Below are 57671 nucleotides of genomic sequence, written 5' to 3' on the forward strand. Positions count from 1 at the left end.
AAGGTCGAAGTCCCGGTATTGAGGTCGCGCGGTGACGATGTCGTCTTTCAACAAGAGCGGTCCGAACAGCTCTGTACCCCAGGCAAGTTGTGGAAGAGCCGCGAATCCGTGTGCCGATGCAATCGACCCAATGCTGCCTTCAAGCATCGTGCCGCCATACAGGGACACGCCAGCTGCATCCGCGATGGCGGCTGTCCGCAACATTGCGTAGATGCCACCGGACTTCGCAATCTTCAATGCAAACACGTCCGCGCATGCCCCGCGCACGAGTTCAAGGGCGTCCTCCGGGCCTGTCACGGCTTCGTCCGCCATGATGGGCACGATGAACCGCGCTGCAAGTCTGGCGAGTGCTCCGCGCTGCTCTCGGGGAGTGGGTTGCTCGATGAGGTCAATGCCAGCAGCTTCGAGCGCTTCGATTCCTAGCGCCGCGTCTACCTCATTCCATGCCTGATTCACGTCTACCGTGACCTTGGCGCGCTCGCCAAGCGCGGTTTTGATCTTCGATACGTGCGCTACGTCATCACGAACGCTACGCCGGCCAATCTTCAGTTTGAAAGTATTGTGGCGACGTTCACCGAGAAGCATCTCCGCTTCCTCTATGTCTCGTTGGGTGTCCCCACTGGCGAGCGTCCAAAGGACTGGAAGTGTCTTGCGGACAGCGCCGCCAAGAAGCGTTGAAACCGGGACGCCCAGGCGCTTGCCCTGAGCGTCCAGGAGAGCCGTTTCAATTCCGCACTTGGCAAACCGGTTTCCCCGAGCAACTTTGTTCAGCTTAAGCATTGCGTCGTTGATGTTGGTCGCATCGTGCCCGACAATTGCGGGTGCAAGGTAAGTGTCGATGGTCAGCTTGATGCCTTCGGGGCTCTCTTCGCCGTACGACAGACCGCCGATCGTGGTGGCCTCGCCAATACCTTCAATGCCATCGCTCGAGCGCAGACGGACAATAACCAGGGTTTGTTGTTGCATCGTCGCCATTGCCAGCTGATGCGCGCGAATGGTCGGGAGGTCTACGAGAATCGCTTCGACGTTGGTGATTTGGGCGTTCATACCTGGAGTGGCGGAGTTGATGAGTTGGCGAAGTATTGCGCGCCCAGGAATCGCCTGTCCAACACCATCGACGTCTAGTGTCATACCTTCGAGGTATGACACTTATCACCGACCGCCATCTATACGGGGTGCATACGATATCTTTTCCTCTACATAAAGCCGATAGATAAGTTCAAGCATTTCTCGAATGTCGCGCGACTCGTCGAGCATGCGCATGCTCATGATGATGGGGGAAACCAGGGTGGGATCGTCCAGTTCCTTGTAGCTGACATCGTCTCGCTTAAGGCCGTACACGCTGCTCGGAACGACAGAAATTCCTTCCCCCGCTGCGACGAGACCCAGCGCAATCTGCAACTCCCGTACTTCATATATCCGGCGAGGCTTGAGACCACGGTCTTGAAATGCTGAAAGCACCTGGTCTGCATAACTGGGTCGTGGCGACTTGGGAAAGATGATCAGGGTTTCGTTGATCAGGTCGCTGAGGGCGAGAATGGGTTTGGCGAGTGAGAGTGGATGACCTTCCGGCAGGGCAACAATCATCTTCTCCTCGCGAAGAATCACCCGGCGGATGTTCACGTCCTCATGTCGAATACGGCCGAACCCCACGTCAATCTGACCGTCTTTCAGCGCTCTGATCTGGTCCATCGTGGACATCTCGTGGAGGCTGAGTTCGACTGTGGGGTTCTCGTCGCGAAAGCGCCGGATGATTTTCGGCAGCATGCCGTACAACGTCGAACCCACAAAACCGACGGAGAGGCTGCGCTCGATGTTGCCCACGCGCCTCGTCATTGATTCGAGCTCGGCTGTCTGCGCCAGCAACTGCACGGCATGGGCATAGAAGAACTTACCCGTCTCCGTCAGCTTCAACGGGCGCGAGTCGCGCTGGAATAGCTGAACCTCAAGCGTCTCTTCAAGTTGCTGTATCGAACGGCTTAAGGGCGGTTGCGCCATGTGCAGCCGCTCTGCCGCGCGCGTGAAATTGCGTTCTTCGGCTACGGCGACGAAATAGCGAAGATGCCGCAGTTCCATCTTGATACCTCCCAGATATAGACCAATACTAAATCAGTGTTGGACGGGGCTTTCTAGCGTCCATTATTCTCCACTTACACCTGTTTCAGCGCCAAATTATACCTTCTGAGCATATCCAGGGCAGTGCTGAATCCAGGGTTAACCCCAGCAAAAATAGAGAGTTCAGGAGCAGACATGAGCGTGAAAGTGTTCGATACGAACGAAGTGGAAGACTTGCTGAAGGCCGCTGCCAACCTCGGAAGCCAGGACGGCAATCCTCGCGCCCGGCAGATTGTCCATCGCCTGCTGAGCGATCTGTTCAAGGCTATCGACGACCTTGACATGACGCCCGATGAAATCTGGGCCGGCGTCCACTATTTCAACAAGCTCGGGCAGGACGGCGAAGCGGCGTTGCTTGCCGCTGGCCTCGGTCTGGAGAAGTATCTCGACATTCGCATGGACGCCGCGGACAAGGAGGCCGAGATTGGTGGCACGCCGCGTACCATCGAAGGTCCGCTGTATGTGGCCGGTGCGCCGGTGAGCGATGGCGTGTCCAGAATTGACATCAACCCGGACCCGGACGCAGGCCCGCTGGTCATCCGCGGCACGGTCACTGGCCCGGATGGCAAGCCCGTTGCAGGTGCGGTGGTCGAATGCTGGCACGCGAATTCAAAAGGCTTCTATTCGCACTTTGACCCGACGGGCGCGCAGAGCGAGTTCAATTTGCGCGGTGCGGTCAGGACCGGCGTCGACGGCAAGTACGAATTTCGTACGCTGATGCCAGTGGGCTACGGCTGCCCGCCGCAGGGCGCGACCCAGCAACTGTTGAACGTGCTCGCGCGCCATGGCAACCGTCCGGCGCATGTGCACTTCTTTGTCACCAGCGATAAACACCGCAAGTTGACGACGCAAATCAATATTGAGGGCGACCCGTTGATTTGGGACGACTTCGCCTACGCCACGCGCGAGGATTTGATTCCGCACGTGCTCGAGAAGACCGGCGGCACTGCGCTGGGCATGAAGGCCGATACGTACAAGGACATCGAGTTCAACATCGAGTTGACCCCGCTGGTTCAGGGCAAGGATAACCAGGTTGTTCATCGCCTGCGTGCGTCAGCTACGGCCTGACCGCTAAAAGCGGCTGCTACATCGCACCACTGCAGCCGCTCAATTCTCCGCAAGAATCTTTCGACACCAATACGCGTGCTCCATAGCTTTGGGCACGCGTAGGGAGAGCACTCATGTCTGCAATTATCGACAAACCTTCACAGCTGGATGAACTGCTGCAAACCGCTGTTCAGGATGATAAGCAGAGCGGTGTATTTCGCTGCCGACGCGATATCTTCACCAACGCCGATTTGTTCGAACTCGAGATGAAACACATCTTCGAGAGCAACTGGGTGTACCTGGCGCACGAAAGCCAGATCCCCAACAACAACGATTACTACACTACCTGGATCGGCCGCCAGCCTGTAGTGGTGACTCGCGACAAAAGCGGTGAACTGCACGCCGTTATTAACGCCTGTGCGCACAAGGGCGCGATGCTGTGCCGGAAGAAGCATGGCAACAAGGGCACCTTCACGTGCCCGTTCCACGGTTGGAGTTTCGCCAACACCGGCAAGCTGCTGAAAGTAAAGGATGCGAAGACCACGGAATATCCGGTGCAATTCAACACCAACGGCTCGCATGACCTGAAGAAAGTCGCGCGCTTTCAGAGCTATCGTGGTTTCCTTTTCGGCAGCCTTAACGCAGACGTACTGCCCCTGGAAGACTTCCTCGGTGAGACCAAGGTCATCATCGACCAGATTGTCGACCAGGCCCCAAACGGACTGGAAGTGCTGCGCGGCAACTCCTCGTACATCTACGACGGCAACTGGAAGATGCAGATGGAAAATGGTTGCGACGGCTACCACGTCAGCACCGTGCACTGGAACTACGCCGCAACGATGGACCGGCGGAAGGTTGATGGCACCAAGGCGGTCGATGCGAACAGCTGGAGCAAATCGGTAGCCGGCGTGTACGGATTCGACCACGGCCACATTCTGTTGTGGACCAAGACAATGAATCCGGAAGTGCGACCGGTCTATCAATATCGCGAAGAAATCAAGGCACGCGTGGGCGAAGTCCAGGCGGATTTTATAGTCAACCAGACTCGCAACCTGTGCCTGTATCCGAACGTGTTCCTGATGGACCAGTTCAGCACCCAGATTCGCGTGGTACGTCCCTTAAGCGTGGACCGGTCCGAAGTCAGCATTTTCTGCTTTGCTCCAAAAGGGGAGAGCGCAGCCGACCGGGCTACCCGCATCCGCCAATACGAAGATTTCTTCAACGTATCGGGAATGGGAACCGCAGACGATCTGGAAGAGTTCCGCGCTTGCCAGGCCGGCTATGCCGGCACCACCGCGTTGTGGAACGACCTTTCGCGCGGCGCGCCGTTGTGGGTCGATGGCCCGGACGAGAATGCGAAGAGCATGGGTATCAAGCCGGTTATTTCGGGCGAGCGCAGCGAAGACGAGGGTCTGTTTGTGTGCCAGCACGAGTACTGGGTTCACGTGATGCGCGACGCTTTGAAGAAGGAACAAGAGGAGGCGCTGGCATGAGCTTCGACTACCAGAAAATCTGCGCCGTGCTGTATCGCGAAGCGCGCCTGCTCGATGACCGCCAATGGGACGACTGGCTTGCCTGCTATGCCGAGGACGTCACGTACTGGATGCCTGCGTGGGATGACGACGACCAACTTACCGACGACCACGAGAGCCAGATTTCGTTGATGTACTACCCGGACCGTGGCGGCCTGGAAGACCGTGTGTTTCGCATCAAGACCGAACGCAGTGGCGCCTCGATGCCTGAACCGCGCACCAGTCACAACGTCACCAATGTGGAAGTGCTGGCTGAGCGCGATAACGAAGTGGACGTGCGCTACAACTTCAACACGCTCAGCCACCGTTACAAAACCACTGCCCAGTTTTTCGGCACGATGTTCGTCACTCTGCGCAAGGTCAACGATGAACTGTTGATTTCCTACAAGCGCATTGTGTTGAAGGACGACTACATCCGCCAGGTGCTCGACGTTTATCACGTTTAATGTCGAGCGTCGTCGGAAATTAGAAGTACAGGAGGCAAGATGTCCAGCTACAACATTGCACTGAATTTTGAAGACGGTGTGACCCGCTTCGTTACATGCAAGGCGGGCGAAAAGGTGCTTGATGCTGCCTTTCGCGCAAAGATCAACCTGCCGATGGATTGCTCCGATGGCGTGTGCGGTACTTGCAAATGCCGCGCCGAGATCGGCAGCTATGATCTTGGCGACGATTACATTGATGACGCGCTGAGCGAGGATGAGAAGGACAGCGGCCTCGTACTCACTTGCCAGATGGTGCCGGAAAGCGATTGTGTGATTGCAGTGCCGGCATCGTCCACTGCGTGCAAGACTGAACAGAGCCGGTTCACCGCGACGGTATCGAAGGTTGAGCCGCACAACGACGCGGCCATTTTGCTCGAACTGGACGTGGATACGACCGCGCCGGTATTCCTGCCGGGCCAGTATGTCAATATTGACGTTCCCGGAAGCGGTCAGCATCGTTCGTATTCCTTCTCATCGGCACCGGGTCAATCGAAAGTCAGCTTCTTGATTAAGAAGATTCCCGGTGGCGTGATGAGCACCTGGCTCGAATCCGCACAGGCAGGCAACAAAGTGGAGCTGACTGGACCGCTTGGCAGTTTCTATCTGCGCGCGGTGGAGCGGCCGTTGCTGTTTCTCGCTGGCGGCACAGGCCTGGCGCCGTTCCTGTCGATGCTGGAAGTGCTGGCGCGCACGAATTCGCAGCATAAAATTCATCTGATCTACGGCGTAACGCGAGACCTCGACCTGGTACAGGTTGATGCAATCGAGGCGTACGTGGCAAAGCTGCCGAATTTCACCTACACCACGGTCGTGGCCGACACGGAGTCGACCCATCCCGCCAAGGGTTGGGTGACGCAGCACATGCCGGCGGAGGCTGTGAATGATGGTGACGTGGACGTATACCTGTGCGGGCCGCCGCCGATGGTCGATGCAGTGCGTAAGTATTTCGACGATAACGGCGTGAAGCCCAACAGCTTCCACTACGAGAAGTTCACACCCAACGCAGCACCGAGGATCGCATGAGCACGCAACGATTTGCTGGCAAGGTCATGGTCGTCACCGGCGCGGCACAGGGCATTGGTCGCAGCGTAGCGCTTCGCGCGGCCGCCGAAGGCGCCAAGGTGCTGTTCGTCGACCGCGCCGACTTCGTCTCCGAAGTTGCCGCCGAAGCGAGCGGTGCGGACACGGCAGGGTTCGTCGCCGACCTCGAGACGTACGACGGCGCTGCGTCGGCGCTGGCGTTTGCCGCGCGCAAGTTTGGCGGCATCGACATCCTGGTCAACGGTGTCGGTGGCGCGATTCGGATGCGTCCGTTCGCCGAGTTCGAGCCCGCACAGATTGACGCGGAAATTCGCCGCTCTCTGATGCCCACGCTGTACGCCTGTCATGCTGTGTTGCCGCACCTGCTCAAGCGTGGCGGCGGCACCATCGTCAACGTCTCCTCGAATGCGACGCGCGGTATCCGTCGCGTCCCGTATTCGGCAGCCAAGGGCGGTGTCAATGCGATGACGCAGTCACTGGCGATGGAGTACGCCGAGCACAACATCCGCGTGGTCGCCACCGCTCCGGGCGGAACCGACGCACCTCCCCGCCGCGTCCCTCGTAATACCGCCGGCGACAGCGAGCAGGAAAAAGTATGGATGGGCGATGCGGTGAAGCAGGTCATTGAATCAACCTTTTTAAAACGCTACGGCAGCATCGACGAACAGGCCGCCCCGATTCTGTTCCTCGCTTCGGACGAAGCAAGCTATATCACCGGCACGGTGTTGCCAGTGGCCGGTGGTGACACGGGCTGACCCATGAAGGCGTTGAGCTTACAGAGCGACGTTGCAGAAGCATTGTTCAAAAGGCGTAGGTCCATACATGTCGCAACAAGGCGTTCTGGTAACCCACCTGCGCTTCAAAACACGCCAGGAATAAACCGATACCGCACGCGCGCAATGTACTCCCGATACCTCGCGTCTTTAACCAGCAAGCGTTCCTCTCGCACGACACGAAACATCTGCAACGCCCAAAGAAGCAAAAGCACGACGAGATTGCGCACGCCGAAGTTGGACAAGAGAAAACCGGCCTGATTGACGAAATATCCAAAGTACATTGGATGCCGAAGAAAACGGTAGGGCCCGTTCTCGACCACGCCACGATTCGCGGGGAGTATTCCGAACGATCGCCGCAACGAAAGCTTCGCACTGACCTGGATCACCAGCCCCGCGATCTGCAGACCTGCCGCAACCGCTTCCGGGAGCAGGTGAATTCCGGGCTCTATACGGAACGCGAGGAAGTAGAAGCCCGCACAGAGGGAAATCACTACCGTGACAGGGTTCCAGTCACGCTCACGTGGCACGCGCGTGCAGAGAGCAAGCCCGAGCGCGAGCAATTCGGAGATGACAAGCAGTAGCAAGGTAATCCGCGAAGGATCCTTGTGAAACTGATAGAGAGCCGACGAGACGAACGTCGAGTACATCAGGACTGCAAGTAGTCGCATGACGATCTCGCCCATCAGCTGATCGCGCGTCAAGGGAGCAGCCAAGGGAGCAGTCTTGCGGACTGGCGGCTCGGTAAGGCTGCCGGAGACAACGGCTTGGCCCGCAGGCGATGGAATTTTCGATTTCATAGTCAGTTCCGGTCGGGACACAGATCGATCTAAGCGAAGGCACTGGCTTGGCCCAGGGGTTTGCAAACTCAGTAGCCAGCACACAGCCGTGGGTCAATCTTCAGCAAAGCCCATGCGCGTCATTTCACGGCCGGCCTTGCGAGCACTTTGGCGCATGCCTTTATCGGAGGCTTGCGGCCTGCACCGGCTGCGCCTGAACCGCCGCCACCTTCGCAGGCGAAATGGACGACACCGGCTGCTGCACCAGGCGCTTGCGCTGAATCTCGTAAAACTGCAGGTTGTCCTGCACCGACGCTTTCGGCAGGTCCCGCGCGAGAATCTCGGCCGCTGCTTCCGTATTGCCGAGAAGACCGTAGGCCAGTGCGAGATCCTGACGCGCCTGCGGCGGTGCAGCCGGATATCGCGTGACGTCGAGCAACACGTTCGCGCCTTCGCGGGGATTGCCGCCGAGGATCAGCGACAAGCCGAGATTCGAGCTCAGCACCGGATCGCCCGGATTCGTCTTGAGAGCCGCGCGTAATTCAGCCTGCGCACCCGCGTGATCGCCGCTCAGGTCGAGTGCTGCGCCAAGTCCTGCCGACGCCAGTGGGTCGCCGGGCGTCAGCGTCAGCACTTGCCGATAAGCCGAGATCGCGTCGTCGAAACGGCGCTGGTGGATCGCCACTCGCGCAATGCCGATCAGCGGCGCGGTGTTGGTCGCGTCAAGCTGGCTGGCGCGCTGGTAGTAGACGCCCGCGCGCGTGAAGTCGCCGACAGCGTAGAGCGTGTTGCCAAGCCCTGTCAGACCCGCTACCGAATGCGGATCAGCCTGAACGATCTGGTCGTAGATGGTTTTGGCGACGTCGATATTGCCCGAGTCGAGCGCCGTATCGGCGATGCGCAGTTCACTCATGCTGCTCGGCGAGGAATTGTGCGTGACAGGGCGGGTATCGGTCAGATGTTGCGTGGTGGTCGTTGTGCAGGCGGCGGTCGTGCCCAGGAGGACCACGGCGAGGGCCACAAGGCGAGGGCGCAGACCAGTCGATCCGGCAACCCTATTCCCGGCGCATGAGTGGAGATTTTTTTTCATTGCTTTGACATGACATCCATAAGTTGGATAACCGCAGGTCCGGCCGAAATCACCACTACCGATGGAAGAATAAATAGCATCATCGGCACGACCATCTTCGGGGCGAGCTTGGCGGCCTTCTCCTCCAGCTTGACGACGTGCGCAAGGCGCTCCGTGCGCGAGAGAGTGCGCAGAGCCTGTGTGATCGGCGTGCCGTAGCGCATGGACTGAATGAGCGTGGAGATCAGCGCCCGGATTGAAGGCAGGTCGATACGTTCAGCCAGCGCCTGGAGTGCACGGGTGCTGTCGCCGGAGAGCTTGAGCTCGTCGGCGGTGAGCGAAAACTCGTCGGAAAGCGGCGGGCAGATTGTCTTGAGTTCGTCGGCGACGCGCCGGATGCTTACCCCGAGGCTGTTGCCCGCATTCGTGCAGATTACAAGCAGGTCGAGGGCATCGGGCAAGCAGCCGGACATCTTCTTGCGGCGGCGCGACGCGCGAAATGCGACGATATATTCGGGAAAGACCATGCCGATGATAAACGCCATCATCATCATTACGCCGCGGGCTGCCGGGTATTGGCCGACCATCGGGACGCCGGACCCCAGCATGACGGCAAGCGCGGCGCAGACCAACCCGACAACGAACTTCACGGCAAGCAGCACCGACACCGCAAGACTGCCGCGATAGCCGCTACGCGCCAGTTCTTGTTTCAGCTTGAGCCGGTATTTCGTGTCGAACAGCGGAAGCCGGTCGCCAATCTTGGCAAGCCGCTGCACGAGCCGCGAGCGCCAGCCATCAGCCCCGTCGGCCTCCTCCATTTGAATGCTTGCACCGCGCTGCGTGAGCGCGACCTGTCGCGCGCGATCGGCAATCCGGCCGCGCCGCCCGCCCTGCTTGGTCACCCACAAGAGTGCGAGTCCGGCGACGAGTGCGGACAGCATCAGGAGGTTGATGAGTGTTTCAATACTGTCATGGCTCATCGCGAGGTATCCAGTTTTGACATCTTGGTAATGATGAAAATGCCCACCACGACCGAGATGACTGCGTAGGTAAGCAGTTTTTGACCAGCGGGCGTTCCCAGCAGGACCGGGAGATAGCTGTCGTTCGTCAGGGACATCACCACCATGACGACTACCGGAATCGCCGAGAGGATCTTGGTCGTGATGCGAGCTTCGCCGGTCAGAGCCCGGGTCTTTTGACGAATTTCGCGGCGTGTACGCACGATGGCGGCGAGGTTCTCGAGCGTCTCGCCGAGCTGGCCGCCCGTTTCCCGCTGCAGCATCACGCACACGCAGAAGAATGAAAAGTCCGCAATCTCGATACGCTGCACCGCCGCCGCGAGAACTGTCTCGAGATCCAGTCCGATCTGAAGCGAATCGCCCATCAGCTTGAACTCGCGACGCAGGGGTTCCGGAAGCTCTTCCGTGGCGGCGCTGATCATCTGGGTCACCGGAACGCCAGCCCGCACTCCGCGCACGAGCAGGTCGATCAAGTCGGGAAAGCCATCGAGAAACTGGCGTCGAAAACGCTCCACGAGAAAGCTGTACGCACGCATGCCTGCCAGCACCGGTAGCCCCACCAAAAGCAACGGCGGGACGAAACCGGGCAGCGGCATGAAGCGCGCCATTAGCATGGCAACCAGCTCGCCGCCGATCGCCGCCGCGATCACGATGCGCACTCCTTTCGCGCCGGCGACCGTGCGCAGGCGTGCGAGCTTCGGGCCGGACCAGCGGCTGAACGCGTTGTTTTCCCGTGTGACGTTGAAGAGATCCGCCGTTTGCTCGGCATCCTTCGCGATCGGCTGCTGACGCTGCAACGAGAACCCATCTGCCATGCGCGCGCGGATCCGGGCTTCCGGCTGCTTGCTGCGCAGATCCTGCACGGTCAGGACCATTACACCGAGCACGATGACGCTTGCAAAGGACGCAACGGTGACAAGGTCGACGAAATTCATGACTTCATCGCCTCCAGCAGGGCATCCTCAAGACCGTAATAAGCGGCGCGGGCTGAAAACGCCGGACGCACTGAGGCGCACTCGAACACGCCCTTGACTTCCTCGCTGTACGCGCTGGTGTCGTAGCGGAAGGTGAACAGGTCCTGCGTGATGATGACGTCGCCTTCCATGCCGACAAGTTCGGTGATGCGCGTGATACGGCGCATGCCGTCGCGCATCCGTTCGATCTGCACGATCAGGTTCACGGCGCTCGCAATCTGGCGACGGATCGAAAGCAGCGGAAGATTGCCGTTCGCCATCATGACCATGCTCTCCAGCCGGGTGATGCTGTCGCGAGGCGTATTCGCGTGGATCGTCGTCATCGAGCCGTCGTGGCCGGTGTTCATCGCCTGGAGTACGTCGAAGGCTTCCGGGCCGCGGGTCTCGCCGAGGATAATGCGATCCGGGCGCATCCGCAGCGCGTTTCGCACGAGGTCACGCTGCGCGACGGCGCCGAGTCCCTCTGAGTTCTCGGGTCGCGTTTCGAGGCTGACTACATGGGGCTGCACAAGTTGCAGTTCGGCGGCATCTTCGATCGTGACCGTACGCTCGCCGAGGTCGATGAAGTGCGACAGCGCATTGAGCAGCGTGGTCTTTCCCGAGCCCGTACCCCCTGACACGATGATGTTGAGCCGGCAGGTGCTTGCAAGCTTGAGCACATTCGCCATGGCCTGCGACAGGTTGCCCTGCTGCGCCATGCGGTGCAGCGTGATGTTGCGCTTGGAGAATTTACGAATCGAGATGACCGCGCCGTGGATCGCGAGCGGCGGCAAGACAACGTTGACCCGGCTGCCGTCGGCGAGGCGCGCGTCTACCATCGGACTGCTTTCGTCCACGCGCCGCCCGACGCTTGCCGCGATCCGCTGAGCCACGCTCACGACGTGCGAGTTGTCGCGGAACTTGTAGGGAGTGAGTTCGAGCCGGCCATGTCGTTCCACATAGACCTGGTCGGGTCCGTTCACGAGCACGTCGGTGACGGTCTCGTCGGCGAGCAAAGGTTCGATCGGGCCAAGGCCGAACATGTCGTTGAGCAGGTCGCCAACTATCTGCGATTGCTCCGAGATGGTGATGTTCAGGCGTTCGCGTTCGGCGATCTCCAGCACGAGTTGCTCGACGCCGGACTTCATCTGCTCGCGCGTGCGGCCGACCACGGCAGACGCGTTCATTGAGGCGAATACGCCGTTGCGAATGGTCTTGAAGAGCTCCGAGCGCACCAGCAGTTCGTTGCCCTCCGCCAAGCTGGCGCGCGACACCGCCGGCGGGACGGCGGGATCAGAGGCCACATCCCGAATGGCGAGCGTGACTGGCGTGGCTTGGCTGGCCGCGAGCGAGCTCTGTTTTTGCCCGAACATCAGCTTCTCCTCAGCCTGAGTTTCTGGAAGAACGTACGTTCAATGTTCGGGTGCTGGCCAGTCAGGTCACCGCCGATGCGCGTGATGGTCTGGTTGAAGCCGTCGGTCGTCTTGTCTTTAGGCGCTTCGCCCAGATTTGCGGCAATGGTTACGGCCTTCGCTTCGTAGGGGATCTCGTACAGCACAGGACGGCCGACCGCCGCCATGAAGTCGGTCGGCTCGACCATGCCGGCAGTTGACGAAGTCACGTTGTTCAGCAAAAGCGACGTGGTCGGGTTGTTGTCGCGGTCTTCGATGAAGCGTAGCCGACGGATGCTCTCGCGGGTCGAATGCACCGAACGGTCGGCGATCAGGTAGACGCGCGACGCGTGATCGAACGCCTCGCCCGCGAGTGACTCCGCTAGGTTGCCGACGTCAAGGACCACGTAGTGAAAGTTTTCACACAGCAGTGCCAGCACGCGTCCGAGTGAATCGTCTTCGAATGGGTGGGGGGTGCCGAAGTCGAGTTCTGCCGACAGCACGAACAGGCGCGAACCCTTGGCGACGAGCGTCCGCTCGACGTACTGCGGGTCAAGGCGATGCACGTTCTGCAATACGTCGGACAGGCCGTTGTTGGTCTGTATGCCAAGCATGCTGTTCGCGGCACCGCCGTACAGGTTCAAATCGACATAGGCGATGCGGCGCTGCGTGTTTTCGGCCAGATGCCGTGCCACGTTGAGTGCGATCGTGGTCACGCCAACGCCGCCGCGCGTCCCCGCGAATGCCACGGTCTTGCCGGCGCGCATGCGCATGACCTGGCTCACTTTTCCCTCGGAGACATTCAGCGTGCGCTTGATCAGCTCCACCGTGAGCGGTTTCACGAGATAGTCGCGTACGCCGATCTGCAGCAGAGTACGAAACAGGCCGACGTCGTTGCGTTCACCGAGTGCCACTACCTGTACCGAAGGCTCGCATACTTCGGCGAGGCGGGCGAGATCGGAGAGCGGCATTGCGGAGTCGTTCAGGTCCACGAGCAGGAACAGTGGCGAGCGGTCGAGCTTGGCCAGCAGGGTGATCGCGTCGTTCACACCGCCAATCGCGATGTGAGTGTGCGGCATCGCTTGTTCAAGGACGTAGCTCTTGAGCACCTGCTCGGTCTTCTTGTCCGCGACGAACGCGATAAAGTCGGCGGCCCGGGCGCCGGCCTTGCTCTTCTGGAGATTTAACTCAGTCGTGCTCATGCGGTGCTCCCGTCACTTGGTATCGTGAGTCGTAACTGTGTTGAACGGAATCAGCTGGCCGCTTTCGTAGCGATGCACCGCGCTGGCCGCGATCGCGGCGTCGGCGGGTCCAGGCGCCCGTGGCGCGACCACGTCCTGCGGATTGGCGATCTGCGCGGCGAGATTCGTATAGGTGGCGCAACCCCATTCCATGCTGGGACGGTGCCAACCCGCGTCGGTCAGTACCGCCGGGCGCGACAGGCTCGCGCAGTCGGGCGGCACGACCGAATGCCCATCGTATTTGAGGATTGACGCGTCGGGCATGTCGCGCGGAGGCTTGAAGCAGCCACTGAGGCCCACGCCAACAGCACAGGCCAGGACGAACGTGAGGAGACGTGCAGATTTCATGGCATTGTGCTCAATAAACGTATCCGGCCGCGCCGACTAGACGTGGTTGTCCTGCCGTCGACGCTGTGTCGCCGGCCTGATGGCTGAAGCTATATTCGACGTCGTTGCTCGGTGAAACGAGTGACTCGAGCGGCGTGCGCAGCTTCGCCGGATCGGTCGGCTCGACAATATACGGTGTCACCATGATGACCAGTTCGGTCTTGTTGTTCTGGTAATTCGTCGACTGGAACAGCTTGCCGAGGATGGGGATCGAGCCCACGCCCGGGACTTGGGAAATCAGGTCGTTCGTCGTGCTTTGCAGCAGGCCCGCAATCGCGAAACTCTGGCCGCTGCCCAGTTCGACTGTCGTGTCCGCGCGGCGCAGACTCAAGCCCGGCACTGTGATGCCCCCGGTCGTGACGCTTACCGAGGTATCGATCTCGCTCACTTCCGGACGCACCTTGAGGCTGATGCGGTTGTCGGCAAGCACGGTCGGCGTGAAGTCGAGTTTTACGCCGAACTGCTTGAATTCAACCGAGATCGCGCCATTGATCTGCGACACGGGAATCGGAAACTCACCGCCAGCGATAAAGCTTGCCGTCTGGCCGGAAAGCGCTACGAGGTTCGGCTCGGCGAGTACGGTAAGGAGTCCCTCCTGGTTCAACGCGTCGACGAGGGCCTGGATACTGGTGCGGCCGGTACTGAACGCGCCGAAGATGGAATACGCATTGTTGGTCGGAAGGTTCACCGGATACACGGTGGAGGTTCCGTTCGTGATCGGCTGGTTCAGGTTGTAGATTGCGCGGCCGCTGTAGATGCCGCCGAAAAAATTGCCGGCCACATTGCCGAGCGACTGCCAGTTAATGCCTAGCTGCTGCGTGACGTTGCGGTCCACTTCCGTGATCCGCACACGCAATTGCACCTGCAACGGCCGGTCGATCGTCATGCGGTTGATCAACACTTCCTTGTCGGCCAGATAGGGCGTGACGGCCTGCACGACAGCGTCTGCATCGGCGGCGTTGGCGGCCTGGCCGGACAGTTGCAATGAGCCCTGGCCGCCGCTGATCTGCACGTTCATGTTGGGAAAGCGTGCGGCGATCGTCCTGCGCAACCCGTCCATGTCGCGGGCGACGGAGACGGTGCGCTGCAGGAGCGTCTTGTTGTTCGCACCCAGCACGTAGAGAGTCGTGGTACCACTCTTTTTACCGAGCACGAATACCGCTCGCGGCGAGGGCACGTGCACGTCGGCCACGGCTGGGTCGGCGACGAACACGGAAGTCGCATCTTCATTGAGTCGCACCAGCACGCCCGCGCCTGCGTTGATTTCGAGCGGACCCGCTGCATATGCCGACGGTACCGGTTGCGACCCATTGGGGTCGCGAACCGGCATGGCTTTCAGAGGCGCCGCGAGTACCGGTGCTACGCACAAGGCGCCAGCGAGCGCCCAGGTGGCGCGGCAAATCGGACCGAACTGCATTTTCATGACGCTTTTCCTGGTGAATGGACGGTGTCCACCGGTCGTTGAGTGCGTTAGTGCGACGCGGGGACGGTCGGCAGCGGAGGCGCGCCGTTTGCTGCGCCACCATTCCCCTGTGCGACGGTCTCGGCTGAATCGCTGCTCTCGGAGCCGCGATAGATCATGACGGTGCGCGGTGCGGCCGGCACGGGCGGGAGGCTCACGGGGCTGACCAGCTGGGCGCGCGATTTGGGCAACTCGCGCAGCGCACGGGAGATGTCCCCGGCCCAGACGGGTGCTGCTTGTGAGGCGTTGGACGCGGAGGCTTCCATGGTCGAATCGGGGTCGCGGCTGGCGGTCGCGAAGCTACGCAGGGCGAGCGACAAGCTGCCGAGGCGGGCGGCTACCGAGACCACCTCTCCCATGCGCGGCGTCACTTCCAGGGTGACCGTGCGAGCGCGGTTGTTGGCATCGGGGGCATCGCTCGTCTTGGGTCGACTGATTTCGGAGCCGACCGCCAGCACACGCACGTGCTGTACAACCGTCTCGGTCGCCACCGCGAGGTCTGGAGATTCGGTGCGGCGATCCATTTGCTGGGTCAGCATCAGGTCGACGTAGTCGCCTGGCTGGATCAGTCCCGCGTTGCCGGACACGTCATCGACAGCCACCGAGACCGCCCGCATCTCGGGCTTCAGGGTCGCGGCAAGGAAGCCTGGCGCATTTGGCAGGATGACGTCGTCGGCGACGAGCACCGTGCCGCTCGCGGCCGGACGACGCAGTAGTGCGCCTTTCAGGTCGACGGCGTTGGGGGCGTCGGCAACAATCGCATTAGGCGGTACTTCGGCCACCGGAACGTTCTTCCAGCCGAGGTCGTCGTCGCGCAGCAAGAGGCCTTGAGGAAGATCAGCGGCGCTTACGCGCACCTTTTGTGTCGTGGCCGCTGGCGCCGACGTGTGGTAAGCGCCAGCAATGACCGTGCGCACGATCAACGCAATCAGGAGTGCGCCCAGGAGAAGCAACGCGAACTTAATAATTTTGGACATAGGGACGCCGTCCTATCGCGTCAGGATCAAAGGCAGCAACGCGGGTAGCACGATCACCGTGCCGCCGCCCGCAGCAAGCGCCACGCCGTAAGGCACGCCGCGTGCGGATGAAAACATGGCGAGCGCTCGCATTGCCGCCAGGCGGTGATGCGGGTCCATGTTTCGAGTGGCAATACTGACCAGGGACACGACCGTCCCGATCACTGAAATCAGGGTTAAGGCGGGCCACGAGAGGTGCAGGCCGGACCACAGGAAAATCATGGCTGCCAGCTTGGCGTCGCCGCCACCCAGCATGTTTGCTGCGAACAGGCCAGCGCAGACCAGGAAGACCACAAGGGCCATGGCGAGATGGGCGAGCACGTCACCGAACGACAGGTGAAGGGCGAGCGCGTCGGCGAAAAAGAGCGCACCAATCGCGAGAACGGGCCCGGTCGGCAGGCGTCGCGAACGAACGTCGATCACCGCCAGCCATAACAGCGTGCAAAGTACGACGAGACGAATGGCGAGGGACAGTAGCTGCATGATGATCGACGTGAGGAGCAGGGTCGGGCGGAAATTCGGACGAAATCCGAATTTCCGGACTCAGGCAATCAGGACGTCGAAGCTGTCGAGACGGCGGTGGTCATGTTGGTGAACAGGGTCGCGATGGTGGTTTTGAACGTAAGGCCGACGGCGCCCAAAGTGACGGCGACAATACCGGCCATCATGGCGTATTCCAAGGCGCTGACGCCGCGTTCGTCGCGGACAAACGCTTTAAAAAATTTGCGCATTTTGGTAACTCCTATACGAGAAAGTAGGTGGAACTACGTAGTAACGACTCGCATATAAAGTCGCAGGTCGTACCCACCATCCCGGGACTGCCATATTTGTCCGTACGAACGGGGTGTGGGTACACCTCTTAACGGCGGATTCACACGGATCTTTAGCGGCATCGAGCGATAGCACGCTGTCTCCAACACCAGCCATTACCTAAAATAAAAACGGTTCATTTCGGATGCCATACTTCTGTTAAAGAGCCTTACCGGTTGTCAGGTTCGCCGTTATGTTATTGGCTACGGCGCCGCGGCCGTAGCAAGGTTGCTTGAGGTTGCGTTGGCGTAGCGCCCGAATCGAGTCCAGCTCGACGAACCCGGCCCGCGCTGGCCCATGTAGCGTGCGCAAGAAAATGCCCCCGATCGGCAGCAGGTCGTGTGTGTAGTCGCGTTTCGCCAGCACACGCTGTCGGCAGGCAAGAGTTGGGGGATGGACGAAAGTGCGTCACGAACACAAGCGAACGCTTGTGGTGCTTTACCGAAGATGGGAATCGGCCTGCTACCGTTAACTCGCGGCCGGCTTGGCGTGGATGAAGCGATCAAGTCGACCGCGACCAAGTTGACAATATCTCCGTTCTGGTCACGTGAGCACTGCCTATTAAAGGCAGGCTCATATCTTCTCGCTCGCTGCGCTTATTGGGTCAACACAACTTCCGTATAGCCGGAGCCGCTGCCCCCGGTTGTCGTACATTGCGCTGCGAAGAAGTTGTTCTTGTACTGGCAGTCTTCGCCGTAGCCCGGGCCGTTCAAGCTCGTTGCCGAGCAATGACTTGACGGCGAGTAGTACTGCTCGCCCGGTCCCACGCCGCCTGCGTCGTCCCACCAGAATACCGCGGCGGGAGCGATAGCTGAAGAGCCCGTCTGATTCGACAGCGCCGAGAGCTGAGAGCAAGTTGGCGCCGCATAGGCCGCTCCGCCGCCCGAAGTGGAAAAGCAGCTGGAAAGTGCGGCTGCTGGTGCGGTACTGGACTTGGACAAACCGCTAATGTAGCTCTGCGTCACCCCGGTTTGCACGTACAGCGAGCAGTTCGGCGTGGCTGATGTCGCGGTTGTCAGATACTGGGTGCTGCAGGTATAGACGGTCGTCGTGTTCTGTCCGGACGTAGATGACGTGGACGTGCAATTGGAATAGCCCGAGCCGGGCGCATTGATGCCCAGGTAAGTCGAGAGATTGTTGTACGACCCTGACGCTATTGGTACGTTGACCGATCCTGCGGTGACATTGGTGATCGAGGAGCTTCGCCCGTTATTGCTCGAAGTCACTGTGACGGTGTACGAGGTGTTGGTATTTTCGCTGGGTGACTGGTTATTAAGAAGGAGTGACGAATAAAATTTCTGGGTGCTCATATACGGCGCGCCATACGAGTTCGCCCCCGTGACCGTCACCCCGCAACCTGAATTCCCGGTGTTCCCGTCGGTCAGGTTCACGAGTGCTACGCCAAGCGGCTGGTTCGCAGAAATGTTGGGCAAGACCTGACCGGATGGAAGTGCTTGATAGCTGCTGCCGATCATGTAGTAATTGTTGTAGAGGTTCCCTGTGGTCGTCCAGGCCGGCACCGACGAATAGTCGTATCCGCCGCCTCCCGATTTCAACGGTACCTCGTACAGGTAAGCGGAATTCCCGTCGCACGCCACCGAATTTACGTTGGTAAACACCAATTGCGGCGTGACGACCGGGTCCCCGGCGGTGCCGGTTGCCGTGATGGTGACCGACGGGATGACCAGCGACATCAACGTTGTGGAGACCTTCGCGGTGGCGCTCACGGTGACGGTGTAGGCCGTTGCATTGCCAAGCGCCGGATTGATTGTGCCATTGCTGTTTGTCGACACGGTTGGCGGGGTTATCGAAAGGTTCGACGGCAGCAGCGTGCGATTAAAGTAATTGGTCGCGACCTGGGTTGCCGTGGCGCTGCGGGTGGGATCGGTGAAGACGGCAGCGCCCGCGATCGCGGCCTGATCGACTGCGCTCTGCAAGCTCGAACGGAATTGAACCATTCGCCCATAATCTACAGCGGCACCCACAATCAGGGCCATCGGAATAAGGAGCATCGCGAACGTCACGGCGATCGCGCCCGTCTCGTCCGCGCAAAGACGCGACAGCACGCGCATGAACGTAGTCTTCATTGACGGCAACATGCGAAACTCCTCAGGAACAGGGTGCGGTGCACGTAATCGGCAGATTGTTGCGGGGCCGCGCAAACGCCGTTTTCACGAGCGTAAAACTCGCAGGGAACAGGTACGAGGTGAGCAAACTGTACTGATAGGTCACCCGTACAATGACCACGCTGTCGCCAGGCGTGCCGGCGGTAGGCACCAGGTTGGTCGGCGTTGTGGCCAGCCCCTGGGCAGTGCTGGTACCCAAGGTTGTCGCCGTGGATGTGCACGCGTGATCGCTCTCCCAATTGACCGTAACGCCACCGCTCGTGTAATTGGTCACGCTCGCCATTGCCGCCGAGAAAGCGCCGGCGCCAGTCGTCGCTCCGGTTGGGAAGGGTGTCATCATCAACGTGCCTGCCTTGCAAAAATTACCCAGCACGCCGCTGGTTCCGCCGGTGACGCCATTACTTTGCTGCGAGATCAGGTCAGCCATGGATGACGCCGCATTGGACAACAGCATGTTGACCCTGACTATCTGTCCGATCTCGTAGATGCCGAACAGGAGGGCCACCATAAGGGGGAAGACAAGCACGAATTCGATCGCGGCAACACCACGCGTGTTCTTTAGAAACCTGCAAAGCCTGGGGATCATCAATAAGGCTCCGTCTGGAAAGCGAGGGTTGACATGACCATGGCCGTACCAGAAGAAAGCGACCCTAGTAATGACTTGTTGTAGCCGACCTGCAGGATGACGTCGTACTTTGGCGACAGCGAAGCTTTGGTCTGGTTCATGACCCCGCTGTTGACCGTCGCGGCACTCAGCGTCGTGAAACCCGCGCCAGCCGGCGTCCCCGAGCTTGCCGCCGCCACATAAATCTGGATGCTCGTGGTGCATGACGGAACAAGGTTATAGCCGCTCACGGTCAGATCCTTACAGACCGCCGCGACCAGACTGGTGGTGTACTTGCTGGACGTGCCGGTGATTGTCCCTATGCGGATCTGCCGGGCGGCATCGCGCGTCGCATTGTCCATGAGCGACTGCGTGACGAACGACATGCCGAACTGGAACGTCCCGATCATGACCCCGATGAAAAGGGGGAAAACTATGGCGTACTCCAGCGCACTTACGCCTCGGTCCTCGGAGCAAAATTCCGCGAACCATTTGACGGCTGCGCGCGCCCGCGATATTTCCGCGCGCGACGCATGACAAAACCTGCTGGCCCATAGGCGTCCGGGACCAAGGTGTTTCTTAAGTGTCGTTGCGCTAACGATCTGCGGCTGCGTTGCCTTCGACCTTGAGCGTGAACACTCGCTAGGCGTGCGGTTTTTCATAAGCCACGAACCCCGAGTCCGGTAAGTTATCTGCGTCAGGCATTTATTTATGGGAAGCGTCGGTCTGCGCGCTTGCCTTCCGAGTTCGCTGGCAGGCGCCCTGCGATCCTTTGGATACCGAAAGGAAAAGGAAAGGTGGTTAGCGCAGGCGCGCTCGAACTTTCCTTCATCCCCTACTTGGGGTAACGGCAGGAATTTTGATTGCTTTAGACCTGCCGGCTACCGGCTTCTGCCCAAGGTGATCAGCTACGCGGTGTGGCGCTGGTCGGTGACGCCTATGTCGATTTTCCCGGGTACCTCCTGTTCAATTCTCCAGACGATTTGCTTCATGGAGCAACACCCTGGTTAACCCCGCCTGCTGGCACCTGGCGCGGCATGTTCAACAGTCTTGGCGACCATGGAGGGTATCCAACAACCCCTGAACGGGTCAGGACCGTCGTGCAGGCGTCAACGAGAGGAGTGCAGTTCAAAGCCAGGTGCCGCCCTGGCGCTCGGTCGGCTCTTGCGCAAGGGCGTCAAAATCGTGAATCCAGTCCAGATGATGCAGCAGGCTGTCACGTGCGCGAAGGCGGGCGTTGCGCGCCTGCGCCTCGGGTCCGTCCGGCAGATGCAACACGTCAGCCGTCGATATGGAGGCGTATTGCACCTTGCGTGTGCGGCCTCGCCGCAACCGCTCGTAGGCCTCCTGCGCCTCGCGCCAGCGACCCGGGCCCGCCTTGGCCAGCTGCGCGGCCAGCACCACGGCATCTTCGATCGACTGATTGGCGCCCTGGCCATGGTGCGGCACGAGCGCATGCGCGGCATCGCCGATGAGCGTCACGCGGCCCTTGCTCCAACGTCCGAGTGGAGGACGATGGAACAGGCCCCAGCGCTGGCTGATCGGCACTGCCGTGACCATCTGCACCACCGCCGGATGCCAGTCCTTGAACAGGCGCAGCTGCTCACCCTCGCTCGCCGGCGTGACCCAGTCGCGCGACGGCCACGGCGAAGGATGGCGCTCGACGAGCAGAAAGTTCTGGTCGCCTTTGTCGCCGATCGGATAGTGAAGCAGATGACCCTGTGGTCCGACCCAGAACTGGATGGCCTCGGGATCGGGCAGCAGATCCATGTGTCCAGCCGGCACCACGCCACGAAAGCCTGAGCAGCCGGAATACAAGGCGTCGTCGTAGCCGAGCATCCAGCGCCGCGTGATCGAACGCGCGCCGTCCGCGCCGATCACCAGATCGGCGTCGATGTGCCGGCCGTTGGCGAAACTCAGACTCACACGATCCGGATGCTGCACGAGATCGGTCAGCCGATGGCTGAGATTGATGCGCTCGAGGCCGACCGCGTTCGACAGCACGGTCTGCAGGTCCGCGCGGTGTACGCCCCAGTAGGACCCCCCAAACTGCTGGCGATAGCTCGGTTCGCCACGATGCTGTCCAATCACTTCGCCGCTGCGCCCGTCCCGATAGATCAGCGCGGGTATTTCAGCGCACACCGCGTCGAAGGCTGCACGCAGTCCCATGCGCTCGTAAAACCGCGTCGCATTCGCCGACAGCGCGACTGCCGCTCCGACCTCGCGCAGCTCGTCGGTCTGTTCGTAGAGCTGAGCGTCGATGCCATGTTCGCGCAGTGCGAGCGCGAGCGTGAGGCCGCCGATGCCAGCGCCGATTATTGCGATCTTCAGATCCAGCTGTTCCATGGGGTGTCTCCAGTATTCAGACTGTGTGTTTGAGTCGGCGCGGCACGCGTGCTGTGTTGAAATCGGGTGCGTTCGCCGTGACTGAATTCTCGGCACTGGTCGTCCATTTCGCAATAAAATGGGGTGAATCTGCATCATCACTGAAATCAATGAACCCGGGATACCCGCGTCATGAATCTGAGTGAAGTCGATCTCAATCTGCTGCTGCTTTTCCAACGGTTGATGCAGGAGCGGCGAGTATCGACCGTGGCCGAGCAGATGAACATGAGTCAGCCCGGCGTCAGCAACGCCCTTGCCAAGCTGCGTAGAAGGCTCGGTGACCCGCTGTTCGTGCGTGGGCCGGGCGGCGTAGTGCCCACGCCGTTCGCGCTGCGCCTGGCAAAGCCGGTTTCTCAGGCGCTCGCGATCCTGCACACCGCGCTCAATCCCGAGACCGGTTTCGACCCGCTGCGTGTCACGCGCACAATAACAATCGGCATGACCGATATCGGCGAGGTCGTCTTTCTGCCCGCGCTTGTCGAACGACTGTCGCGCGAGGCGCCGGGCATCGCGCTCAATACCGTTCGCGACACAAGCGTCAATCTGAGCAACGAGATGGCCGAAGGCCGCGTCGATCTCGCCATCGGCCTGCTGCCGCAGCTCAAGGGCGGCTTCTATCAGCGCCGCCTGTTCGATCAGCGGTATGTCTGCCTGTTCAGGCGCGGCCATGCGCTCGAAGATGCACCGCTCACGCTTGCTGCCTGGCGTGAAGCCGAGCATCTGGTGGTGGTGTCTGCCGGCACCGGACACGGTCAGGTGGACGATTGGCTGAAACGGCGAGGCGTGCAGCGACGAGTGCGTTTGACGGTGCCGCACTTCATGAGCGTCGGCTACATCCTGCAACGTACCGATCTGATTGCCACTGTGCCGGAGCGGCTGGCCTTGCAGCTGGCAGCGCCGTTCTCACTAAGCCTGCGCGCATTGCCCTCGACGTTGCCCGCCGCGCCGATCCATTTGCTCTGGCACGCGCGAGTCCAGCAGGACGAAGGCAATCGCTGGCTGCGCGGGGTGGTGATCGACCTGTTCGCCGACTCGGCGATGCAAACGCGCAGAACGAAGTCCGTGCCAAAAAGCTCGTAGTCCGAAACAAGTCATCGGGTCGAGCGGCCTGATCGAGGCGGTCGATCGATTATATGACTGTATCTGGCGCCATTAACTGCCGGTCACAGGCGTCGTCGGTCGGACACTCCGGGGGCGGCTCCGCCCCGCAAGCGTTTTGACAGCATTGGCAAGTTGCCCTTTGGCGAGGCGACAATCTTCAAGCAGATAGCCGATGGCATGCCGGGGTTGGAAGCACGGCTGCCGTTACTATTTTCCGAGGGTGTGGTCAAAGGGCGCCTGACGATGCCGTTTCGTTGCGCGGGGCACGCCGGAGCCGTGTACCGAGGGTGGTCCTCTATCGGAAGGACATAAGTTCTTCCGCGCGTTGGCGCTTTCGGCGGCGAGCTCCCAGCAGGGTTTCGGGAAAGGCTATTCGGACGGGGAATAGAAAAAGGCGGCGTGGATAATCTGCACACCCGCCACCGTTCCATCTGTCTCTTGGCAAGTTGACAGTGTTGTCCCGAGTGGTGGGCAACACTAATGAAGGATTTTCGCGAGAAAATCCTTCGCACGATCGGACTTCGGGTTTGCAAAAAAATCTTCCTTCTTGTCATCCTCGACAATGACGCCCTTGTCCATAAAAATGACGCGGTGCGCAACCTTTCGTGCAAAGCCCATTTCGTGAGTGACGCACATCATCGTCATGCCTTCCTGCGCGAGTTCGACCATCACGTCGAGCACTTCGTTGATCATCTCGGGATCGAGTGCCGACGTAGGTTCGTCGAACAGCATCGCGATTGGGTCCATCGACAGCGCACGCGCAATCGCAACCCGCTGCTGCTGGCCGCCTGACAGTTGACCCGGAAACTTGTCCGCATGCGCGCTCAGCCCGACGCGATCCAGCAGCTTGAGCGCCTTCGTCGCGGCTTCGTCCTTCGAACGGCCAAGCACCTTGGTCTGCGCAAGCGTCAGGTTTTCAGTGATCGACAAGTGCGGGAACAACTCGAAATGCTGGAACACCATGCCCACTTTCGACCGCAGTTTCGAGAGGTTGGTCTTCCTGTCACCGACCGACTGGCCGTCGATCGTGATCGCACCTTCCTGGAACGGCTCAAGGCCGTTTACCGCCTTGATCAGGGTGGACTTGCCCGAACCCGACGGGCCGCACACCACGACTACCTCACCCTTTTTGACTTCAGTCGTGCAGCCGGTCAGCACCTGGAAAGGGCCGTACCACTTCGAAACATTGTTGATTGAGATCATCGTGAAATCCATTCCTGATCATGGTTGGGCTTCGTGGCGCGAGTCCACGTGCTGGCGAGGCGGCGCTATGGTTGTGTCACCTGCGTACCTGCGCGTGTTGCAACTGCTGCAGACGCCTCGCATACAGCGTCAGCGGGAAGCACATCGCGAAGTACAGCAGGGCGACCATTCCGTAGATCGGAAACGGGCGGAACGCGGTATTGGTGATCATCGAGCCAGTCTTCGTCAGTTCGATGAATCCAATGATCGACGTCAATGCGGTGCTCTTGACTACCTGCACCAGAAAACCGACGGTCGGTGCGACCGCGATCTTCCTCGCTTGCGGCCACACGATGTAGCGCAACTGCTGGCCAAACGTCATGCCGAGACTCGCGCCTGCCAACCATTGGCCACGTGGCACTGCTTCGACGCAGCCGCGCCAGATATCGGCGAGATACGCGCTGGTGTAGAGCGTCAGCGTGACGGTGGCAGCAACCCACGGCGACATTTCCACTCCCAGTAACGGCAGCCCGAAGAAGGCGAGGAACAACTGCATCACCAGCGGCGTGCCCTGGAATAGCTCGACATAGAGCGAGACCATACGGCGCATCAATGGCAACGGCGACACTCGCATTGCGAGCAGCACGAGCCCGACTGCACCGCCGCAGACGAAAGCGATCAACGACAACAACACGGTCCAGCGCGCGGCGAGCAGCAGATTGCGCGCGATATCCCACAGAGTGAATTCGGTCATTGCGAGCGCTCCGTTGCCAGCGTCTGCGGGCGTCGTCCGCCGAACCACTGGGTCCGCCGGTTACGCCAGTTGCGCCGCGCGGCCGGCGAGTGAGGCGAGCGTCCGGCAAAGAGGCCGCGGCCCAGCCGGTTCAGCAGTTGGCGCAAGACGATCGACAGGAACAGGTAGGTCGCCGTGACGATCAGGTAGCTCTCGAACGAGCGGAAGTTACGCGACTGGATGAAGTCGGCCGCAGATGTCAGGTCCGGTACCGAGATCTGCGAGACCACGGCGGAGCCGAGCATCACGATCAGGACCTGGCTCAGGAGCGCCGGAAACACATTGGCCAGTGCCTGCGGCAGCACTACATGGCGGAACACCTGGCGTCCTTGCAAGCCCAGCGCCTGCGCTGCCTGCACCTGGCCACGCGGAACCGAGTCGATGCCGGCGCGGACGATTTCGGTCGCATAAGCGCCTAGATTGACCGTCATCGCGAGGACTGCAGCCTGCATTTCGTCGATATGTACGCCGAGACCCGGCAGCCCAAAGAAAACAAAGAACAGCTGAACGAGGAACGGCGTGTTGCGTATCAGCTCGACATAGGTGGCGATCAGTGTCCGGGCCCAGCGGGGGCCGGCCACGCTGATGCTTGCGCCCGCGATGCCGACGAAGCCGCCGAGTACCGTCGAGACAGCGGTAAGCCAGAGAGTGACGGCGACGCCCCGCGCGAGCATGCCCGCGTAGATGCCGAAGCCGCTGAAATCGAACACATAGGTCATGGCGGATTGCTCATGGTCAGGTGAGGGCGGTTAAGTTGAATGGACCGGGCGAATAAAGTGGACTCAATAAAGCGGGCTCAATGAAGCTGGCGCGCCGCGATCAACTTGCAGGCGTGCGCAGGCAATTCGGCCAGCACGGGCATGCCGAGGCTGAGACCGGGCGTTTCGCGCTGCGTGGTGGCGGCTGTCAGCGTGAAGCCGACGCAGTCGATCGTCGCTTCGAGCGTGGCACCGACGTCACGGATAAACGTGACTGTACCGGCGAGATAGTTAGGATCACTGGTGGTTGATACGTGCTTCACGCAAACATCTTCGGGACGGATCAGCAGGCGGATGTCCGCCGTGGATTCCGGCGCCCATGCGCCATCAGCTACGACGATCTGCTGGCCGCCCGGCAGCTTCACGCCGCCCCGTCCGTCATGCGTGACCGGAAGGATGTTGCCGAGCCCGATGAAGTCGGCGACGAACTCGCTGACGGGGTTCCGGTAGATGTCGAGTGGCTTGCCGACCTGCGCAATGCGGCCTCTTTCCATCACGACGATCTCGTCGGCCATCGTCATTGCTTCACGCTGGTCGTGCGTGACCATGATCGTCGTGATGCCCAGGCGCTTCTGCAGCAGGCGGATTTCGACCTGCATCGATTCGCGCAGCTTGGCGTCGAGTGCGGAGAGCGGCTCGTCGAGTAGTAACAGTTTCGGCGACGACGCGATGGCACGCGCGATCGCCACGCGTTGGCGCTGTCCCCCGGACAGTTGCGTGACCGGCCGGTTCGCCATGTGCGGCAACTGGATCAGTTCGAGCAGTTCGGTGACACGGTGCCCTTGTGCAACCTTGCTCGTTTTGCGCAGCCGCAGCGGGTAGGCGATATTTTCGGCGACACTCATGTGCGGAAACAGCGCGAGCGACTGGAACACCATGCCGAAGTCGCGCTGGTTGGCCGGCAAGTGGGTGATGTCGCGGCCCGCGAAAGTCACGCTGCCGGAGCTCGGTGTTTCAAGCCCCGCGATCACGCGCAGCAAGGTTGTCTTGCCGCAGCCGGACGGGCCGAGAAAGCAGACCAGCTTGCCGTCCGGGACGCTCAGGTCGACGTGGTCGACAGCGTATGCGGTGTTGAAGCGCTTGGTCACGGCCTGGAGTGTCAGATGAGTCATGAGGGTTCCTTAAATGCTTGCGTGCCTAGAGTGCGACACCTTCGTCGCCAATCAACTTTTCGAGGAGCCATATCAGCGCAAAGTCGATAGCAACGATTACCACCGCGAACGAAAACACGGTCGGGTCGAGCGACGACACCGTGCGGCTGTAGAGCCACACAGGCAACGTCATCGTGTTGATGCCGTACAGGAAGAACGTCACCGTGAACTCGTTGAACGAGATGATGAACGCGAACAGCATGCCGGCGAGGATGCCGGGGCGCATCAGCGGCAACACCACGTCGAACATGGCGCGGCGCGGGCTCGCACCCATCACGCAGGCGGCTTCCTCGAACTCCGGGCCAATCGATGCCGCCGACGCCGCGCAGTTTTTCACGGTGAACGGCAGCGCGAGAATCACGTGCGCAATGATGAGCCGGAACACGCCGAGTTCCACGGGCAGCACGTTGAAGACCAACAGCAGCGACAGCCCGAGCATCACCAGCGGATAGACGAGCGGCAGCGCAACGAGCTGTTCGACGGCCGACTTGCCTCGAAACCGGTAGCGGCTCAACGCATACGCAGCGGGCACCGAGACCAGCGTTGCGATGATCATCGTCGACACCGCGACGATCAGGCTCGTCGTCAGCGCGGTACCCATGGAAAGCACGTCGCTGGCATCCGGCGAGACAAAGCTGTGCCATGCCGCGCGATACCACTGCAGGCTGTAGCCGGGCGGCGGGAATTCCAACGTGTCCGAAGCGCTGAACGACATCAGGATCATCGTCAGGATCGGCAGGGCGGCAAGGAACAGAACCATCGCCGCGAGCAGCGCCGCGGGCCTGCCGAGCCGGCCCGGCATGGTCGCGGGCAGAAGACGCGCACGCGCGGGGAGTTGAGTGTAGGGAGTGCTCATGCGGACGGCTCCTTGAGGCGTTGGGTGCGGCGCACGAGGCTCTGCGAGATCGCCATGACGGTGAGCGTGGCGACCATCAGCACCACGCCGGAGGCGGAGGCCGCCGGCCAGTTCAACAGAGGCGAGACTTCGTCGTGCACCAGCACGGCGAGCATCGGCACACGCCGGCCACCAAGCAGCAGCGGCACCGCGAACGCGCTTGCGTTGTAAGCGAACACGAGCAGTGCGCCTGACACAAGCCCGGGCATCGCGAGCGGCAACATGATGTGACGCAGCGTCTGCCAGCGCGTTGCGCCGAGCGTTGCAGCGGCCTCTTCGTACGAGAGCGAAACGGCGCGCATTGCGCTCGACAACGGCAGCACAGCAAGCGGAAATGCGGTCTGGATCAGGCCAAGCAACACGCCATGCTCACGATAAAGCCATTGCATCGGACGCTGGATCACGCCGCTTGCAAGCAATGCGTGATTGAGCAAGCCTGCCGGGCCGAGGATGATGAGCCAGCCGTAGCCTTGGAGCAACAGATTGACGAGCAGCGGCAACAGCACGCCCGCCAAAAGCAAGCGCCGCGCCAGCCGCGACTCGGTGCGCGCCATCGCAAGAGCGACCGGAATTGCCAGCAGCACCGCGCACACCATGCTCTGGAACGCGAGCCGCAACGTGAGCCACAGCGCCTTCAGGAAATACGAATCCGCTAGGTTCGCGTAGTTTTGCAGCGTGAACCCGTGCCACTCGTCGCCTTGCGCACCGAAGCTCATGCGCAGGACGACGAGGGCGGCCGCCGCGAGCACCGCGAGAAACGCGAGGATCGGGGCGAGCAGCAGCCACGGACGCGCACGGGCGAGCACGGTTTCCGATGCGGGGGTAACCGGCTGGTCCGGCGCCCCCGGTCCGGCGCGCTGCGAAGAGAGTTCGGCCATCGTGGTCATGCCGAGAAAATCTCGGTGTAGCGTTTGATCCACGCGGCCTGTACCACGGCAAGCGACTTGTCGTCGTGCAGGACGGACTTCTCCGCAATCTGCTGCGGGCTCGGCACGAACCTGAGGCTCTCGGCGGGAATGATGGCCTTGGAATTCACCGGCCCGTTCAGCACGTCAGCGGCCATCTTGCCTTGCACGCCGGCATCGAGCGAATGATTGATGAACGCGTGAATCAGGTCGAGGTCGCCAGGGTGCGATTTCGGAATCACCGTGAACATCAGCTGCGTGGCGAAGCCTTCCTTCATACCGTACGTCACGCCCATCTTGTATTCGGGTTTCCTGATCTGGTCGGGAAAGAACGCGGGCGAATAGATGCCGCCGATATCGAGCGAGCCCGTGCGAAACAGGTCGGCGACCTGATTCGGATTCTCGCCGAGCGTCATCACGCGGTCCTTCAGTTCCGCGAGCTTCTTGAAGCCCGGATCGATGTTCTGCTGCGAACCGCCCGACATTTTTGCAGCGATGATCGCCAGATCGACCGCCTCGGCAAACTCGGGTGGCGGCAAGAACAGGCGGCCGGCGTACTTGGGATCCCACAGCGCTTCATACGACGAAGGCGGCGTCTTGACGGTCGATGTGTTGTAGATCAGGCCGTCGGACCACAGCAGGTAGCCGACACCAAAACCATCTGCGCCGGTTCGATACCGCGCCGCCACGTCCTTGAGATTCGGCAGCTTGTCGAGGTCAGGCTTGACGAGCAGGCCCGCATCGCCGAGACCCGAGGCACCTACGCCCGCGAGCGTGATCACGTCATAGGTGGGACGGTCGCCCGCGGCCTTCACCTTGGCGACCATGCCGGAGGTGCCGTCCGCGCGGTCTGCGATCACCTTCGCGCCGGTCTTTGCCGTGAACGTAGCCGCTATATTGTGCAACGCAGCGGTTCCCGTATCGTCTGACCAGGTCAGCAGACGTAGCGTCTTGCCAGAGAAATTGTGTTCCTGTGCTCTCAGATTGAGGAACGGCGCCGGCAGCGCGGACGCTGCGAGCGCTGCGCCGATCGTCTTGACGGCCTGCCGCCGTCCCGTGCTGAATTTTTTCATCGCCGACTCCGTGAGTGTTAAGTGAGATGTCCAACCTATGCGCCGGGCGAACGGTCGTATCCGTTCGAATGTGTCCGTGCATGAAAATGTTAGGATCGCAAAATAGCCATCACAATCGATATATCGTCATGTCTGCCATGATCAAAGTGCATGGCTCCTTTGCTTTGTCTCTGGTTTTTTACAGCTAGCGGCATGCCGGATATGCATGACGCATCGCCGGCCAATAATCAAACGAAACAGCCTACGCCCGGTACTTCACTTTCGGCAGCACACACAACATCTCGTACAGCAGGTTGGCGCCGAGCAGCGCTGTATTGCCGGACGGGTCGTATGGCGGTGAAATCTCCACCAGGTCGCATCCCACGATATCCAGCCCACGGCAGCCGCGGATGATCTCAAGTGCTTGCCAGATCGTCAGGCCGCCGATTTCCAGCGTGCCGGTGCCGGACGCGAAACTCGGGTCCAGGCCATCGATATCGAAGCCTAGATACACCGGGCCATCGCCCAGTTTCGCGCGCACCTCGTCCATGATCGGCGCGACCGATTTGTACCAGCACTCTTCGGCCTGCAGGACCCGTATGCCGTGCGAGCGTGACCAGTCGAAATCCTCCGCCGTATAGCCGGTGCCGCGCAGGCCGATCTGCGCGACGCGGTTGCCGTCGATCAGACCTGGTAGGCGGCCTGGTCAGGCTGACGACGCGTCAGCACCTGCTTGATTTCCTGGAAGGCGGTGAGCCCGAACGGACCCAGCTCTCGCCCGACACTGCTGCGCTTGTAGCCGCCCCACGACGTCTGCGGATAGATCAGTTGCGCCGTGTTGACCCACACCACGCCGGCCGCAAGGGCACGAGCGACCCGCTCGCCGCGCACCTCGTCCTCTGTGACGACGGTCGCCACCAGCCCGTACTCGCTGTCATTGGCCATGTCGACGGCTTGCTCTTCAGTGTCGAACGCGCGCACGCACAGGACCGGGCCGAAGATCTCGTCACGCCATAAGGCGCTCGTGGGCGGCACGTCGGTGAAAATCGTCGGTGCAATGAAAAACCCGTGCTCCGGTGCACCGGCTGGCCGGCCGCCGCCCGCGACGAGCCGCGCACCGTCGCCAATACCTTGTTCAATATGACCGCGCACCCGGTCGAATTGGGCACGGCTCACGAGCGGCCCCATCTGCACATCAGGCGCGAACGGGTCGCCGACGACCATCCGCTCCGCGCGCTCGACGAGCCTCGCCAACAATGTGGGCGCAAGTTCGCGCGCCACCAGCACGCGGCTCGTCGCCGAACACATCTGACCGCCGTTGAAAAAGCCGCCCGCTTCGACGAGGTCGACCGCCAGATCGAGGTCCGCATCGTCGAACACGATGATCGACGACTTGCCCCCGAGCTCGAGGCTCACGCCCTTCAGCGTGTCGGTGGCAGTCTTCATTACCGTCTGGCCGACACTCGTGCTACCCGTGAACGATACTTTCGCGACCCCAGGGTGGCCGACGAGCGGTGCGCCTACGTCCGCACCGGTGCCCGTCACCGCGTTGAAAACACCCGCCGGCAAGCCAACTGATGCGATTACCGAGGCCAGTTCGAGTTCGGGCAGCGGCGTGATTTCGGAGGGCTTGAGCACGACCGTGCAGCCGGCTGCGAGCGCCGGGGCGAGTTTCCACGCCGTGGTCACCATCGGGAAATTCCACGGCACGATCAGCGCAGCCACGCCGCAGGGTTCGCGAAGAATCCGCGCACGGTGCCCGATGCTGGGGATGCTGACTTCGGCACCGCTTGTGTCATCCAGTTGCTCGGCTAGTTGAGCGTAATAGCGGAATGTCGCGATTACATCGTCGACGTCCATGTGCGCTTCCGCTTGCGGCTTGCCATTGTTAAGCGACTGCAGCATTACGAGACGTTCGCGTCGCCCTTCCACTTCCGCCGCGATTGCGCGCAGGTAGACCGCGCGCTCGGCGCCGGTCGTATGCCGCCACGTACGAAACGCGCGAGCCGCGCACGCCACGGCCAGTTCCACGTCGAGCAGGGTGCCTGCGGCTACGTCGGCCAAGTGGGTCCCGGTCGAAGGGTTAACCACGGCAATCGTGCGGCCCAGTGCGCCGTCGAGCCAGCGGCCATCTATATAAAGCTGCGTCAGCAATCGAGTGTCGTTCAGCGCGGTCATGCCGGGTCTCCCGGGACGTGGTCGAACCACTTCTGTTCGTCGATTTCGATCAACGTGGGCACGCGACGCCACGCGGCCTGCATCAGTTCGTCCGCAAGTGCGGCGGGCGTATGGGCAGACGCAGCGCAGCAGCCGAAACCCCGTGCTAGCGCCAGAAAGTCCGGCGTATAGATGTCGACGCCGATCGGCTCGATATCGCGCTCGACCATGTATTTCTTGATTTCGGCATAACCCCGGTTGTTCCAGAGCAGCACGATCACCGGTACAGCCGCTTCAACAGCGCTCGCCAGTTCAGGCAGCGTGAACTGCAGCCCGCCATCGCCGATCAGGCAGATCACGGGCCGGTTGCCCGATGCAAGCCGTGCGCCGATCGCAGCCGGCAAGCCGTAGCCCAGCGTGCCGTAGCCAGTCGATGAGTTGAACCACGACCTGGGCGATGACGCTTCGAAAACGAAATTACCCGCGTACACGGGGCGGGTTGAATCACCCACGACGATTGCATCGGGCAGGGTGCTCAATACGGTATCGAAGAGCACTGCCTGCGAGCGGATCGGTGCGTCGTAGCCGGCATTGACCGCAGCCCGCAGCGTGCATACGCGCGGCGCGCCCCAATCGGCATCGCGCGGCGGTAACGGGCGCGTGGCGAGCTTTTGGTCCAGCGCGGTCAGCACGAGCTTCGCATCGGCTGCAATCGCCACATCGGGCCGGAAATTACGCATTACCTGCTGAGCGTCGATGTCGATCCTGATCAGCTTGCCGTCGATCGCAAACCCGTCGTCGAACACCACGTCGTAGTCTGTCTCACCCAGTTCGGTGCCGACCGCAAGCACGACATCGGCCTCACGCACCAGCGCGCGCGTCGCGGCGAGCGACTGGGTCGAGCCGATCGACAGCGCATGGCCGCGCGGCAACAGGCCCTTCGCGTTGATCGTAAGCGCCACCGGCGCCTGCAGGCGCTCGGCCAGCGCGCGCAATTCGGGGGCGGCCCCGGTCGCACCGCCGCCGGCCAGGATCAGCGGGCGGCGCGCGGTGGCGAGCAAGGCGCTCGCCTCGTCGACAGCAGCCGGCGCGCCGGCGGCCTTCGAGGGCAGCACTACTGCCCGGGATGTCGTGTCGCGCGCAGGAGCAACGATCACGTCGAGCGGAATTTCGATGTGAACGGGCCGCGGCCGCGCGGTGGCGAATATCGCGAACGCGCGGGCCAGGACTTGCGGTAGTTCGTCAGCGTCGAGCAACGTGTGCGAGAACGCGGTGAGCCCGGCGAATACGTCGCGCTGGGACGGCAATTCGTGCAGGCGCCCAGCTCCGCCACCCAGTTGGCGTGTGGTGTTGACGCTGGAGATCACGAGCATGGGGATCGAATCGGCGTAAGCCTGCGCCATCGCGGTCGCGATATTCGTCATGCCCGGGCCGGTGATGATGAAGCACACACCGGGTTTTCCCGTGACCCGCGCATAGCCGTCCGCCATGAAGCCCGCGCCCTGCTCGTGGCGAGGGGTGACGTGGCGCAGCGTCGACCTTGCCAGTCCACGATACAGCTCGACGGTATGGACGCCGGGGATGCCGAACACCAGTTCAACGCCATAGTGCTCGAGCAGCTTCACGAGTGCTTCACCACAGGTCGGTGAGTCGCCTGGCTGGGTCAAGCAGTGTCCGCCTGCGTGACCGAAGAGCGAGATATTTTCAGGCGAATTCATGAGACTCCCGCGGATTCATCTGTTTGATCTGTTGCCGGTACATGCCTTTCTCCGGAGTGTGTGTGTTGGTGCATTCTTGGTGCATGGCACATGAACGGCAATCGATGAATTTGCATGCGCGTCATGTTTTTGGCTCATGGGCTTATCCAGAGGTGCAGTGCTTTCAGGCGACGCGGGGAGTTAAATTCGGTGTATATATGCAGCCTTGGACCCGTGCATATGTGTAACCCTCTGGCCGGAAAGCACACCCGCCAGCCATGACTTTTTCAAATGGAGGAAGGGAACGAAATGCGCCGCCTGCCGCCGCTGAATGCGCTGCAAATCTTTGAAACGGTCGCGCGCCACCGCAGTTTCACGCGTGCCGCCGATCACCTTTGCCTGACGCAAGGTGCCGTGAGCCGCCAGATCCTGACGCTGGAGGAGTACTACGGTTTTCCGCTGTTCACGCGGCACTCGAAGGGGCTCTCGCTGACGAATGAAGGCGAGCAGCTATTGCCGACCGTGAAAGAGAGCTTCTCGCGGATCGAGGAGATTTCACTGCGGTTGACCCGGCAGCGTACCGACCTCGCGCTAAAGGTACCCACTTGTCTGATGCGCTGGATTCTGCCGAAAATCATGCGCTTCCAGGCTGAGTGCCCCGAGATCCAGTTGCAGCTCACGACCACTTGGCAGCACGATGTCGATTTCCAGGTCGAGCCGTTCGACGCGGCGATCATTTATGGCTCGTCCCCGGGCGTGGACGTTCATTCCATTGCACTTTTCGACGAGCAACTTACGCCTGTATGTGCGCCTTCGTTGCTGGAGGAAAAGGCTCTCGATACGGTGGCCGATCTTGCCCGGCACACGCTCCTTCACCCGACGCGCGACCATCGCGATTGGAGGATGTGGCTCGCCCATGCTCATGCGCCCGAGATCAATGCGGACCTTGGGCAGAGTTTTGAAACGCTCGACCTTGCGACAAACGCGGCGACGCAGGGTTTCGGCGTCGCGATCAGCGACTGCTCGCTCGTGAGCGAAGATGTTGCGGCAAGGCGGCTCGCGATGCCGTTCGACATCGTGCTCACGACGGGCGCCCGGTATTACTTCGTCTACCCGAATTGCCTCGCGCACCAGCACAAGGTGAACCTGTTTCGCGAGTGGCTCGGGGCGAATGGATAAGGCTGACGACGCGAATCGCTCGTTTAAAACGAGCATTGGGCATCCTGTTTTAGCTATTTCTGCCGCGTTGGACACTACTTTAGTGGGCGATCGCGAAACGCCGAGGCTGCAGCAGCGACGCAGCCGATCGTGCTGGGGGAGGTGTTCCATGCATCCGTATGTCCACGCCCAGCGTACGCCAGAGAAGGTCGCGATAGTGATGGCTGGCGGCTTTATTCGAGCGCGGATTTCCGGGCCTCGTTTTCCGGCCAGTTCTCTTCTACAAAGAAGATGTCGTTGTGACTTGCTCCGCCCGTGTTCTCACGTGGATGCGTGCGTGTACGGCATCGCTTCAATGTCACGGCACTGACAAATAGCGTCTGTACCATCCGCGCGAAAAACAACGGCCATCACATTGAGGTAGCGCAATGAGCGACAAATGTAAGGTCCTGTTTCTCTGCCGTGCGAATTCTGCACGCAGCATCATGGCCGAATCCCTGCTTAGGCAACTCGCGCCGAATAGATTCGACGCATTCAGCGCCGGGGTCGAGCCCGCAGCTCAGGTTCACCCACTGACTATCGCGCAACTTAGCTCGACAATCGCCGACCTTGAAGTTCTCCAACCTAAAAGTTGGCACAGATTCGCCGGTGAGGACGCCCCGCATATGGATGTGATTGTCGCCCTGTGCGACGAGGCCGATGAAGCATACGCGCCGAACTTTCCGGGCTCGCCGGTGTTCTGCCGATGGACCTTTGAGGACCCGCTTGCGGAGTGTGTGAGCGAGGACGCGCAGAAACAAATGTTCGAACGGGTTTTCCGTCAAATCCTGCGGCGTATCAGCGTGTTCATCGCGCTTCCTCTGCAATCGATGAATGTGCATGAGCAGATGCTAGCGGTAAACGGTTCGTTGGACGCCGGGCCGTCCGGTGTCGGCTCCGCACCATGAGTCGGACTGTTACACCACCATTCGACTTGCCGGTTCGCAGCGCGATAAGTCGTCGATTGTCAGCAGCACGCCTCAAGAATTTTCAGAATCATCCGTTATATCAGTGACGTGATGGGCTAACAGGCGGATGAAGTGAAGCAACCCGAAGTTGCAGGTGGTGAGTCGTCCAAGCGGTATCGCGAGGGCACCCGCACAGCCGAACTCAAGGGTTCAGTGACTCGCCGGACACAGGTACTGACAGTCCTTGCGGTAGTTTTTATTCTTTCCGCTATCGGGCTAAATACCGTCCTGGCTATGCGCCAGACGCAAGAGCAGAACGGAGCACTTGCCGCGTTGCAAGCATCGGGTAAGGTCAAACACAATCTTGACGCGCTCCAGCAACTGTTACTCGACGAGCACGCGGAGCTCTATACACTCGTTGGAACTCGCCCATTCTATACCCGGGCTCCTTACGTCTTTCCCTCGAACCAGGTTACTACGCTGACTCGAGAGGCGAGAGAGGGATGCAAGTTTCGGACTAATTGCGTCGGTCATTTGGACGAGTTGGACCGGATGGTGCATACCCTTTCGGAGCAAAGCGAGGCGCTCGCAGCACGCGTATCGCTTCATCCCGGCAGCGTAACGCTAAGCGACCCCGCGCTAGCGGCACTCGACGCCTTTTTTTATAGTGTAGTTGCGAAGGTTATCGAAATACGTGTGGATGCCGATGCGGCTGTGGACGCGACGGTGAGTCGCGCAACGTTCGATACCAAGCGAACCTCCAACGTGCTCCTGGGTTCGGCTCTTTCGGCATCCTTGATACTTCTCGCACTCATACTCAGGGACGCTCGAAGCGCTCAACGGCTTCGGCTTGCGTGGCGTGTTGCCGACGGCGCGCGTGCTGACCTGTTTCGCTCCAAGCAGACGCTTGAGTACGTCCTCGACCACATTCCTCACGGCATCGCGTGGAAGGACGCAGAGCATCGCTATGGCGGCGGCAACGAAGTGTACGCTCGTGATGCGGGCCTGAACTCGCGCGCGGACCTTGCAGGCCTTACCGATTGGGCCTTGCGCTGGGGCGATGATCCGCGAGCAGTGCAAGTAGAGGACGTTCAAGTCATGGCCGGCGCGCTCAGCAAGAAGCATTTTGAGCGGGAAATCAATGCGGTAGATGGGTCGAAGCAATGGATCTCCGAGACCAAGTTACCTCTGATTGACCAGGATGGGGCGGTGACTGGCGTCCTGACGGCTTACGAGAATATTACCGCTCGACGGCATGCCGAACTCGCACTGCGGTTGCAGAGCCGTGCGCTGGATGCAAGCGTGAACGGCATTGTCATTACCGAGCCCCGCGACAACACGCATGTCGTCTTGTATGCCAACTCGGCCTTTGAGCGCATGACGGGCTACGCGAAGAACGAGGTCGTAGGCGTTGGCTGTGACATCTTGTTCGGAATTGCTGGTGAGTCGAAGAAATGGGACTCGGTGCGTGACGCGCTGGACCAAAGTATTGAATCCAACGTTACTCTGCGGTGTATCAAGAAAGGAGGTGAGCCGTTCTGGAATAACGTCCTGGTTGCACCGGTTCGAGATGGCGATGGCAAGGTTACGCATCATGTCGGCGTCATGAGCGACGTCACCGCTCTGGTGAATTACCAATCAGAACTGCAGCATCAAGCACACTACGATAGTTTGACTGGCCTGCCGAATCGTGCGGCTCTTGACAGCCGTTTAAACGAAGCTATTGTCCGGGCACATAGCTCAGGTGGTGAGGTGTCCGTGCTGTTTCTCGACCTTGACCGGTTCAAGCAGGTGAATGATTCGCTGGGGCACCGTGTAGGTGACGCGCTTTTAGCGCAGATGGCCGAACGCTTGCGCCGCGTGGTGCGTTCGACTGACCTCGTCGCCCGCTACGGCGGGGACGAATTTATGGTCGTTGCTGAGCGACCCAGTGGAGCGAAGCTTGGGCCAATGGTCGCACGACTGCTTGCCTCGATGGCCGAACCGCTTCGACTGGCTGAGCAAGAACTGTATGTCGAGGTTAGCATTGGGATTAGCACCTTTCCGCAGGACGGCATCGATGCCGACACCTTGATTCGCAACGCCGATGCCGCCATGTATCTCGCCAAAGAAAACGGGCGCAACGGATACCAGCACTACCGCTCGGAAATGAACGGCGCTGCAGCCGCCAAACTGATGTTGTCTACCAAGCTGCGTCGCGCTGTCAATGCTGAAGCGCTATATGTGGAATACCAACCCCAGATTGACATGGTCACCGGCCGCCTCTGCGGGGCAGAAGCGCTTTTACGCTGGCACGACAGTGAGCTGGGCAATGTTGCGCCGACAGTGTTCATCCCTCTCGCAGAAGAGGTTGGGCTTATCTCCAAGCTGGGCGATTGGGTACTCCGCGCGGCGTGCAGTCAGGCGAGGATTTGGCTCGACGAGGGACTGGACTGCGTGCGCATGTCTGTCAATGTATCGCCGTTGCAGCTGGAGCGTTCTGACCTCGTTAAGACCGTGTGTGAAGCGCTCGAGGTGGCCCGGCTACCCGCGAGCGTGTTAGAACTTGAGCTCACGGAAGGCGCGCTGATGCGCGACCCTGACGAGGTGGCGAGAGTGCTTCGGGACCTCCGAAAATTAGGCATTCATATAGCAATCGACGATTTTGGAACGGGCTACTCCAGCTTGAGCTATCTCAAGCGATTCAGTATCGATCGAATCAAGATTGACCGCGCTTTTGTTCAAGAGATCGGTGCCGATACCGAGTACGAGGCGCTTACCCTCGCTGTCATTGCAATGGCTGATGCGCTCAAATTTGACGTCATCGCTGAAGGTGTTGAAACAGAGGCACAGCGGTGCTTTCTGGTTGAACACGGATGCATGAGGGGACAGGGATTCCTGTTCAGTCCCGCCGTGTCTGCCTCACGCTTTGCCGAACGGGCCGTCGCCCAGCCTGTGCTCATCTGACGGCGAAGCAGGGTTCGAGGGTGCGCCTTGCAGTGCATGAAGTCCGCGGGCTCTGCGGCTTCACTTCCTGAACAGGTTGATAACTTCATCTGCAATTACGCCGACGCCGCAGGCGCCTACATCGCTTTGTTATCGCGTATGCAGGACGCTTTCGACAAACAATACAGTGGCGGATTCAACCGGTCGACGCAACACCCATTATTTGTACAAGCTTACTGGCTGGCGTCATAAAGTCGAGGGTCTTGCGTGATCTTTCGTTTAAGCACCTGGCAACCTTGGTCAACTCGGACTGTGAGTAACCGTCTAAACGCGTGCCTTTGGGGAAGTACTGACGTAACAGTCCGTTAGTGTTCTCGTTGCTGCCACGTTGCCACGGACTGCGTGGATCGCAAAAATACACCGCGATATCCGTGGCAATGGTGAAGTCCTTGTGGCTTGCCAGTTCGCGCCCACGATCCCAGGTCAGCGTTTGGCGAAGTTCCTTGGGCAACTTTTTCATTTGTTTGCTTAAAGCCGACACCACGCTCAAGGTGTCCTTCCCATTCACTTTGACCAGCATGACGAAGCGAGATTGCCGCTCGACCAGCGTCGCGATATGCGAGTTGTGTGAGCCCGAGATCAGGTCGCCTTCCCAGTGCCCCGGAACCGCTCGATCTTCAACCTCTGCAGGACGGTCGCGAGTTCGGTCGCCAAGCATATGTCGGCTTGGCAAGTAGTCAATATGGTGCGATTACGCTAGGTCGTCAGTATGACTCACTGGTTGACTTTGTTGCCCCATTGTCGGGAACAGCGGGTACGTTCGGCGACACAGGGTTTGCACACCCTTTTGACAACGACAACCTGAACCACTCGGTGCGCATGAGCAACGCGGTCAAGTATATGAGCACCGATTATGCGGGGTTCAAGTTCGGCACCCTATACGCATTCTCCAACTCCACCAATTTTTCCCAGAATCGCGCGTATAGCTTTGGTGCAAGCTACGGCTACGGGCCCCTGAATGTTGCTGCTGGCTATTTGCAGACTAATGGCTCGAACAGCACGACGAACACTGGCGGCGCTATCGACACGGCCGAGTCAACTGCCAATGGCACGGGTGGTTTTCAAGTCGGCTCCAATCGAACTCGCATATTCGGGGGCGCCGCGAACTATGGGTTCGGTCCGGCACTTGTCGGTTTCGTATATACGCACAGTCAATACGCCGGCACCAATGCGTTTGGTTTGTTGAATGGCACGATGCGTTTCGACAATTACGAATTGAACGGCAAATACGCTTTGACGACGGCGCTGAGTCTCGGCATCGCAGATGCTTACACAGACGGGCACCTTTCGGGTGCGACGGCGTTTGGCGCCGACCCGAAGTTTAATCAGATTAACGCGCAGGTTGTGTATTCGTTCTCGAAACGCACGGACGTCTATGCGGAAGCGATGTACCAACACGCGGTTGGAAAGGACTTTGTCGCTTTCATCAACACGTCAGGCGGTGCTTCGTCGACAGCGAATCAAGTCGTTGGTACTGTTGGGATTCGTACCCGGTTCTAAGTTGATTGATGCGGTGGTTTCTACTGCCTTTCACGGTGCGTTGGGACGTGCTCATCGCACCGTTCGGACATCGAAACAAACATCGCAAAGTAACTCTATGTCGAGACTGGCACAGATTGGTGGGGTAGGTATGTGAGTGCGATTCGTGCAGCACTCGCATCTCGATGCCGCTGAGCCGACCGCGTCAAGCAGAGGCCGATGAAGCGTCATTCGTACGGAGGCAGCGAACGACGCTTCATCGGCCTATTGCCGACGTCGCAGGACTATGTGTATGTGCTTCTGCGAAAGTTCGTTTCCCGGAAAGTCGAACACTCAAGCTCAGCGAGCCGAAGCCAAGGGATCAGGATTCGACATCCGCGAGACTGAAAATTTCCGTTTTGTCGTTGTACGAAAAGATCTCGCCGTAACGGCCCCAGTTGATCACCGCGTCGAGCGTCTCTTCTGCAGCGCCGTCGGACAGAAAATCTTCCAGTTCCTGCTCGAAACGCACGCGCGGCGCGCGGTGGCCGGGACGCTCGTCGAGCACCTTCTTGAGTCGCGCGGCCAGCGGCACATTGCGTAGCAGATGTTCCGCAAACATCATCTTGCGCTCCTGTGTGCCCAACTCGGCGAAGGTGCGCGCCACCGGATTCAGGATAATGTCACCTTCACGTACGTCGGCAAAGCCGAGATACTGCAGCGCTTCAGCCACCGGGAACAAGTCATCCACCTCAAGCTGCAGCGAACGCGCAATTTCCGGCATGTCCGCGCGACCGTTGTAAGGCTCGGCGGCCAGCGTCTCAATCAGACCCGCCAATATGTTGGTCGACACGACTGGTAACCGGCTGCCGAGTTCGAGGCCTGTCTTCGCCGCTTCGTCGGCCTGACGAGCAGTCATCTTGGCGTAGATTTCGTCGACCAACGCGCGGAAGGCGGGATCCAGCCGGTTGCGTGGATGCGCAAACGGCACCTTGGTTTCGGCGACCACGCGGCCCGGGTTCGACGACAGCACCAGAACCCGGTCGCACATGAACACCGCTTCCTCGATGTTGTGCGTGACGATCAGCATCGACTTGATCGGCATTTGGCCCTGCGTCCACAGATCCAGCAGGTCAGTACGCAAGTTTTCTGCAGTCAGCACATCGAGCGCGGAGAAGGGCTCGTCCATCAGCAGCAACGTCGGATCAACCACCAGCGCACGTGCAAAGCCCACGCGCTGGCGCATGCCGCCCGACAACTCGCGCGGATAAGCGTTTTCGAAGCCGTCGAGACCGATCAGATCGATTGCTGCCAACGCACGCTCACGGCGTTGATGCGGGCCTACGCCCTGCGCCTCGAGGCCCGCTTCCACGTTCTGCAGAACAGTCAGCCAAGGGAACAGCGCGAATGTCTGGAACACCATCGCCACGCCTTCGGCAGGACCGTTGAGCGGTTTGCCAAGGTAGGTCACGTCGCCGCTGGTCGGCTCGATCAGGCCGGCAATAATGCGCAGCAGCGTCGACTTGCCCGAACCCGAACGGCCCAGCAGCCCGACGATCTCGCCTTGACACAGCGACAGGTTCACCTCGTCGAGGACAAGCAATTCTCCCTGCGTCTTGCTGAAACCGCGACATACGTCGTTGACGCGAAGAATCTCTTCACCGAGTCGGGGCGGATTCTGGAGCGGCGAGTCGGTCACGGCAGCTTTAGGATTTTGCATGGCGATTTACTCTCAGTCGAGTGGAAGCCCGGATTCGGCATAGGCGTACGTCGGACGCCACGGCGTGCGGTTAAACAGGGTGACGAACAGAGATGGTTCATTAGTCTTTTCCACGGGAAACCACCTGCATTCGCGCGGTTGTCGTTAGGATCAGTTCGCTCATGACGTCACCTCATGAAACAGATATCGAGCGGTTCTGCGCCAAGCTGGTGGATGAGATGTCCCGGCGCGCAGTCCAACTCGCGCTAGCGCAGTCGAGTTGACGCAGCAGCATCGTCAGAATGTGATGGTGGTCCTCACACCAACGATCGCTTCGTTGCCGATACGTTGCGACAGGTCATCCGGATTCCGCATGCCACCCGCCGGACGGAACGCGTATTGGAAGTCAGCCTGCAATTGCCACCACGGTGTGACCTGATACTGGTAGGTCGCTTCGATGATGGTTTCAGCGCTGCGCGACAACTAGCCTGACATGGAGGGCAAATGGAGGCAAAGTTTCCTGACGTGACGTCGGTATGCTCCATGGATGTGACACGTGAAATGTGACGATTCTGTGAAGCTGCCCCTTAATTACAGTCCGATTTTCGTCATGCGAGCCCGATCGCGTAGGGCACCGGCGTTCCACGTCCCGAAAGCCGGCGGGTCCTCGTAAAAGCTCAATCCTTCACGGAAACAGAACCGCGCTTTCGCGGAGCGCGCTTTTCGCTTTCCGTTTTCAACGCGCCCTCGACACGTTTCTTTTGCGGCGCGCGGTTGGAAACCTGAATGCGCCGTCCTGCCGCAAAGACTTCCGCGCGAGCGGCACGCTCTGCAGCCCATGCTGGATTTACCCGAGTCTCGACTTGGCTGAAGGTAAACGGCTGATCCGCTTCTTCAGGTTGCCAATCGACGCCGACGACCGCACCGGTTCGCCGATGCTTCATCGTCACAGCGCCTTCTGCTCTCGGATCCAGCCCGCAGTGGCGCATTCCCCACAAACGAAGGGCCAGCATCATTCCGTCAAGCTCACGCGCCTTGTCGGTGATGCAGTAGGAGTGCCGTCTGGGTCGCTCCTGGTAGACCCGACGCTCGATTAGCCCGTTGTCCTCCATTGATTTGAGGCGCTGGGTAAGCAGGTTGGGCGACATCCCGGTCTGTGCCTGAATGCCGTCGAAGCGATCATTCCCCATCCTCAGCTCGCGCAGGATCAGGATCGTCCAGCGATCCGCAACAATGGCAGCCGCGCGAGCGAGGGGGCAAAGCGTCTCGCCAGTAGTCTGTTGTTTCATCTTGACCTCTCGCAGAACCGTGCATTGTGAACCAGTCGGCTCTGCAATCCAAGATCGCCACCGTTCGCCGATCCCACGTTATGTCCTTTACAAATCAAGTGACTTCAAATATTGTAGCAACTGGATTATCTAACCAAAGGGACATCCGGTATGGCAAACCTGTCGAACTCCGAGCTGACGTACGAACCTGAGCTGACGGGGCTGTTGATCGTCGATCCCTATAACGACTTCCTGTCAGAGGGTGGCAAGCTCTACGAACTGAGCCGCACGACCCTTGAAGCGAACAATGTCGTTGCGCATATGAGGCAGATCCTCGCTGCCGCCCGCGCAGCAAACGTGCAGGTCTTCATCGCGCCACACCATCGTTGGCGTGAAGGTGATCTGCACAGTCACTGGAAGACGACACCGCCTATCGGCGCGGCCGCTGCCAAGGGTCGGAGTTTCGCGGATGGAACTTGGGGCGGAAGCTTTCACCCCGATTTCGAGCCGCGTCCCAGTGAGGTCGTCGCGCAGGAACATTGGCTCTCAAGCGGATTCGCCAACACCGATCTTGACCTTCAGCTCAAGAAGCACGGCGTGCGCAAGGTGATCGTGATCGGCATGCGTGCCAACACGTGTATTGAGTCCACTGTGCGTTTCGCGGCCGAACTCGGCTACGAAGTCACACTGGTGAAAGACGCCATCGGCAGCTTCGGTCACGCCGAGATGGATGCCTCGCTCCAGTTCAACATGCCGGCTTACGCAAGCGCCATTCTCTCGACCGACGAGATCCTCGCAAAGCTGTCAGTCTGACTATCCGGAGATCGACAAATGACTGATCAAGTCATCGCCGAATAGATGAGCTGACCTATACGGATCTTCAACACATGATGAAAAGGCGCAGTGCGCGCCAAGCAGGCACGGGTCGACCCGCTTTCAGGGTCATCGTTCCAGGACGATCTTCACCGGGCGAATCTTCCAGATCTGCTCGCAATATTCACGGATTGCGCGATCGGACGAGAACTTGCCCGCATACGCGGTGTTCAGGATCGACATGCGGGTCCAGCGCCGCGTGTCCTGCCAGGCGGCGCTGACGTCCTCCTGGCAGGACACGTAAGCGGCGTAATCGGCAAGTACGAGAAACGGGTCCGCGTGCAGAAGATTGTCGACAAGCGGACGGAACATCTCGCGGTCCCCGCGCGAGAAGTGCCCGCCGGCGATCAGCTCCAGCGCTTCGTGCAACTCGTCGTTCGCGCTCACGTACTCGCTCGGACGGTAGTCTGCGCGTTTGACGCGTTCCACGTCGTCCGCGGTCAGACCGAACAGGAAGAAGTTTTCGTCGCCGACTTCCTCGCGGATCTCGACATTGGCCCCGTCCAGCGTGCCGATGGTCAGCGCGCCGTTCATCATGAACTTCATGTTGCCGGTGCCCGAGGCCTCCTTGCCGGCAGTCGAAATCTGCTCGGACAGGTCGGCGGCCGGATAGATGAAATGCGCGTTCTTCACATTGAAATCCGGATAGAACACTACCTTCAGCCGCCCGTCCACCACCGGGTCGTTATTGACGACCTCAGCGATGCCGTTGATCAGACGAATGATGAGCTTGGCCATCGCATAGCCGGGCGCGGCCTTGCCGCCGAACACGAAGCAGCGCGGCGTCAGCGCGAGCTGCGGATTGCGCCGTAAGCGCAGATAGAGCGTAACGATGAAGAGCGCGTTCAGGTGTTGCCGCTTGTATTCGTGGATACGCTTGACCTGTATGTCGAACAGCGCCGCCGGGTCGACGACGATGCCAGTCGCGCTGCGGATACGCGCGGCGAGGGCGTCCTTGTTCACCTGCTTTACGCGGCGCCAGCGGTCCTGAAACGCTGCGTCGTCGGCGTGTTCATCGAGTTTGCGCAGCCTGGCGAGATCGGTCGCCCAGCCTTCGCCGATTGTTTCGTCCAGCAGTGTTGCAAGGCCCGGATTGCTGAGCATCATGAAACGTCGCGGTGTGACGCCGTTGGTCACGTTGTGGAACCGTTCGGGCCACAGTTCGGCGAAATCCCGCATCACGGTTTGCTCGAGAAGTTGCGAGTGGAGCGCGGCCACGCCGTTGATTGCGTGGCTGCCGACCGTCGCCAGATGCGCCATACGCACGCGCTTTGCACCGCTCTCATCGATCAGCGACATTCGCGCGATACGTGCGTCATCGCCGGGGTAGCGTTGCCGGACCTCATCGAGGAAGCGGCGGTTGATCTCGTAGATAATTTCGAGCAGCCGCGGCAGCAAGTCCTGAAACAGCGGCAGCGCCCACGTTTCGAGCGCTTCGGGCAACAGCGTGTGATTCGTATAGGCGAGTGCGCGTCGTGTGATCTCCCAGGCCTCGTCCCACGGCACTTGCCGCTCGTCCACCAGCAGACGCATCAGTTCGGCGACGGCAATCGACGGATGCGTGTCGTTGAGTTGCGCGGTGAACATGTCCGCCAAGCGGCCGATCGGTTCACCTTTGAGCGCGAGCAGGCGCAGCATGTCCTGCAGCGAGCATGAGACGAAGAAATATTGCTGCGCAAGCCGCAAGCGCTTGCCGGCTTCCGGCTCGTCATTCGGATAGAGCACCTTCGACAGCGTTTCAGACCTCACCTTTTCGTGCACGGCCTCGTAGTAATCGCCGGCGTTGAAGTCATGCAGGTCGAACGACTCGACTGCCTCGCTCTTCCAGAGCCTTAGCGTGTTGCATGTGTTGACGCGAAAGCCCGGCATCGGCGTATCGCAGGCTACGCCCTTGACCGTATAGGCCGGAATCCACCGCACGCAAAGCCGGCCCTGCGCGTCGGTACCGCTTTCCGTGCGGCCGCCGAAGTTCACGTAGAAGGCGACGTCCGGCCGCAGGATCTCCCAAGGGTTGCCCTTCTGCAGCCACTTATCGGTTACTTCCACCTGCCAGCCGTCGCGGATCTCCTGGTTGAAGATGCCGAATTCATAGCGGATGCCATAACCGATCGCCACAATTTCGAGGGTGGAAAGCGAGTCGAGATAGCAGGCTGCCAGACGTCCCAGGCCGCCGTTGCCAAGGCCCGGTTCCTCTTCGATCGCAACCAGGGCGTCCAGGTCAAGGCCGAGCGCGTGCAACGCATCGCGCGCGTTGCTCTCGATGCCCAGATTTATCAGGTTGTTGCCGAGTTGCGGCCCGATCAGGAACTCGGCGGACAGATAGCAGGCGACCTTCGCACCGCGTGCCACGTAGGCGTGCGTGGTGGCGACCCTGCGGGTCATCATCCGGTCACGCACCGCAAACGCGAGCGCCATGTACCAATCGTGCGGGGTCGCAATCTCTGGATATCGACCTTGCAGGCATGTCAGGTTGTCGACAATGTCGCGCTGCAGCGCCGCGACGCCAAGACCGCTGCGGGTGTGTTCCGCGCTGATCGGTGACTGCAGGGTAGGCGTGTCGTCCATGAGCTGTCCTTGGTTGTTGCTGTGATCGGGGCGCCTCGTTTAGAAGGGCCATACCCTGTCGGCAATCTTGAGCGTTCCGCGCCTTGCTTGTGCCTTATTGTTAAGGTGCGCAATGGCGAGACGCGCGTGAGGCGCGTCTCGCCACTTATCATCAGTGCCAGTCGTCCCTGCCCGCATCTGTGCCCGGCGTAAACGAAACTCCACGCAGCACTTCGCCGAACTTTGCAGAGCTGAGCGTGACAAAATGCGCATTAGCAGCAACTGCCGGACCGGTATTTTTCAGCTCATCCTGGATTGCAACGAGCTTGTTCGGATCTGCGCCGGTATCGCCGTTCCCGCTTACCGTTGACGTCGTCGCCCAGACCGTGACGGTGCCATCGCGGCCTACGTAACCGATCAGGTTACGCAGACCATCAGTCGCAGGCGACCATGGCAGTCCGGTCGCCGCGTTGCTGCCAAGCGGGTAGTTTCGCACCGTGTAAGGCTTGCCCAGGTCCAATCCGTTCTGCAACGTATAGGCCAGCACCCATGTCTTCGTGGTCGCATTGAATACCCATTTCTGAAGACCCGCGGTGGACTGCGCGGCCGCGTGCGTGAAGAGATCGGCGCCACCCGCATAACCGTCGCCTTCATCGGCCACATATAGCGTGTTGGCGTCGGCGAACCAGATACCGAACGGGTAACTGAGGGTTGTCGCGGTCTTGTTCGGAGTTGACGGGAAGCCGCTCAGGATGCACATGTTGCTTGGCAGGCCTGTCGTCTGGAGAGTCGAAGGATCATAGCCGAGCGGTGCACTTGGCAGCGCCGCCTTTGGCGAAGGCACGCCCGTGCCGCTCGGGCACGCGGTCCCGGTGGTATCGACGAAGTAGACGGTGTTGACGCCATTGCTGCCGCTACCCTTGGTTATGTAGACAACGTTATTGAAAACGGTCATTCCGCGAAAGTTGTCGTCCTTGCCGACCTTGTCGGCGGGTGCGCCCAATTGGGTGACCGAAAAGCTGGCAAGCGGACTTGGCGTGCCAGGAGCTTGCTGCGCTTCGGGCTGCATTGCCTCCACAATGTATTGCGAGCCTGCGCCGAGGATGACGCCGTTCGGCTGGGGATTGCCTCCATTTCCCGCATTGCCGCTTGTGTAGAAGAAGCGCTTTCCTCCGCGGTCGATCAAGATCGCGGCGCGGCCGTTGTTGCCGCTATAGGCATTCGTCTCGGTGAAGCTGAACTGTCCGTTGCGATCGACTTTGGCTACTGCACGGTAGAAGCTCTGTCCGTCGGGATTGGTCGGATCCACAACGCCTGGAGTGTTTGAATTCGACACGTCCAGCACATTGATCGGAGCCACATAGCCCATGAAGGTCAGGTACTTTCCGTCGTGTGAAAGGTGAAGCCCGAGTTCCGACTTTGAACTGAAGCTGGTTACCAACTGGTCTGCCGTGGTGCCCGCATTCATGACGCTCGGCACTTCGAGCGTACTGATCCGCCAGCCGGACGGCGCTAACTGGTCTAGAAAGATCTTCGACGTGATGCCGAAGCTCCCGTCATAAAGGACGTTGTTCCAAACGAACGGATAGGTGCCGTCGTTCGGCGCGCCGGTAGCTGCGCCGCACCCGCCGGTCGTTTGCGCGCAACCGGGTGGGAGGGTCGAGCCAACTTGCACGTTGGCCGAGCTGTTGTCATAGACGCTGCGACTGACAATTAGATTCCCCGGCTGAAATGCGGCGTTGTGTCCGCCGTCCGGCTCTTGCGCCACTACAGTGAGGCTGACGCTCAATGGAAGGAGCGCCAGCGCTGAGATGCCTCGCGCGAGGGAATATCGACGAGTCGGAAACGTGCGAAAAACTGGCTGCATGTCATTTCTCCGGGAAAGGGGGAGTGAAGTTACACCGCGCCCAACGCAAACAACTGCGTGACGTTAACAGCGGCGCGTGTAGGATTATTTACAGGCCCGAATAGAACCCATAGTGGTTTTCCCGTGGCAGGGTTCGGTGCCTGCGGGAATGGGCCTATCTCGTGGTGGTCGGCGCTCGAATGCATCCTGTGAGAGGCTGCTCAGACGCAGGCAGTTCACTTTGGTACGGAAGTGAACCCGTAAAGTTGGACAGTCGATAGTTAGGCGACAGAGGGATGGGACCCGTATTGAATAGGACTCAGCCCTTTCAGTTTGAGCTTGATACGCTGGTTCTGATGCAAATAGGCTCGGCGAAACCCGTGTTGACGAAACCTGTCTGAAGATTCCTTGCAAATGGGTTTATCTGTACCGGGCGGTAGATCGCGCCGGCCAGATGGTGGACTTCATGCTCAGGGCGAAGCGCGACGTGGCCGCGGCCAACGCCTTTTTCAACAAGGCAATCAAACATCAGGGACAGCCGCCGGAGCAGATCACGCTCGATGGGTATGCCGCCTCACACCGGGCGGTGCGTGAGATGAATGTGATGGTCGGCTTCAAACGGTTCAGGCGCTATTGAAAGAGCTGGAAGTGATACATGATGGCGCCTGTGTTACCGAGTGGCCGAAGTTGCTGCTCGACACATTGGACAGTGCCACGCTTTCATTTAGCAGGGTCGGCTGGTAGACCGTTGATCTTCTCAGGGGGCACGCTCATCCATACGCGCCGGGCCATCAGCATTGCTAATATTCCACCGCCTTGGTCGCTTCTTCTGAAGCGATCATCTTGTTCACGCGTAACGCGTACTGCCCATTGAAAATCCCGTAGCCGCATTCCATAACCGGCACGGAGTCAACTTTCGCGGTGACGTATTCCCCGAGGTTAATCGGGATCACATCGCCTGCACGCATGCTCAGGATCTTCTCGAACGTCGTCGGTATGTCGACAAGATCAACCGTCACCTCGAGTTCGGCAGCCTGCAATTGCGTGGCGAGCACGCGTCCCCATCGCCGGTCGACGTCAAGCGTCTCGCCTTGATGCGGTGAAAATAGCAAATCACGAATTGGCTCGATCATTGAGTACGGCAGGCAAACGTGCAGCGTTCCTCCGGTCGTACCAAACTCGATGGAAAACTCGGTGACAATGACGATCTCATTGGGTGTCGCAACGTTTGCGAATTGCGTATGCATTTCTGATCGAACGTACTCCAGGGTCAGGGGGCGTACGTTTATCCACGCCGCCATATAGTGTTCGAAAACAACGTCGAGCAGTTTGCCAATGATGCGTTGTTCAGTGGCGGTGAACTCGCGCCCCTCTACACGAACGTGAAACCGCCCGTCGCCACCAAACAAGTTATCTACCACGAAGAACACCAGATTCGGATCAAACACAAAGAGCGCGGTACCGCGCAGCGGTTTGACATGCACCAGATTCAGGTTGGTTGGAATGGGGAGGTTGCGCGTAAATGCGCTGTACTTTTGAACCTTGATCGCTCCGACTGAAATCTCTGCGGTGCGGCGCATCAAGTGAAAAATCCCACCACGCAGGAGACGGGCGAAGCGATCGTTGATAATTTCAAGACCTGCCATTCGACCGCGGACTATCCGTTCCTGCGCGGAGAGATTGTAAGGACGTGCGACGGACGAAGAGGTTTGCTCGACGACCATGTCGGTCTCGCCGGTGACGCCCTTCAGCAGCGCGTCGACCTCCGCCTGCGACATGAATTCTTCGTGGCCCATTGCTGCCCTTTGATTTGATTGGTCGCGTTTTTCTAAAGCGGGTACTTCGTCGTTTCGGGGAAAGGTGGTGTTTTGTGCAACATGCTCTTAATTACATGCGCTCCCGGTCCTCCATTTGCAACTTGAGCCAAGCTTAGCCCAGTGCAGGAATCGCAAGACCGCAAAGAGAGGCGCGATTGTGGCTTAGTTCGCCGGCTTGGCTGGCTGCGCGGGTGCGCTAGGAATGGGGAATCACCGATGAAGATTGAAATCGCCTTGTTTTTACGGCATCGGGATGCTCACGTTGCGCTTCGCCTGGCGCAGGAACTGGGTATGGCGGACAACCATACGTTGAACCTTCAAAGACGCCTCATAGGGAAAACGTGAGGCGTCTTATGAAAATCAAAAGTCAAGCTGCTGAACTGTGCGTCGTTAACACATATGAAGCAATGGCTAAACGACAGACGTCCGGACGGTGAAGTTCGAAGTTCGACCAACCCTTACGGACCGTATTGTCGACATTGCGAATTTCTACCTTGCGCATTCCATTCTCAGCCGAAGCAGAGAGCTGCGTTTTCAATCATATCGAAGCGTGCTCCGAACAATCGGTCATGCCGCACAGAATCGGGACGTATCAGATGAATAATTCCCAACATGATGTTGAGCAACGGACAAACCTGGCGGGGAACAACCGCTTCGAACTGCTCCTGTTCCGCCTTGGAGAGGCACCAAACTCAACGCGGCGCGAACTTTATGGCATCAACGTGTTCAAGGTGCGGGAGATCATTGAGATGCCCGCCCTTACGGTCATCGCCGGCGCATCGGACAACATCCTCGGCATTGCTGATATTCGCGGGCAAATCATTCCTGTCATTGACTTGCCCCGGCTGACGGGTTGTACACCGAGGGGCACACCACGGATCTTGCTCGTCACCGAGTTTGCCAGGACGACCCAAGGCTTTGCGGTCGAAGAGGTTGATGACATCGTTCGCCTTGAATGGGACCAGGTGTTGTCAGCAGAAGCGCATTCGAGCGGAAAGACCGTGACCAGCATCGCGCGTCTTGATGGAAACGTGGACGGCTCGCGTCTGGCTCAACTGCTTGATGTCGAGCAGATTTTGCGCGACGTGCTTCCGGGAAGCGAGCCTGATATTACTGAGGCCACCGTAGGCCGGGTCACTATTGCACGTGGCGCCAAAATTCTCGCGGCTGATGATTCGGGTGTAGCTCGCAGCTTGATTGAGCAGAGTCTTACTGCAATGGGCTTGCCGTTCATCATGGCGAAGACCGGTCTGGAAGCGTGGAACCTGCTGGAGGCGGCGGAAAAACGCGCGCATGCGTCGGGGCGCGCGGTAAATGACGAAATCGCACTGGTTTTAACAGACCTTGAGATGCCGGAGATGGACGGCTTCACGTTGACTCGCAAGATCAAGGGTAACGCCGCGCTGCGATCGATCCCGGTCGTCATCCATTCGTCGTTGTCCGGATCTGCCAATGAGGAGCACGTGAGAAAGGTTGGGGCCGACGCGTATATCTCGAAGTTCGTTGCGCAGGAGCTGGCGACCGTGTTGCGTGAAACTCTGGGGCAAGCCGTGGCGGCTTGATGCGCAGTACGGTGAGGGCACCGTGACAACGCGCCGAGTGCATCAGATCCATGGACTCAATGACACGCGCATGTTGGCATGCGCCCGGTGAGGGTTTGTTCCTCTACAGGAGATGACCCTGCCGCCGTAAAGCAGAGACACATGTACCGCCTGCCGGGTGCCGCAAAGAGTGCGGCCGGGTCAGATGCACCACACGTACTGATCTGCGAAAGGGCGTTCCCCGCAGTTGAAGCGTTCTCCTTTATGTAGACCGGAGCAGAGACAAATGAATCTCAAACAAATGTCGTCTGACTGAGCTGTGGTCGAACCACATTGTCTGGCGAAAATGTGGTGATGGAGCCGTGGTGATCGCCGACAGTGGCAACTCGGCGATCACGATCCTGCGGCGCATATGGGCGCTTCCTTCATACATCAACCAACTACCTGCAGCCGCGCACTGTCGCGCGGCAAAGCGGTCCATTCGACCTGATCGATGCACCGGGCACGTCACATCGCGTCACATCGCGCACGAAAGTTCGCTTCTTGCGCGACACGCTAATTAGCCCTTTGCCTCAAGGTTTAATAGGAGCGGCCGTTAATCATAATATCTAAAGCAGGTTGTCCATCGATTATCAGTTGGCACCGCTCATTCTTTCCGCATATCACCGGCAATACCATGAAGAAGCGCTTCAGTATCGGGCGGCTGTTGTTGCGCGTCGCATCACTGACGGTGATAGCACTGGTTTGCACGACGAGCGCGCGCGCCGAGGACGCGCCGAGCGCCACTGCTTCACCGAGCATGTTCACGCTGAGCGGCTTCGGAACCCTCGGGATGACGCATTCGAGCCTCGATAGCGCTGACTTCACCAGCACTGCGTTCGAGCCAAGCGGCTCCGGACATAGTCGGGCCTACGACTTCGCCGATGACACCAAGCTTGGCGTACAACTTGTTGGCCGCTTTACCGATAAGCTTTCGGCGGTCGTCCAGGTCGTGTCCCAGCAACGCTACGACAACACGTTCACGCCGCAACTCGAGTGGGCAAACCTGAAATACGCATTCACGCCGGACTTCAGCGTGCGCATTGGACGAATCGAACTGCCCACATTCCTTAACTCCGATTATCGCAATGTCGGTTATGCGAATCCGTGGGTGCGCGTGCCGGCCGAGGTCTATAACACCGTGCCGATAACGAATAGCGACGGGGCCGACTTATCGTATCGATTTCGCCTCGGCGAGGTGGCCAACACGGTACGAATACTCTACGGCTATAGCGCATTTCACGTGAACCCGGGCATGATCAAAACCACGGGCACGGGCATCGTGGGCGCGTTCGATACGATCGAATATCGCGATTTCACAGCGCACTTCGGCTACCTGCACGCCGATGTGAAACTCGCTGTTCTCGACCCGAAGCTGCCTGCGAACGTCTATAGCATGGCGGTTGGTTACGATTCAGGTCCATGGTTTGTGCAAGCGGAACTGGCCCGCGTCACGGTCGACCAACTCACGCCCGGCTACGTCAGCGGCTATGTGACCGGTGGCTACCGGATCAACAAGTTCACACCATTCCTGACGTACTCCGAATCGCACACGCTCGGGCACGCCACCGTCGTTCCGAATTACAACATGGGACAAAAAGACATCTCTGCAGGGGTGCGTTGGGACTTTATGAAGAACATGGACCTGAAGGTCCAATTCGATCACGTGTGGCTGCCCGCGAATTCGACAGGCTCGTTCGCGAACCTCCAACCGAATTTCCAGCTCGGCAGCGGCACAAACGTGTTCAGCGCCGTTCTCGACTTCGTCTTTTGATCGGAGCCTTCGTGGACATTGCCAACAAACACGTCAGGGCGGCTCTTTTAGGTTTGGTGCTCGGGTTGGCCGCCCAGGCGTCGATGGCCGAGCTGGTTGTGGTCATATCCGCGTCAAACCCGCTTGCAGAACTCAGCAAAGACCAGGTGGCGGACATTTTCCTCGGCCGCACGGCCTATTTTCCAGGCGGTGGCGCTGCCGTACCGCTCGACTTGGCCGAAGACGCCGCGAGCCGCGCCGAGTTCTACAGGAAGGTGACCGGCAAGTCGGCGCCGCAACTGAAAGCGTATTGGTCGAAGCTGATCTTCACAGGGCAGGGCCAGCCTCCGCGTGAGCTACCAGATGCCGCCGCGGTAAAAAAAGCAATCGTCGCCATGCCCGATTCGATCGGCTACATCGACAGGAGCGAACTGGACGCTAGCGTCAAGGCAGTGCTGACGCCTCACTAGTCGGACCCCGCCGTTGGCAGTCAGGTGGCGGCACGTCGACACACGAACCCTGGATAGTATGCGCAGCCCTATCGAATCAAACGCTCAGTTCGTATCAAACGGCACATGCGGCCGTCTGATCGTATTGAGTACGGCGCTGCGTCCCGTTCTGCGACGCCTGCTCGAAGCCTATGTCCTGTTTCCGCTGTTCGCGGCGATGTTGCTTGTGCTCACCTGGACTACCGTTATCCATCTGATCAGTGCAGAAAACGTCGTTGCTCAGAATGCAGCGGCGGAATTGAGCCGCGAACTCGCCGATACCTACCAGGCGCAAATGGTGCGCAATCTGGTCTCTATCGACCAGACGCTAAAGACCGTCAAATACGCCTACGAGATGAAAGGCGGCGCAGGATTGTCCGAGCTTCGGGACAAGGGGCTCCTTCCGCCAGCCATCGTGTTCAAGGTGGCCATTGTCGGCACTGATGGCCGGTTGAGCGCCGCAACCCTGCCTCAGGCGTCAGCAGCGGTAACGGTAGCGGACCAGCCGTATTTCCAGACGCAGCGCGATTCCGCCGACGATGCCCCAATGCCCTTTGTGAGTGAGGTCACGCGCGACCCCGGCACGGGGTCCCCCGAAATCACATTCAGCCGCCGGCTGCAGAACGCAGCCGGCGGTTTCGCCGGGGTCGTCATTCTGTCGGTAGACCCCGGCTATTTCACGAGCAGCTATGACTACGCGCGGATGGGCAAGGATGGCGTGTTGGCCTTGCTCGGCACGGACGGCATTGTGCGCGCGGAGCAAGTGGGTGAGCAACAGTCGTGGGGCGAACGCCTCTCTTCGACTGCCGTGCGTGCGGCCGCCGCGGCATCGACCGATTTGGCCTCCATCCAGCCTTGGGATCATGGAGCGCCGCGCTACACGAACATTCGCACGCTACACGGCTTTCCGCTCATAGCGATAGTGGGTCTTGGGCGCGAGGAGCAAGCCGCGCAGCTCCGTCGACACCGGCGCGCTTATCTGCTGTGGGCTGGCGGCGGCAGCGTGGTGCTGGTCATGCTGGCGTTTGTACTGAGCCGCTTGAGCTGGCAGCTCGCGGTCAGCCGACAGCGCGCACGCCGGGCACAGCAGACTTACTACGCCGCGTCGGAAGCAAGTCTCGACGCGTTTTTCGTCTTTCGTAGCGAACGCGGAGCCAACGGCGAGATCGTCGACTTCGTGCTGACCGACACGAATCGCCGGGGGGGCGAACTGTCAGGTATGCATCGTGGCATGTTGGTTGGCAAGTCGCTCGATGTCGCGTTTCCTCGCTGTCGCGATGATGGCATGTTTGACAAATTGGTCAGCGTTGCGCTGACGGCGGCTGTTGAGGAGCACGAATGGATACACGAAAGGCCCGGCATGTCCTCGGTATGGCTGCAGCGGCAGGTTGTGCGTGTGGAAGACGGTGTGGTCGCGATCATCCGCGACATCAGCTCGCGCAAACGCGCGGAAGTCCGGCGTGCGGAACAGAACCGGGTGCTGGAAATGATCGCTACCAGCACGCCGCTCGAAGAAGTTCTCTCCTATATGACGCGGCTGCTGGAGTCGCAGATAGCGGGTTCGGTTTGCGTCGCTCTCCTGTGCGACGAAGACGGCCAGCATCTGAAGCTGGGCGCCGCGCCGAGTTTTCCCGAGCAATACCACAAGCAGATCCATGGTTCGGTGATTGGTCCAGACGCCGAGCCGAGCGGACGCGCGATTCATTGGCGCCAGCCGGTGTACATATCGGACGTGAAACAGGACCGGTGCTTGCTCCAGCAAATGGAAGGCTACGGCATGCATGATTATGGCGCCTGCTGGGCACTCCCGATTCTGTCACACGACGGCAGCGCGCTCGGCGCACTGACGCTCTTCGTCCGAGACCCGCACGAGCCCGCAGCCGTCGAGGCGCAGGCCATCGCAATGGCAACGCGTATTTGCGGCATCGCTATCGAGCGTAGCCAGGCGGAGGAGCGCATCCGTCACATGGCGAATCACGACGCGCTGACGGGCCTTCCCAATCGCACTTTGCTGTCGGATCGTCTGAACCAGGTTTTGCTGCACGCGCAACGCTATCAGCGCGGCGTGACGGTGGTGTTCATCGACCTCGACAATTTCAAGCTGATCAACGACAGCCTTGGCCACCGCGCTGGCGACGACCTGTTGAAGACGGTGGCCGCGCGCATGGTTCAATGCGTGCGGCGCACCGATACCGTGGTGCGGCTCGGCGGTGATGAGTTCGTGATCGTTTTATTCGACCAGGCGCTGCACGACGGAGACATAACGGCGGTCATCGAGAAGATTCGCGACACGATTCTCGAACCGATCGAACTGAACGGGCAGACTTTTCAAGTCACGTGCAGCATGGGGTTAGCGAGTTATCCTAACGACGGCACTGATGCCGAAACTCTGCTGATGAACGCTGACGCGGCGATGTATCGCGCAAAAGAGAGGGGCCGCAATAACTACCAGTTGTACACGGCTGAGATGAACATCAAGGTGCACGACAGACTGCGGCTTCAGGAACAGTTGAGGCACGCGCTGGCGAACGGGGAATTCCGGCTGGTGTATCAGCCGCAGGTCGATTTGCGCACGGAGAAAATTTTCGGCGTGGAGGCGCTGTTGCGGTGGGATCACCCGACCGATGGCCCGGTCTTCCCGGCCACGTTTATCTCCCTGGCAGAGGAAACAGGGCTGATCGTACCGATCGGCGACTGGGTGCTGCATACGGCCTGCTGCCAGAACAAGGCCTGGCAGGACGCAGGTATGCCGCCAATGAGCATGTCCGTCAACGTCTCGGCGCGGCAGTTCCAGCAAAAGGAATGGGTCGCGCGGGTGGCGCATGCGCTGAGCACGAGCGGGCTCGACGCTCAGTATCTCGAGCTTGAGCTCACCGAGAGCTTGATCATGCAGGATCTCGACGGGGCGATCGCGACGATGACCGAGTTGCAGGCCATGGGAGTGCGCTTGTCTATCGACGACTTTGGAACCGGGTACTCCAGCTTGAGCGCGTTGAAACACTTCCCGATTGTGCGCCTGAAAATAGATCAGTCGTTCGTGCGCGAACTGCCCGATGGCGAAGATAACCGCGCCATCGCGCGGGCCGTGATCTCACTCGGGCGGCAACTGAATCTCAAGGTCATTGCCGAAGGCGTGGAAACGGAGAGGCAACTTGATTTCCTGCGTGACAACGACTGCCACGAAATTCAGGGTTATCACTACAGCAAGCCCGTCTCGCCGAGCGAGTTGGAACGATTGGTCAGAGAACCTTTCACTTGGCCAGTGGACGCGGCCGCCGAAGATGTACCCAGCTAGAGCATTGGCACGTTAGAGCGTGCGATGCGCGTGG

General features: G+C 60.0%; 46 protein-coding genes and 5 pseudogenes (1 of these 51 cut by a window edge). 17 read left to right on the forward strand and 34 right to left on the reverse strand.

Features of this window, described 5'->3' with window-relative positions; genetic code table 11:
- A protein-coding gene (locus tag SBC1_RS37310) for a muconate/chloromuconate family cycloisomerase (protein ID WP_165106901.1) crosses the window boundary here: on the reverse strand, positions 1 to 1047 show its 5' portion. The gene continues 81 nt to the left of window position 1, outside the view; only the first 1047 of its 1128 coding nucleotides appear in the window; its start codon is at positions 1045 to 1047; its stop codon lies off the left edge, out of view.
- A 105-nt stretch (positions 1048 to 1152) separates the two neighbouring features.
- Entirely contained in the window at positions 1153 to 2076 is a 924-nt protein-coding gene (locus SBC1_RS37315; protein WP_165106903.1) for a LysR family transcriptional regulator, read from the reverse strand.
- 174 nt (positions 2077 to 2250) lie between these two features.
- On the opposite strand from SBC1_RS37315, the gene catA reads away from it, so the two are divergent.
- The 5 genes from catA to benD all read left to right on the forward strand — a co-directional run bounded on the left by catA (position 2251) and on the right by benD (position 6975).
- Positions 2251 to 3183 (forward strand): catechol 1,2-dioxygenase, encoded by a 933-nt coding sequence (gene catA, locus SBC1_RS37320; RefSeq protein ID WP_165106906.1) that lies wholly within the window; start codon positions 2251 to 2253, stop codon positions 3181 to 3183.
- Between the two features lie 113 nt (positions 3184 to 3296).
- Complete coding sequence (locus tag SBC1_RS37325; protein WP_165106908.1) at positions 3297 to 4655, forward strand: Rieske 2Fe-2S domain-containing protein; 1359 nt, start codon at positions 3297 to 3299, stop codon at positions 4653 to 4655.
- Positions 4652 to 5140 (forward strand): benzoate 1,2-dioxygenase small subunit, encoded by a 489-nt coding sequence (benB, locus tag SBC1_RS37330; protein WP_165106911.1) that lies wholly within the window; start codon positions 4652 to 4654, stop codon positions 5138 to 5140. The genes SBC1_RS37325 and benB overlap by 4 nt, the downstream gene beginning before the upstream one ends.
- A 39-nt stretch (positions 5141 to 5179) precedes the next feature.
- On the forward strand, positions 5180 to 6202 hold the full coding sequence (gene benC, locus SBC1_RS37335) for a benzoate 1,2-dioxygenase electron transfer component BenC (RefSeq protein ID WP_165106913.1): 1023 nt from the start codon (positions 5180 to 5182) through the stop codon (positions 6200 to 6202).
- Positions 6199 to 6975: a benzoate diol dehydrogenase BenD gene (gene benD, locus SBC1_RS37340; RefSeq protein ID WP_165106916.1), complete on the forward strand. Its 777-nt coding sequence runs from the start codon at positions 6199 to 6201 to the stop codon at positions 6973 to 6975. The genes benC and benD overlap by 4 nt, the downstream gene beginning before the upstream one ends.
- 104 nt (positions 6976 to 7079) lie before the next feature.
- Here the strand turns inward: benD and SBC1_RS37345 are convergent, their stop codons facing one another.
- From SBC1_RS37345 to SBC1_RS37415, 15 genes are all read right to left on the reverse strand, one after another.
- On the reverse strand, positions 7080 to 7793 hold the full coding sequence (locus SBC1_RS37345; RefSeq protein WP_165106918.1) for an isoprenylcysteine carboxylmethyltransferase family protein: 714 nt from the start codon (positions 7791 to 7793) through the stop codon (positions 7080 to 7082).
- 160 nt (positions 7794 to 7953) lie between these two features.
- Positions 7954 to 8862 carry a lipopolysaccharide assembly protein LapB gene (locus SBC1_RS37350; protein WP_165106920.1) on the reverse strand — a complete coding sequence of 303 codons (909 nt, stop codon included), beginning with the start codon at positions 8860 to 8862 and terminating at the stop codon, positions 7954 to 7956.
- Positions 8859 to 9821 carry a type II secretion system F family protein gene (locus tag SBC1_RS37355; protein ID WP_165106925.1) on the reverse strand — a complete coding sequence of 321 codons (963 nt, stop codon included), beginning with the start codon at positions 9819 to 9821 and terminating at the stop codon, positions 8859 to 8861. The genes SBC1_RS37350 and SBC1_RS37355 overlap by 4 nt, the downstream gene beginning before the upstream one ends.
- Positions 9818 to 10795, reverse strand: a complete 978-nt coding sequence (locus tag SBC1_RS37360; RefSeq protein WP_165106929.1) for a type II secretion system F family protein — start codon at positions 10793 to 10795, stop codon at positions 9818 to 9820. Before SBC1_RS37360 ends, SBC1_RS37355 begins: the two co-directional genes overlap by 4 nt.
- Positions 10792 to 12186 (reverse strand): CpaF family protein, encoded by a 1395-nt coding sequence (locus tag SBC1_RS37365; protein ID WP_165106932.1) that lies wholly within the window; start codon positions 12184 to 12186, stop codon positions 10792 to 10794. Before SBC1_RS37365 ends, SBC1_RS37360 begins: the two co-directional genes overlap by 4 nt.
- Complete coding sequence (locus SBC1_RS37370; RefSeq protein ID WP_165106935.1) at positions 12186 to 13406, reverse strand: pilus assembly protein CpaE; 1221 nt, start codon at positions 13404 to 13406, stop codon at positions 12186 to 12188. The genes SBC1_RS37365 and SBC1_RS37370 overlap by 1 nt, the downstream gene beginning before the upstream one ends.
- A gap of 12 nt (positions 13407 to 13418) precedes the next feature.
- Complete coding sequence (locus SBC1_RS37375; protein ID WP_165106938.1) at positions 13419 to 13793, reverse strand: CpaD family pilus assembly lipoprotein; 375 nt, start codon at positions 13791 to 13793, stop codon at positions 13419 to 13421.
- 10 nt (positions 13794 to 13803) lie between these two features.
- Positions 13804 to 15255, reverse strand: coding sequence for a type II and III secretion system protein family protein (locus SBC1_RS37380; RefSeq protein WP_206366225.1), 1452 nt, complete (start codon positions 15253 to 15255; stop codon positions 13804 to 13806).
- 47 nt (positions 15256 to 15302) lie between these two features.
- On the reverse strand, positions 15303 to 16271 hold the full coding sequence (gene cpaB / locus SBC1_RS37385) for a Flp pilus assembly protein CpaB (protein WP_165106941.1): 969 nt from the start codon (positions 16269 to 16271) through the stop codon (positions 15303 to 15305).
- A gap of 12 nt (positions 16272 to 16283) precedes the next feature.
- Positions 16284 to 16793 (reverse strand): prepilin peptidase, encoded by a 510-nt coding sequence (locus SBC1_RS37390; protein WP_165106944.1) that lies wholly within the window; start codon positions 16791 to 16793, stop codon positions 16284 to 16286.
- A gap of 68 nt (positions 16794 to 16861) precedes the next feature.
- Complete coding sequence (locus SBC1_RS37395; RefSeq protein ID WP_165106947.1) at positions 16862 to 17041, reverse strand: Flp family type IVb pilin; 180 nt, start codon at positions 17039 to 17041, stop codon at positions 16862 to 16864.
- Positions 17042 to 17716: 675 nt separating this feature from the next.
- Complete coding sequence (locus SBC1_RS37400) at positions 17717 to 19219, reverse strand: TadE/TadG family type IV pilus assembly protein (RefSeq protein ID WP_165106951.1); 1503 nt, start codon at positions 19217 to 19219, stop codon at positions 17717 to 17719.
- A 10-nt stretch (positions 19220 to 19229) separates the two neighbouring features.
- The gene (locus SBC1_RS37405; protein ID WP_165106954.1) at positions 19230 to 19832 is read right to left on the reverse strand and encodes a TadE/TadG family type IV pilus assembly protein; all 603 of its coding nucleotides are present in this window, start codon (positions 19830 to 19832) and stop codon (positions 19230 to 19232) included.
- The gene (locus SBC1_RS40340; RefSeq protein WP_241202534.1) at positions 19832 to 20260 is read right to left on the reverse strand and encodes a TadE/TadG family type IV pilus assembly protein; all 429 of its coding nucleotides are present in this window, start codon (positions 20258 to 20260) and stop codon (positions 19832 to 19834) included. Before SBC1_RS40340 ends, SBC1_RS37405 begins: the two co-directional genes overlap by 1 nt.
- Before the next feature lie 718 nt (positions 20261 to 20978).
- Complete coding sequence (locus tag SBC1_RS37415; protein ID WP_165106958.1) at positions 20979 to 22196, reverse strand: FAD-dependent monooxygenase; 1218 nt, start codon at positions 22194 to 22196, stop codon at positions 20979 to 20981.
- A 171-nt stretch (positions 22197 to 22367) separates the two neighbouring features.
- On the opposite strand from SBC1_RS37415, the gene SBC1_RS37420 reads away from it, so the two are divergent.
- Entirely contained in the window at positions 22368 to 23315 is a 948-nt protein-coding gene (locus SBC1_RS37420; RefSeq protein ID WP_165106961.1) for a LysR family transcriptional regulator, read from the forward strand.
- A 498-nt stretch (positions 23316 to 23813) separates the two neighbouring features.
- On the opposite strand, the gene SBC1_RS37425 is transcribed toward SBC1_RS37420, so the two are convergent.
- The 10 genes and pseudogenes from SBC1_RS37425 to SBC1_RS37470 all read right to left on the reverse strand — a co-directional run bounded on the left by SBC1_RS37425 (position 23814) and on the right by SBC1_RS37470 (position 33947).
- Positions 23814 to 24539 carry an amino acid ABC transporter ATP-binding protein gene (locus SBC1_RS37425; RefSeq protein ID WP_165106963.1) on the reverse strand — a complete coding sequence of 242 codons (726 nt, stop codon included), beginning with the start codon at positions 24537 to 24539 and terminating at the stop codon, positions 23814 to 23816.
- Positions 24540 to 24615: 76 nt separating this feature from the next.
- Positions 24616 to 25272, reverse strand: coding sequence for an amino acid ABC transporter permease (locus tag SBC1_RS37430; protein WP_165106965.1), 657 nt, complete (start codon positions 25270 to 25272; stop codon positions 24616 to 24618).
- Positions 25269 to 26030, reverse strand: coding sequence for an amino acid ABC transporter permease (locus SBC1_RS37435; RefSeq protein ID WP_165106968.1), 762 nt, complete (start codon positions 26028 to 26030; stop codon positions 25269 to 25271). The genes SBC1_RS37430 and SBC1_RS37435 overlap by 4 nt, the downstream gene beginning before the upstream one ends.
- Before the next feature lie 77 nt (positions 26031 to 26107).
- The gene (locus tag SBC1_RS37440; protein ID WP_165106970.1) at positions 26108 to 27181 is read right to left on the reverse strand and encodes an ABC transporter ATP-binding protein; all 1074 of its coding nucleotides are present in this window, start codon (positions 27179 to 27181) and stop codon (positions 26108 to 26110) included.
- Positions 27182 to 27206: 25 nt separating this feature from the next.
- Positions 27207 to 28076 carry an ABC transporter permease gene (locus SBC1_RS37445; RefSeq protein WP_165106971.1) on the reverse strand — a complete coding sequence of 290 codons (870 nt, stop codon included), beginning with the start codon at positions 28074 to 28076 and terminating at the stop codon, positions 27207 to 27209.
- Complete coding sequence (locus SBC1_RS37450) at positions 28073 to 28993, reverse strand: ABC transporter permease (protein ID WP_370469758.1); 921 nt, start codon at positions 28991 to 28993, stop codon at positions 28073 to 28075. The genes SBC1_RS37445 and SBC1_RS37450 overlap by 4 nt, the downstream gene beginning before the upstream one ends.
- A gap of 5 nt (positions 28994 to 28998) precedes the next feature.
- Entirely contained in the window at positions 28999 to 30093 is a 1095-nt protein-coding gene (locus SBC1_RS37455) for a PotD/PotF family extracellular solute-binding protein (protein WP_165106973.1), read from the reverse strand.
- Between the two features lie 241 nt (positions 30094 to 30334).
- Positions 30335 to 30763, reverse strand: a pseudogene (locus SBC1_RS37460) (arginase family protein); the annotation flags it as partial.
- Positions 30757 to 32250 carry an aldehyde dehydrogenase family protein gene (locus tag SBC1_RS37465; RefSeq protein ID WP_165106974.1) on the reverse strand — a complete coding sequence of 498 codons (1494 nt, stop codon included), beginning with the start codon at positions 32248 to 32250 and terminating at the stop codon, positions 30757 to 30759. The pseudogene SBC1_RS37460 and the gene SBC1_RS37465, both read right to left, overlap by 7 nt.
- Positions 32247 to 33947, reverse strand: a complete 1701-nt coding sequence (locus SBC1_RS37470; protein WP_165106976.1) for a 5-guanidino-2-oxopentanoate decarboxylase — start codon at positions 33945 to 33947, stop codon at positions 32247 to 32249. Before SBC1_RS37470 ends, SBC1_RS37465 begins: the two co-directional genes overlap by 4 nt.
- A gap of 288 nt (positions 33948 to 34235) precedes the next feature.
- Between SBC1_RS37470 and SBC1_RS37475 the strand changes: the two genes are divergently transcribed.
- The 3 genes from SBC1_RS37475 to SBC1_RS37485 all read left to right on the forward strand — a co-directional run bounded on the left by SBC1_RS37475 (position 34236) and on the right by SBC1_RS37485 (position 38977).
- Positions 34236 to 35105, forward strand: coding sequence for a LysR substrate-binding domain-containing protein (locus SBC1_RS37475; RefSeq protein WP_165106979.1), 870 nt, complete (start codon positions 34236 to 34238; stop codon positions 35103 to 35105).
- A gap of 464 nt (positions 35106 to 35569) precedes the next feature.
- The gene (locus SBC1_RS37480) at positions 35570 to 36031 is read left to right on the forward strand and encodes a low molecular weight phosphatase family protein (protein WP_165106982.1); all 462 of its coding nucleotides are present in this window, start codon (positions 35570 to 35572) and stop codon (positions 36029 to 36031) included.
- Between the two features lie 132 nt (positions 36032 to 36163).
- Positions 36164 to 38977 carry a bifunctional diguanylate cyclase/phosphodiesterase gene (locus SBC1_RS37485; RefSeq protein ID WP_165106984.1) on the forward strand — a complete coding sequence of 938 codons (2814 nt, stop codon included), beginning with the start codon at positions 36164 to 36166 and terminating at the stop codon, positions 38975 to 38977.
- A gap of 175 nt (positions 38978 to 39152) precedes the next feature.
- Here SBC1_RS37485 and SBC1_RS37490 read toward each other — a convergent pair.
- Positions 39153 to 39653, reverse strand: a pseudogene (locus SBC1_RS37490) (IS30 family transposase); the annotation flags it as partial.
- On the opposite strand from SBC1_RS37490, the pseudogene SBC1_RS37495 reads away from it, so the two are divergent.
- Positions 39644 to 40516: pseudogene (locus SBC1_RS37495) on the forward strand (porin); the annotation flags it as partial. The pseudogenes SBC1_RS37490 and SBC1_RS37495 overlap by 10 nt on opposite strands.
- Before the next feature lie 340 nt (positions 40517 to 40856).
- Here the strand turns inward: SBC1_RS37495 and SBC1_RS37500 are convergent.
- From SBC1_RS37500 to SBC1_RS37510, 3 genes and pseudogenes are all read right to left on the reverse strand, one after another.
- A complete protein-coding gene (locus tag SBC1_RS37500; protein WP_165106987.1) occupies positions 40857 to 42194 on the reverse strand; it encodes an AAA-associated domain-containing protein in 1338 nt (445 codons plus the stop codon).
- Positions 42195 to 42470: 276 nt separating this feature from the next.
- A pseudogene (locus SBC1_RS37505) lies at positions 42471 to 42650 on the reverse strand (carbohydrate porin); the annotation flags it as partial.
- 200 nt (positions 42651 to 42850) lie between these two features.
- On the reverse strand, positions 42851 to 43462 hold the full coding sequence (locus tag SBC1_RS37510) for a helix-turn-helix domain-containing protein (protein ID WP_165106989.1): 612 nt from the start codon (positions 43460 to 43462) through the stop codon (positions 42851 to 42853).
- Positions 43463 to 43612: 150 nt separating this feature from the next.
- Here SBC1_RS37510 and SBC1_RS37515 point away from each other — a divergent pair, with 150 nt between their 5' ends.
- Positions 43613 to 44254, forward strand: coding sequence for a cysteine hydrolase family protein (locus tag SBC1_RS37515; RefSeq protein WP_165106992.1), 642 nt, complete (start codon positions 43613 to 43615; stop codon positions 44252 to 44254).
- A gap of 129 nt (positions 44255 to 44383) precedes the next feature.
- Here the strand turns inward: SBC1_RS37515 and SBC1_RS37520 are convergent, their stop codons facing one another.
- Entirely contained in the window at positions 44384 to 46879 is a 2496-nt protein-coding gene (locus SBC1_RS37520; protein WP_165106994.1) for a glycogen/starch/alpha-glucan phosphorylase, read from the reverse strand.
- A gap of 151 nt (positions 46880 to 47030) precedes the next feature.
- Complete coding sequence (locus SBC1_RS37525; RefSeq protein ID WP_165106997.1) at positions 47031 to 48725, reverse strand: hypothetical protein; 1695 nt, start codon at positions 48723 to 48725, stop codon at positions 47031 to 47033.
- Positions 48726 to 49074: 349 nt separating this feature from the next.
- On the opposite strand from SBC1_RS37525, the pseudogene SBC1_RS37530 reads away from it, so the two are divergent.
- A pseudogene (locus tag SBC1_RS37530) lies at positions 49075 to 49302 on the forward strand (DDE-type integrase/transposase/recombinase); the annotation flags it as partial.
- Between the two features lie 202 nt (positions 49303 to 49504).
- Here SBC1_RS37530 and fliM read toward each other — a convergent pair.
- Positions 49505 to 50500, reverse strand: coding sequence for a flagellar motor switch protein FliM (fliM, locus tag SBC1_RS37535; protein ID WP_165106999.1), 996 nt, complete (start codon positions 50498 to 50500; stop codon positions 49505 to 49507).
- Between the two features lie 237 nt (positions 50501 to 50737).
- On the opposite strand from fliM, the gene SBC1_RS40450 reads away from it, so the two are divergent.
- The 5 genes from SBC1_RS40450 to SBC1_RS37555 all read left to right on the forward strand — a co-directional run bounded on the left by SBC1_RS40450 (position 50738) and on the right by SBC1_RS37555 (position 57637).
- Positions 50738 to 50866, forward strand: a complete 129-nt coding sequence (locus SBC1_RS40450; RefSeq protein ID WP_255541829.1) for a hypothetical protein — start codon at positions 50738 to 50740, stop codon at positions 50864 to 50866.
- A gap of 251 nt (positions 50867 to 51117) precedes the next feature.
- A complete protein-coding gene (locus tag SBC1_RS37540; RefSeq protein ID WP_165107454.1) occupies positions 51118 to 52083 on the forward strand; it encodes a chemotaxis protein in 966 nt (321 codons plus the stop codon).
- A gap of 655 nt (positions 52084 to 52738) precedes the next feature.
- Positions 52739 to 53875: a hypothetical protein gene (locus SBC1_RS37545; RefSeq protein WP_165107002.1), complete on the forward strand. Its 1137-nt coding sequence runs from the start codon at positions 52739 to 52741 to the stop codon at positions 53873 to 53875.
- Between the two features lie 11 nt (positions 53876 to 53886).
- Entirely contained in the window at positions 53887 to 54324 is a 438-nt protein-coding gene (locus SBC1_RS37550; RefSeq protein ID WP_241202535.1) for a phosphate ABC transporter substrate-binding protein, read from the forward strand.
- A 58-nt stretch (positions 54325 to 54382) separates the two neighbouring features.
- Positions 54383 to 57637 (forward strand): EAL domain-containing protein, encoded by a 3255-nt coding sequence (locus tag SBC1_RS37555; protein WP_241202536.1) that lies wholly within the window; start codon positions 54383 to 54385, stop codon positions 57635 to 57637.
- Positions 57638 to 57671: the final 34 nt, after the last annotated feature.

This window comes from Caballeronia sp. SBC1 (genome assembly GCF_011493005.1).
In the GTDB taxonomy this organism is placed as follows: Bacteria; Pseudomonadota; Gammaproteobacteria; order Burkholderiales; family Burkholderiaceae; genus Caballeronia.

Bases quoted from the DNA above. Each gene is read 5' to 3' on its own strand.
- SBC1_RS37315 (WP_165106903.1), bottom strand. From the start codon at position 2,076: ATGGAACTGCGGCATCTTCGCTATTTCGTCGCCGTAGCCGAAGAACGC.
- catA (WP_165106906.1), top strand. From the start codon at position 2,251: ATGAGCGTGAAAGTGTTCGATACGAACGAAGTGGAAGACTTGCTGAAG.
- SBC1_RS37325 (WP_165106908.1), top strand. From the start codon at position 3,297: ATGTCTGCAATTATCGACAAACCTTCACAGCTGGATGAACTGCTGCAA.
- benB (WP_165106911.1), top strand. From the start codon at position 4,652: ATGAGCTTCGACTACCAGAAAATCTGCGCCGTGCTGTATCGCGAAGCG.
- benC (WP_165106913.1), top strand. From the start codon at position 5,180: ATGTCCAGCTACAACATTGCACTGAATTTTGAAGACGGTGTGACCCGC.
- benD (WP_165106916.1), top strand. From the start codon at position 6,199: ATGAGCACGCAACGATTTGCTGGCAAGGTCATGGTCGTCACCGGCGCG.
- SBC1_RS37345 (WP_165106918.1), bottom strand. From the start codon at position 7,793: ATGAAATCGAAAATTCCATCGCCTGCGGGCCAAGCCGTTGTCTCCGGC.
- SBC1_RS37350 (WP_165106920.1), bottom strand. From the start codon at position 8,862: ATGAAAAAAAATCTCCACTCATGCGCCGGGAATAGGGTTGCCGGATCG.
- SBC1_RS37355 (WP_165106925.1), bottom strand. From the start codon at position 9,821: ATGAGCCATGACAGTATTGAAACACTCATCAACCTCCTGATGCTGTCC.
- SBC1_RS37360 (WP_165106929.1), bottom strand. From the start codon at position 10,795: ATGAATTTCGTCGACCTTGTCACCGTTGCGTCCTTTGCAAGCGTCATC.
- SBC1_RS37365 (WP_165106932.1), bottom strand. From the start codon at position 12,186: ATGTTCGGGCAAAAACAGAGCTCGCTCGCGGCCAGCCAAGCCACGCCA.
- SBC1_RS37370 (WP_165106935.1), bottom strand. From the start codon at position 13,406: ATGAGCACGACTGAGTTAAATCTCCAGAAGAGCAAGGCCGGCGCCCGG.
- SBC1_RS37375 (WP_165106938.1), bottom strand. From the start codon at position 13,793: ATGAAATCTGCACGTCTCCTCACGTTCGTCCTGGCCTGTGCTGTTGGC.
- SBC1_RS37380 (WP_206366225.1), bottom strand. From the start codon at position 15,255: ATGAAAATGCAGTTCGGTCCGATTTGCCGCGCCACCTGGGCGCTCGCT.
- cpaB (WP_165106941.1), bottom strand. From the start codon at position 16,271: ATGTCCAAAATTATTAAGTTCGCGTTGCTTCTCCTGGGCGCACTCCTG.
- SBC1_RS37390 (WP_165106944.1), bottom strand. From the start codon at position 16,793: ATGCAGCTACTGTCCCTCGCCATTCGTCTCGTCGTACTTTGCACGCTG.
- SBC1_RS37395 (WP_165106947.1), bottom strand. From the start codon at position 17,041: ATGCGCAAATTTTTTAAAGCGTTTGTCCGCGACGAACGCGGCGTCAGC.
- SBC1_RS37400 (WP_165106951.1), bottom strand. From the start codon at position 19,219: ATGTTGCCGTCAATGAAGACTACGTTCATGCGCGTGCTGTCGCGTCTT.
- SBC1_RS37405 (WP_165106954.1), bottom strand. From the start codon at position 19,832: ATGATCCCCAGGCTTTGCAGGTTTCTAAAGAACACGCGTGGTGTTGCC.
- SBC1_RS40340 (WP_241202534.1), bottom strand. From the start codon at position 20,260: ATGATCGGGACGTTCCAGTTCGGCATGTCGTTCGTCACGCAGTCGCTC.
- SBC1_RS37415 (WP_165106958.1), bottom strand. From the start codon at position 22,196: ATGGAACAGCTGGATCTGAAGATCGCAATAATCGGCGCTGGCATCGGC.
- SBC1_RS37420 (WP_165106961.1), top strand. From the start codon at position 22,368: ATGAATCTGAGTGAAGTCGATCTCAATCTGCTGCTGCTTTTCCAACGG.
- SBC1_RS37425 (WP_165106963.1), bottom strand. From the start codon at position 24,539: ATGATCTCAATCAACAATGTTTCGAAGTGGTACGGCCCTTTCCAGGTG.
- SBC1_RS37430 (WP_165106965.1), bottom strand. From the start codon at position 25,272: ATGACCGAATTCACTCTGTGGGATATCGCGCGCAATCTGCTGCTCGCC.
- SBC1_RS37435 (WP_165106968.1), bottom strand. From the start codon at position 26,030: ATGACCTATGTGTTCGATTTCAGCGGCTTCGGCATCTACGCGGGCATG.
- SBC1_RS37440 (WP_165106970.1), bottom strand. From the start codon at position 27,181: ATGACTCATCTGACACTCCAGGCCGTGACCAAGCGCTTCAACACCGCA.
- SBC1_RS37445 (WP_165106971.1), bottom strand. From the start codon at position 28,076: ATGAGCACTCCCTACACTCAACTCCCCGCGCGTGCGCGTCTTCTGCCC.
- SBC1_RS37450 (WP_370469758.1), bottom strand. From the start codon at position 28,993: ATGGCCGAACTCTCTTCGCAGCGCGCCGGACCGGGGGCGCCGGACCAG.
- SBC1_RS37455 (WP_165106973.1), bottom strand. From the start codon at position 30,093: ATGAAAAAATTCAGCACGGGACGGCGGCAGGCCGTCAAGACGATCGGC.
- SBC1_RS37465 (WP_165106974.1), bottom strand. From the start codon at position 32,250: ATGACCGCGCTGAACGACACTCGATTGCTGACGCAGCTTTATATAGAT.
- SBC1_RS37470 (WP_165106976.1), bottom strand. From the start codon at position 33,947: ATGAATTCGCCTGAAAATATCTCGCTCTTCGGTCACGCAGGCGGACAC.
- SBC1_RS37475 (WP_165106979.1), top strand. From the start codon at position 34,236: ATGCGCCGCCTGCCGCCGCTGAATGCGCTGCAAATCTTTGAAACGGTC.
- SBC1_RS37480 (WP_165106982.1), top strand. From the start codon at position 35,570: ATGGCCGAATCCCTGCTTAGGCAACTCGCGCCGAATAGATTCGACGCA.
- SBC1_RS37500 (WP_165106987.1), bottom strand. From the start codon at position 42,194: ATGCAAAATCCTAAAGCTGCCGTGACCGACTCGCCGCTCCAGAATCCG.
- SBC1_RS37510 (WP_165106989.1), bottom strand. From the start codon at position 43,462: ATGAAACAACAGACTACTGGCGAGACGCTTTGCCCCCTCGCTCGCGCG.
- SBC1_RS37515 (WP_165106992.1), top strand. From the start codon at position 43,613: ATGGCAAACCTGTCGAACTCCGAGCTGACGTACGAACCTGAGCTGACG.
- SBC1_RS37520 (WP_165106994.1), bottom strand. From the start codon at position 46,879: ATGGACGACACGCCTACCCTGCAGTCACCGATCAGCGCGGAACACACC.
- SBC1_RS37525 (WP_165106997.1), bottom strand. From the start codon at position 48,725: ATGCAGCCAGTTTTTCGCACGTTTCCGACTCGTCGATATTCCCTCGCG.
- fliM (WP_165106999.1), bottom strand. From the start codon at position 50,500: ATGGGCCACGAAGAATTCATGTCGCAGGCGGAGGTCGACGCGCTGCTG.
- SBC1_RS40450 (WP_255541829.1), top strand. From the start codon at position 50,738: ATGAAGATTGAAATCGCCTTGTTTTTACGGCATCGGGATGCTCACGTT.
- SBC1_RS37540 (WP_165107454.1), top strand. From the start codon at position 51,118: ATGAATAATTCCCAACATGATGTTGAGCAACGGACAAACCTGGCGGGG.
- SBC1_RS37545 (WP_165107002.1), top strand. From the start codon at position 52,739: ATGAAGAAGCGCTTCAGTATCGGGCGGCTGTTGTTGCGCGTCGCATCA.
- SBC1_RS37555 (WP_241202536.1), top strand. From the start codon at position 54,383: ATGCGCAGCCCTATCGAATCAAACGCTCAGTTCGTATCAAACGGCACA.